54 protein-coding genes and 3 pseudogenes (1 of these 57 cut by a window edge) are annotated in these 55,228 nt (G+C 63.2%); 24 read left to right on the forward strand and 33 right to left on the reverse strand.

Annotation, left to right across the window (positions count from 1 at the left end):
* From FFS60_RS01650 to FFS60_RS01660, 3 genes and pseudogenes are all read left to right on the forward strand, one after another.
* Positions 1-402, forward strand: a pseudogene (locus FFS60_RS01650) (hypothetical protein); the annotation flags it as partial.
* A gap of 155 nt (positions 403-557) precedes the next feature.
* Positions 558-743 (forward strand): epoxide hydrolase N-terminal domain-containing protein, encoded by a 186-nt coding sequence (locus FFS60_RS01655; protein WP_137820930.1) that lies wholly within the window; start codon positions 558-560, stop codon positions 741-743.
* Positions 744-911: 168 nt separating this feature from the next.
* On the forward strand, positions 912-1,202 hold the full coding sequence (locus tag FFS60_RS01660) for a hypothetical protein (protein ID WP_137820931.1): 291 nt from the start codon (positions 912-914) through the stop codon (positions 1,200-1,202).
* A 474-nt stretch (positions 1,203-1,676) separates the two neighbouring features.
* Here the strand turns inward: FFS60_RS01660 and FFS60_RS01665 are convergent, their stop codons facing one another.
* From FFS60_RS01665 to FFS60_RS01685, 5 genes are all read right to left on the reverse strand, one after another.
* Entirely contained in the window at positions 1,677-2,135 is a 459-nt protein-coding gene (locus FFS60_RS01665; protein ID WP_137820932.1) for a MarR family winged helix-turn-helix transcriptional regulator, read from the reverse strand.
* A 171-nt stretch (positions 2,136-2,306) separates the two neighbouring features.
* Positions 2,307-2,759 carry an Ohr family peroxiredoxin gene (locus FFS60_RS01670; RefSeq protein WP_137820933.1) on the reverse strand — a complete coding sequence of 151 codons (453 nt, stop codon included), beginning with the start codon at positions 2,757-2,759 and terminating at the stop codon, positions 2,307-2,309.
* A gap of 78 nt (positions 2,760-2,837) precedes the next feature.
* Positions 2,838-3,290: an Ohr family peroxiredoxin gene (locus tag FFS60_RS01675; RefSeq protein WP_137820934.1), complete on the reverse strand. Its 453-nt coding sequence runs from the start codon at positions 3,288-3,290 to the stop codon at positions 2,838-2,840.
* A 1,476-nt stretch (positions 3,291-4,766) separates the two neighbouring features.
* Entirely contained in the window at positions 4,767-5,321 is a 555-nt protein-coding gene (locus FFS60_RS01680) for a J domain-containing protein (protein WP_137820935.1), read from the reverse strand.
* 83 nt (positions 5,322-5,404) lie between these two features.
* A complete protein-coding gene (locus FFS60_RS01685; protein ID WP_218570586.1) occupies positions 5,405-5,845 on the reverse strand; it encodes a hypothetical protein in 441 nt (146 codons plus the stop codon).
* Positions 5,846-6,287: 442 nt separating this feature from the next.
* On the opposite strand from FFS60_RS01685, the gene FFS60_RS28950 reads away from it, so the two are divergent.
* Positions 6,288-6,587 carry a hypothetical protein gene (locus tag FFS60_RS28950; RefSeq protein ID WP_256658021.1) on the forward strand — a complete coding sequence of 100 codons (300 nt, stop codon included), beginning with the start codon at positions 6,288-6,290 and terminating at the stop codon, positions 6,585-6,587.
* A gap of 290 nt (positions 6,588-6,877) precedes the next feature.
* On the opposite strand, the pseudogene FFS60_RS29335 reads toward FFS60_RS28950, so the two are convergent.
* Positions 6,878-7,360: pseudogene (locus tag FFS60_RS29335) on the reverse strand (DUF2303 family protein); the annotation flags it as partial.
* Between the two features lie 275 nt (positions 7,361-7,635).
* Between FFS60_RS29335 and FFS60_RS01695 the strand changes: the two are divergent.
* Positions 7,636-8,739: a hypothetical protein gene (locus FFS60_RS01695; RefSeq protein ID WP_137820937.1), complete on the forward strand. Its 1,104-nt coding sequence runs from the start codon at positions 7,636-7,638 to the stop codon at positions 8,737-8,739.
* A 156-nt stretch (positions 8,740-8,895) separates the two neighbouring features.
* Positions 8,896-9,243: an HNH endonuclease gene (locus FFS60_RS01700; protein ID WP_137820938.1), complete on the forward strand. Its 348-nt coding sequence runs from the start codon at positions 8,896-8,898 to the stop codon at positions 9,241-9,243.
* A gap of 263 nt (positions 9,244-9,506) precedes the next feature.
* Here the strand turns inward: FFS60_RS01700 and FFS60_RS01705 are convergent, their stop codons facing one another.
* From FFS60_RS01705 to FFS60_RS01755, 11 genes and pseudogenes are all read right to left on the reverse strand, one after another.
* Positions 9,507-10,106 carry a hypothetical protein gene (locus FFS60_RS01705; RefSeq protein WP_137820939.1) on the reverse strand — a complete coding sequence of 200 codons (600 nt, stop codon included), beginning with the start codon at positions 10,104-10,106 and terminating at the stop codon, positions 9,507-9,509.
* Positions 10,037-10,660, reverse strand: coding sequence for a hypothetical protein (locus FFS60_RS01710; protein WP_137820940.1), 624 nt, complete (start codon positions 10,658-10,660; stop codon positions 10,037-10,039). Before FFS60_RS01710 ends, FFS60_RS01705 begins: the two co-directional genes overlap by 70 nt.
* 2 nt (positions 10,661-10,662) lie before the next feature.
* Positions 10,663-12,189, reverse strand: a complete 1,527-nt coding sequence (locus tag FFS60_RS01715) for a DUF3631 domain-containing protein (RefSeq protein WP_137820941.1) — start codon at positions 12,187-12,189, stop codon at positions 10,663-10,665.
* The gene (locus tag FFS60_RS01720) at positions 12,186-13,061 is read right to left on the reverse strand and encodes a toprim domain-containing protein (protein ID WP_137820942.1); all 876 of its coding nucleotides are present in this window, start codon (positions 13,059-13,061) and stop codon (positions 12,186-12,188) included. Before FFS60_RS01720 ends, FFS60_RS01715 begins: the two co-directional genes overlap by 4 nt.
* On the reverse strand, positions 13,054-13,338 hold the full coding sequence (locus FFS60_RS01725; protein ID WP_137820943.1) for a hypothetical protein: 285 nt from the start codon (positions 13,336-13,338) through the stop codon (positions 13,054-13,056). The genes FFS60_RS01720 and FFS60_RS01725 overlap by 8 nt, the downstream gene beginning before the upstream one ends.
* Before the next feature lie 6 nt (positions 13,339-13,344).
* Positions 13,345-13,638: a helix-turn-helix domain-containing protein gene (locus FFS60_RS01730; RefSeq protein WP_137820944.1), complete on the reverse strand. Its 294-nt coding sequence runs from the start codon at positions 13,636-13,638 to the stop codon at positions 13,345-13,347.
* Positions 13,639-13,845 (reverse strand): AlpA family phage regulatory protein, encoded by a 207-nt coding sequence (locus FFS60_RS01735; RefSeq protein ID WP_137820945.1) that lies wholly within the window; start codon positions 13,843-13,845, stop codon positions 13,639-13,641.
* Between the two features lie 929 nt (positions 13,846-14,774).
* Positions 14,775-15,971: pseudogene (locus tag FFS60_RS01740) on the reverse strand (tyrosine-type recombinase/integrase); the annotation flags it as partial.
* Positions 15,972-16,168: 197 nt separating this feature from the next.
* Positions 16,169-16,696 carry an inorganic diphosphatase gene (gene ppa, locus FFS60_RS01745; RefSeq protein WP_137820946.1) on the reverse strand — a complete coding sequence of 176 codons (528 nt, stop codon included), beginning with the start codon at positions 16,694-16,696 and terminating at the stop codon, positions 16,169-16,171.
* Between the two features lie 78 nt (positions 16,697-16,774).
* A complete protein-coding gene (locus FFS60_RS01750) occupies positions 16,775-17,593 on the reverse strand; it encodes a zinc-dependent peptidase (RefSeq protein ID WP_137820947.1) in 819 nt (272 codons plus the stop codon).
* 10 nt (positions 17,594-17,603) lie between these two features.
* A complete protein-coding gene (locus tag FFS60_RS01755; protein ID WP_137820948.1) occupies positions 17,604-18,263 on the reverse strand; it encodes a DedA family protein in 660 nt (219 codons plus the stop codon).
* Positions 18,264-18,414: 151 nt separating this feature from the next.
* Between FFS60_RS01755 and FFS60_RS01760 the strand changes: the two genes are divergently transcribed.
* The gene (locus FFS60_RS01760; protein ID WP_137820949.1) at positions 18,415-20,001 is read left to right on the forward strand and encodes a protein kinase; all 1,587 of its coding nucleotides are present in this window, start codon (positions 18,415-18,417) and stop codon (positions 19,999-20,001) included.
* A 41-nt stretch (positions 20,002-20,042) separates the two neighbouring features.
* Here the strand turns inward: FFS60_RS01760 and FFS60_RS01765 are convergent, their stop codons facing one another.
* The 4 genes from FFS60_RS01765 to eat form a co-directional block, all read right to left on the reverse strand.
* Positions 20,043-20,501 (reverse strand): N-acetyltransferase, encoded by a 459-nt coding sequence (locus tag FFS60_RS01765; RefSeq protein ID WP_137820950.1) that lies wholly within the window; start codon positions 20,499-20,501, stop codon positions 20,043-20,045.
* 147 nt (positions 20,502-20,648) lie between these two features.
* Positions 20,649-21,482, reverse strand: coding sequence for an ethanolamine ammonia-lyase subunit EutC (gene eutC, locus FFS60_RS01770; RefSeq protein ID WP_137820951.1), 834 nt, complete (start codon positions 21,480-21,482; stop codon positions 20,649-20,651).
* 16 nt (positions 21,483-21,498) lie between these two features.
* Complete coding sequence (locus tag FFS60_RS01775; RefSeq protein ID WP_137820952.1) at positions 21,499-22,893, reverse strand: ethanolamine ammonia-lyase subunit EutB; 1,395 nt, start codon at positions 22,891-22,893, stop codon at positions 21,499-21,501.
* Between the two features lie 132 nt (positions 22,894-23,025).
* A complete protein-coding gene (eat, locus tag FFS60_RS01780; RefSeq protein WP_137820953.1) occupies positions 23,026-24,393 on the reverse strand; it encodes an ethanolamine permease in 1,368 nt (455 codons plus the stop codon).
* Positions 24,394-24,678: 285 nt separating this feature from the next.
* Between eat and FFS60_RS01785 the strand changes: the two genes are divergently transcribed.
* Positions 24,679-25,731, forward strand: a complete 1,053-nt coding sequence (locus tag FFS60_RS01785; protein WP_137820954.1) for an AraC family transcriptional regulator — start codon at positions 24,679-24,681, stop codon at positions 25,729-25,731.
* 143 nt (positions 25,732-25,874) lie between these two features.
* Here the strand turns inward: FFS60_RS01785 and FFS60_RS01790 are convergent, their stop codons facing one another.
* The gene (locus FFS60_RS01790; RefSeq protein WP_137820955.1) at positions 25,875-27,395 is read right to left on the reverse strand and encodes an aldehyde dehydrogenase family protein; all 1,521 of its coding nucleotides are present in this window, start codon (positions 27,393-27,395) and stop codon (positions 25,875-25,877) included.
* Positions 27,396-27,712: 317 nt separating this feature from the next.
* Here FFS60_RS01790 and FFS60_RS01795 point away from each other — a divergent pair, with 317 nt between their 5' ends.
* Positions 27,713-29,614 (forward strand): sigma-54-dependent Fis family transcriptional regulator, encoded by a 1,902-nt coding sequence (locus FFS60_RS01795; protein ID WP_137820956.1) that lies wholly within the window; start codon positions 27,713-27,715, stop codon positions 29,612-29,614.
* 238 nt (positions 29,615-29,852) lie between these two features.
* On the opposite strand, the gene phnX is transcribed toward FFS60_RS01795, so the two are convergent.
* The 3 genes from phnX to FFS60_RS01810 all read right to left on the reverse strand — a co-directional run bounded on the left by phnX (position 29,853) and on the right by FFS60_RS01810 (position 33,504).
* Complete coding sequence (phnX, locus tag FFS60_RS01800) at positions 29,853-30,680, reverse strand: phosphonoacetaldehyde hydrolase (RefSeq protein WP_137820957.1); 828 nt, start codon at positions 30,678-30,680, stop codon at positions 29,853-29,855.
* A 39-nt stretch (positions 30,681-30,719) separates the two neighbouring features.
* Positions 30,720-32,048 (reverse strand): MFS transporter, encoded by a 1,329-nt coding sequence (locus tag FFS60_RS01805; RefSeq protein ID WP_137820958.1) that lies wholly within the window; start codon positions 32,046-32,048, stop codon positions 30,720-30,722.
* A gap of 286 nt (positions 32,049-32,334) precedes the next feature.
* Positions 32,335-33,504, reverse strand: coding sequence for a 2-aminoethylphosphonate--pyruvate transaminase (locus FFS60_RS01810; protein WP_137820959.1), 1,170 nt, complete (start codon positions 33,502-33,504; stop codon positions 32,335-32,337).
* 129 nt (positions 33,505-33,633) lie between these two features.
* On the opposite strand from FFS60_RS01810, the gene FFS60_RS01815 reads away from it, so the two are divergent.
* The 12 genes from FFS60_RS01815 to FFS60_RS01870 all read left to right on the forward strand — a co-directional run bounded on the left by FFS60_RS01815 (position 33,634) and on the right by FFS60_RS01870 (position 45,724).
* Positions 33,634-34,500 carry a LysR substrate-binding domain-containing protein gene (locus FFS60_RS01815; protein ID WP_137820960.1) on the forward strand — a complete coding sequence of 289 codons (867 nt, stop codon included), beginning with the start codon at positions 33,634-33,636 and terminating at the stop codon, positions 34,498-34,500.
* A gap of 362 nt (positions 34,501-34,862) precedes the next feature.
* Positions 34,863-35,582, forward strand: a complete 720-nt coding sequence (locus FFS60_RS01820; RefSeq protein WP_137820961.1) for an autoinducer binding domain-containing protein — start codon at positions 34,863-34,865, stop codon at positions 35,580-35,582.
* 113 nt (positions 35,583-35,695) lie between these two features.
* A complete protein-coding gene (locus FFS60_RS01825; protein WP_137820962.1) occupies positions 35,696-36,247 on the forward strand; it encodes an acyl-homoserine-lactone synthase in 552 nt (183 codons plus the stop codon).
* 26 nt (positions 36,248-36,273) lie between these two features.
* Complete coding sequence (locus FFS60_RS01830) at positions 36,274-36,867, forward strand: NAD(P)H-dependent oxidoreductase (RefSeq protein WP_137820963.1); 594 nt, start codon at positions 36,274-36,276, stop codon at positions 36,865-36,867.
* A 20-nt stretch (positions 36,868-36,887) separates the two neighbouring features.
* Positions 36,888-37,400 carry a DUF2867 domain-containing protein gene (locus tag FFS60_RS01835; RefSeq protein ID WP_256658030.1) on the forward strand — a complete coding sequence of 171 codons (513 nt, stop codon included), beginning with the start codon at positions 36,888-36,890 and terminating at the stop codon, positions 37,398-37,400.
* A gap of 128 nt (positions 37,401-37,528) precedes the next feature.
* Positions 37,529-39,769, forward strand: coding sequence for an RND family transporter (locus FFS60_RS01840; RefSeq protein WP_137820965.1), 2,241 nt, complete (start codon positions 37,529-37,531; stop codon positions 39,767-39,769).
* On the forward strand, positions 39,762-40,556 hold the full coding sequence (locus FFS60_RS01845; protein WP_137820966.1) for an outer membrane lipoprotein-sorting protein: 795 nt from the start codon (positions 39,762-39,764) through the stop codon (positions 40,554-40,556). The genes FFS60_RS01840 and FFS60_RS01845 overlap by 8 nt, the downstream gene beginning before the upstream one ends.
* Positions 40,556-41,779 (forward strand): hypothetical protein, encoded by a 1,224-nt coding sequence (locus FFS60_RS01850; protein ID WP_137820967.1) that lies wholly within the window; start codon positions 40,556-40,558, stop codon positions 41,777-41,779. The genes FFS60_RS01845 and FFS60_RS01850 overlap by 1 nt, the downstream gene beginning before the upstream one ends.
* A 28-nt stretch (positions 41,780-41,807) precedes the next feature.
* A complete protein-coding gene (locus tag FFS60_RS01855; protein ID WP_137820968.1) occupies positions 41,808-43,061 on the forward strand; it encodes an AfsA-related hotdog domain-containing protein in 1,254 nt (417 codons plus the stop codon).
* Positions 43,058-44,203 (forward strand): NADH:flavin oxidoreductase, encoded by a 1,146-nt coding sequence (locus FFS60_RS01860; protein WP_137820969.1) that lies wholly within the window; start codon positions 43,058-43,060, stop codon positions 44,201-44,203. Before FFS60_RS01855 ends, FFS60_RS01860 begins: the two co-directional genes overlap by 4 nt.
* Positions 44,204-44,217: 14 nt before the next feature.
* Positions 44,218-44,991, forward strand: a complete 774-nt coding sequence (locus FFS60_RS01865; protein ID WP_137820970.1) for an SDR family NAD(P)-dependent oxidoreductase — start codon at positions 44,218-44,220, stop codon at positions 44,989-44,991.
* Position 44,992: 1 nt separating this feature from the next.
* Positions 44,993-45,724 (forward strand): SDR family NAD(P)-dependent oxidoreductase, encoded by a 732-nt coding sequence (locus FFS60_RS01870; protein WP_137820971.1) that lies wholly within the window; start codon positions 44,993-44,995, stop codon positions 45,722-45,724.
* Between the two features lie 70 nt (positions 45,725-45,794).
* On the opposite strand, the gene FFS60_RS01875 is transcribed toward FFS60_RS01870, so the two are convergent.
* From FFS60_RS01875 to FFS60_RS01885, 3 genes are all read right to left on the reverse strand, one after another.
* Positions 45,795-46,517 carry a GntR family transcriptional regulator gene (locus FFS60_RS01875; protein WP_137820972.1) on the reverse strand — a complete coding sequence of 241 codons (723 nt, stop codon included), beginning with the start codon at positions 46,515-46,517 and terminating at the stop codon, positions 45,795-45,797.
* 56 nt (positions 46,518-46,573) lie between these two features.
* Positions 46,574-47,269 carry a FadR/GntR family transcriptional regulator gene (locus FFS60_RS01880; protein WP_016490713.1) on the reverse strand — a complete coding sequence of 232 codons (696 nt, stop codon included), beginning with the start codon at positions 47,267-47,269 and terminating at the stop codon, positions 46,574-46,576.
* A gap of 64 nt (positions 47,270-47,333) precedes the next feature.
* Positions 47,334-48,689, reverse strand: coding sequence for a C4-dicarboxylate transporter DctA (locus tag FFS60_RS01885; RefSeq protein ID WP_256658023.1), 1,356 nt, complete (start codon positions 48,687-48,689; stop codon positions 47,334-47,336).
* A gap of 281 nt (positions 48,690-48,970) precedes the next feature.
* Here FFS60_RS01885 and mpl point away from each other — a divergent pair, with 281 nt between their 5' ends.
* Genes mpl through FFS60_RS01900 form a run of 3 tightly spaced genes read left to right on the forward strand, consistent with a single transcriptional unit; the run spans position 48,971 to position 51,246 of the window.
* Entirely contained in the window at positions 48,971-50,323 is a 1,353-nt protein-coding gene (gene mpl, locus FFS60_RS01890; protein WP_028631386.1) for a UDP-N-acetylmuramate:L-alanyl-gamma-D-glutamyl-meso-diaminopimelate ligase, read from the forward strand.
* A 10-nt stretch (positions 50,324-50,333) separates the two neighbouring features.
* Positions 50,334-50,963 carry a flavin prenyltransferase UbiX gene (ubiX, locus tag FFS60_RS01895; protein WP_028631387.1) on the forward strand — a complete coding sequence of 210 codons (630 nt, stop codon included), beginning with the start codon at positions 50,334-50,336 and terminating at the stop codon, positions 50,961-50,963.
* Complete coding sequence (locus tag FFS60_RS01900) at positions 50,956-51,246, forward strand: YceK/YidQ family lipoprotein (RefSeq protein ID WP_028631388.1); 291 nt, start codon at positions 50,956-50,958, stop codon at positions 51,244-51,246. The genes ubiX and FFS60_RS01900 overlap by 8 nt, the downstream gene beginning before the upstream one ends.
* A gap of 129 nt (positions 51,247-51,375) precedes the next feature.
* Here FFS60_RS01900 and FFS60_RS01905 read toward each other — a convergent pair whose 3' ends face one another.
* The 5 genes from FFS60_RS01905 to FFS60_RS01925 all read right to left on the reverse strand — a co-directional run.
* On the reverse strand, positions 51,376-51,843 hold the full coding sequence (locus FFS60_RS01905; RefSeq protein WP_137820974.1) for a YbaK/EbsC family protein: 468 nt from the start codon (positions 51,841-51,843) through the stop codon (positions 51,376-51,378).
* Between the two features lie 73 nt (positions 51,844-51,916).
* Positions 51,917-52,783, reverse strand: a complete 867-nt coding sequence (locus tag FFS60_RS01910; protein WP_137820975.1) for an MBL fold metallo-hydrolase — start codon at positions 52,781-52,783, stop codon at positions 51,917-51,919.
* A 59-nt stretch (positions 52,784-52,842) separates the two neighbouring features.
* The gene (locus FFS60_RS01915) at positions 52,843-53,454 is read right to left on the reverse strand and encodes a class I SAM-dependent methyltransferase (protein ID WP_137820976.1); all 612 of its coding nucleotides are present in this window, start codon (positions 53,452-53,454) and stop codon (positions 52,843-52,845) included.
* An 87-nt stretch (positions 53,455-53,541) separates the two neighbouring features.
* On the reverse strand, positions 53,542-54,183 hold the full coding sequence (locus FFS60_RS01920; RefSeq protein WP_137820977.1) for an oxidoreductase: 642 nt from the start codon (positions 54,181-54,183) through the stop codon (positions 53,542-53,544).
* 28 nt (positions 54,184-54,211) lie between these two features.
* Positions 54,212-55,228: the 3' portion of a C13 family peptidase gene (locus FFS60_RS01925; RefSeq protein WP_137820978.1), read on the reverse strand. Its footprint extends 711 nt past the window's final position; only the last 1,017 of its 1,728 coding nucleotides appear in the window; its start codon lies off the right edge, out of view; it ends in the stop codon at positions 54,212-54,214.

Below are 55,228 nucleotides of genomic sequence, written 5' to 3' on the forward strand. Positions count from 1 at the left end.
CGGATGGCCGTGGAATCGGTGTCCGGATGCTCGTGGAATGAGTGTCCGGATCAGCGTGGAATCACTGTCCGGATGTGCGTGGAATGGGTGTCCGAGTCAGCGTGGAGTCCGCAGCTCGACAACATCACGCTGTTTTGGCTCACCAACACGGCCATCTCCGCAGCGCGCCTGTACTGGGAAAACAAGACGCCTTACTTCAGCGTCAAGGGCGTGACGATTCCGGTGGCGGTCAGTGCGTTCCCCGATGAGCTGTACCAGGCTCCTAAGAGCTGGTCCGAGAAGGCTTATCCCAAGCTGGTCCACTACAACACGCTGCCCAAGGGGGGGCATTTTGCGGCATGGGAGCAACCCGAGATCTTCTCTGAAGAGGTGCGCGCGGGCTTCAGGTCACTGCGCACATAACAAGCTCAAGGAGGCTCCATGGACGAAGGATGGTCTGTGGAGCTTCTAAAGCGCTTTGACAAATGGCAAAGCGCGGGCGTCAGGCCGCCGGCGCAAGTGGTTGCCTGTTACCCATGTAGTTGCTTTTGCGACCACTATGAGACGAGAAAGACAAGATGAAACCATTCCGAGTCGATGTGCCCGACGCAGTACTCAACGATCAGCACACGCGTCTCAAGCTCACGCGCTGGGTCGAAGACTTCGCCAACGAAGGCTGGCAGTATGGTACCCCGGCGCCCGAAGACTACGACGCCGACGAAGCGCCGATGGCCGCACGCCTGCAGAACTTCTTCGCCACCTAAACGGCCTATTTGGCGCTGCAATGCACCAAACCACAAACAATCGCGGCAGCGCTCAACGATTCGCCAGTGGGATTGGCGTCGTGGATAGTCGAAAAGCAACGCAGCTGGAGCGATTGTCACGGAGACGTCGAAACACGCTTCAGCAAGGACGATCTTCTGACCACCATCATGATCTACTGGGTTACGCAGAGCCACGGCACGTCGGCGCGTTACTACTACGAGTACGAGGCAGCACACTATCCCTGGACACCAGTGCACGATCGCATACCCGTGATCGAGGCCCCAGTCGGGATTTCGGTGCTGCTGGAGGAAATATGCAGCTCCCCGCGCCGCTGGGCTCAGCGCTACTACAACCTCATGCAGAAGCAGCATCACGCTAGCGGCGGACACTTCCCGGCTTGGGAAGAACCGCAGGCCATCAACACGGACATCCGCGATTTCTTCCGCTCGCTGAATTGACCCCAACCGTTATGCTCTCTTCCGCTGAGTGGCGGGTCTTGGCTCGGGGGCCAGTCCACGGGGCTCGCAGAGACAAAAAGCCCTGTCGTTCGCGCGTCGCGATTAGCCCCTTTGCATCAGATGGTAGGCCTGAAATATGGTCAATACGCTGACTTTCTAGCTTCTGCTCCTAGGTTGAAGCATCCACGGCTGCTTGTCGCCGACACCCCAGCAATGCAGCCATTGGTTTCCGTATCCCGCCGCCGTATCTATCACTGCCTTCGACACTTCGACCCAATATCATTTTTCGGTTTCGCGCGAGTGAGCCGGAAGGGCACCAACTTTTTTAATGGAGTCCGCCAATTTCTGCCGATCCCCACTGTGCCAGCTCCGGGACGACTTCTGCCGGTCACGATCGGCGGAGAACCACCAAAAGCAGCCTGTGCAGTAAGCCTCGTAAACCTGGGTCAACTCACCATTTTTGCTCGATACTGCCTACTCCCGATCTTTCGTCGAACGGATGAGATTGCCCCGTAACTTCACAATTGCCTTTTGCATTTGCACGAAGTCCTCGGGATCGAGACCAGTTTGTGGGAAGCCATCTTCCGAGAGGCCTTCACGCAGTTTCCGCCCCTCTTTTGTGAGACTGATCCGCACCTGGCGTTCGTCTTCCGGGTTGCGCTGGCGCAGCAAATAACCCATCGCTTCCAACTTTTTCAGGATCGGTGTGAGGGTGTTGGATTCGAGGAACAGCTTTTCGCCGAGGCTGCCAACGGTCTGGTTATCTTCCTCCCACAGTGCAACGAGGGTGATGTATTGCGTATAGGTCAGGCCGAGCCGCTCGAGCATCGGCTTGTAGGCCTTGCCAAAGGCCAGGTTAGAGGAATAGACCGCAAAACAAAGGAAGTCGGAAAGCTTCAGATCGAGGGCGGCTGTCTTTTTAGTGGATTTCATGAGCACTCTCTGTGGCCAAAGACGGGTGGCTTGCATACTTGAACTGTACATCGCATGCGATGGTATCGAAAGTGCTGACTCTTTGGCAGTCGTTGCCTGAACGCATCAGATCTGTAGAGGTCGACTACCGGCTCATCAGGGATGACCCTAACGAGCCGGTAGTGCACTGCGTCAAGCGGTGAGGACGTTGATGGCAACGTCAATGTTGCCGCGTGTGGCTTTGGAGTACGGACAGATCGCGTCAGCGTTGTGTGCCAGTTCGGTCGCCACTTCGTGGGACAGGCCCGGCACGCTTAGGGTCAGTCGGGCCTGGAGGAAGTAGGCCGCACCGGTCTGGCCCAGGTCCACTTCGATGTCGACGGCCGTATTGGTCGGCAGCGTCACCTTCATCTGTTGGGCGGCCAGACCCACCGCTGCAATGTAGCAGGCCGACCACGCCCCGGCGAACAGTTGCTCGGCTTTCGGGTGTGGCTGGACGGCGGTGAATACGTGTGCCGGTGTGGTGCTGCCGGGCGACGACAGCTCGATGTCGAGGTTGCCGTTATGGCCGTGTGACGTATTACCGGCGCTGTTACGGGTGGTGTGGGTTTTGCCACTGGCCAGTACTTTTTCGATTTTGCTCATGATGATCTCCTTAGGTTCGCAGGTATTGCGACTTGCATGCGACTATATCGCGCGCGATGTACTTGAGGTGTCTAAACATCAATCCGTAATTACGTTCAGGGCAACATCGATATTGCCGCGTGTGGCTTTGGAGTACGGGCAGATGTAATCGGCGATGTGCGCCAGTTCGGTCGCGACATCGTGTGCCAGCCCCGGCACGCGGAGGGTCAGCCGGGCCTGAAGGAAGTAGGCGGAACCAGTCTGGCCCAGGTCTACTTCGATGTCGACGGCCAGATCAGCCGGCAACACGATGTTGCGTTCCTGGGCGACGAGCCCGACTGCGGCGGTGTAGCAGGCCGACCACGCCCCGGCAAACAGTTGCTCGGCTTTTGGGTGCGGTTGGGTGGCAGCGAACAAGTGCGCCGGTTGTGCGGAGCCGGGCGACGACAGCTCGATGTCGAGGTTGCCGTCATGGCCGCGCAAGGAATTGCTTGCGCCGCTGTGGGTGGTGCGAGTTTTGCCAGTCGCCAGTACTTTTTCGATCTTGCTCATGGAAGCTTCCTCGGGTTAATAATTGCGTGCTAGTAAATCGTATGCGATATTTATGGTGTTAAAAGATGCCGCTTTTCAATCGCCTGGTGCAGTGATCCAGTTGTTGCGGTTGTGGCCATGGGAAGCGCGATCGGGAGACAGACGCATCTTTTGGCTGCTTCCGTTGTTCATGGTTGAATCTCCAAGCGACAAGGTTACGTTGTTGATCGCTAACGATAAAATCGCATGCGATTAGCTAATGCTCAGCCAAAGACCCAATGATGTCAAATATTATTTTACGGTTCGATGACGAGCGGTAGGCGCGAAGCCGACCCTGCTCCAGCTCAATAATCAGAAGTAGGTGCATGGGCTACTCGAATGCATGAGCCCCCCCCACCTGGCGAAATGGTGGTCTGCTTCTTATTTTCTGGGCCGAGCGGGGCTGTCCTGAGGAGACTCCGAACATCCCCTAGCCGATCTACTGAAGTCGCGCCTTCGATGAGTCCGAGCCCTGCCGCATGACCCAGATGACTTTTTCTGATGCCGAGGACGCCGGCAACGTGTCCGAAACCGCCTTCACAGAGGTTCGAATGCTCGGCATTCGGTCATCCAGGTGATCGCCTAAGCGTTCGTCGCCCTAAATGATCATCACCCTTGAATTCGGTTTTGCGTTACTAGAATATCTACAAAATCTCATGCGATATGGTCGCATGCTGAGGTTGTCTCGGTTACCAATACTGATACCCGGATTACCGGCCGAATATCACTAGGAAATAACCATGACCCACTTGACCCAAGACGTTCGCCCCTTCGAAGACGCAAGCGTGAAGCGCCTTACCATCCTCGGCGTCGTTTTTTCTGTATTGGCGCTTAGCGTCTTGTCCACGACCGCTGCTCAACCGTTTGTCGCCGAGGGCGGCTCGGATCCCTGTCAGTCGTCGCCGGCGGCTATGGGGTGACTGCAATCGGTCGTTACTACGGTGTGACTGGTTAATCCGCATGCAAGCGACTGGTCGACACGAATGCCAGTGCTTGCTCAGGAGGGGGGCAATCGGGTGGTCAAGTCAGTGCAATTATGCAGCGGGTGAACTCGTTGCCCTGGGAATCTTGCATGCCTTAGGCTGAAAGCCGCGTGGAATCTAGGCTTTGCGGAAAGCACCGAAAAACGGCGGACAATAAAAAAGCCGGCTTGTGGCCTGCCTCGTTTTTGATGCAGGCCGCGCAGAATGCGGCTATGACTCGCACGGCGTGCTTTGTTCCCCCATTTGTTCCCCCATTTTTTCTCCGCGTGATGCGCTTGCGGAATTGCGCTGCGTGGGAGGCCGCCCGATGAACGAAAGAAACGAGGACAACAAGACCCCGGTCATGCGCCTTGGATTGGCCAAAGACCCGGTGAGGTAGAGGATGACCTTGGCGTCCGGGTGCATCATGACGGGGCTCCACTATGAAAACGGGAGCCCGGCATCTGCGAGCTGGTAGCTCAGATGAAGGTGGTGTTTATGGAACGCTTACGAGCAGCAGGGCGACAGCGAGTACTGCAAACCCGACGGCCACGAGATTGGAGATCATGTCGGTAATCGACTTGTCTCTGGGGACTGGGGCACTTGGGCTTTTTGGCTGCTGCTGTCGCGCTTCTGACTGAGACTGCGGAGGGGTGCCTGTCCTGTGGCCTTCCAGCCAAGCCTCGGCATACACGCCTTTGTACGGGCAGCTGTCGGTGCCGAACCCTTTCTCGCGGGAATATTTGCCGCTCTCCCACGCTTCGGCCATCAGGTCCTGATGACTCTTCGGCGGAGGAGTGTGCTTCCCTTGCTTTCTGCCGCTGCCGACATCGCGTTGCTGATGCAGCGATGCATCGTAGCGGCATCGTGACGCTTCATCGGACAGGACTTCGAACGCCTGAGAGATGATCTTGAAATAGTGCTCAGCCTTCGCGCGATCGGTTGGGTGCTTGTCGGGGTGCCACTTCTGCGCCAGGGTTTTGTAGGCCGCGCGGATGACCTCAGGGCTCGCTTTCTCACTGATGTGGAGATTGTCGTAGTGGGTTCGCATGCTGGCTCCTTCCGCGCACGCCTACTGGTCAAGTCGGAGGCAAGCGGTGGACCAGCGATAGGCTACAGCCAGCCTGCCGGCGTTTACTCATCATCGCCGACGATCCTCAGCCCGTTTCCATAGGGATTGTTCGGGCTGTCCGCACGGTACGGGCTGCCGGCCCCATAGGGGTTATTGATGCTGTCGGGCGAGTACTGGCTGCCATAGCGCCCGTGGGGATTGGACACTGAATCGGGGTCGTAGCGATTGCCGCTCAGCTTGCCGCGGTAGTTGCCCTGGCTGTCGTAGAGCTTGGGCGCGCTGGTCGTGTAGGGGTTAGTAGCGCTGGTGCTGGAGTAGGGACTGCCATACTGGCCGGCCGGGTTGTTGATGCTGTTCGGCGCGTAGCGGCTGCCGGCTCCGTAGGGGTTGGCGGTGGAGTTCGGCGCATAGGGATTGGCACTGAGGTTGCCAAGGTACTCGTCTGCTACGGCGGTGCTGCAAACCACGGCCAGGGCAAGCGCCATGATGGGTCGAAGGTTCATAGTTGGTGTTCCCTTCGGTCGTTGTTTGTCTCGGTTGATGGTAGCAACAGGCCCCGGACTTGCCAGGGAATAGCTACTCCACCGTCCGCCGCGAAGGCCGAGCCCCTGCGCTCTGCTGGGGAAGCCCTGGGCAGTGCGGCGAAGCACGCCGGCAACGCCTTGGGCGCTGCGATCAACGGTCTTGGCGCCCGGCTTGGCGGCGAATGCTGGCGGAGTTCCGAGCTAACCTTCGATGAGCAAATCTACGCCAAGGCCAAGTCGCTGCTTCTCTCGGCCGTGGCGAACTTGAAGGCCGCCAGCCAAGACCTGCGTGAAGCGATGGGCGTCGTGGTCAGCATGGCGGGGGAACGGGTCGATGCCGACGCGGCGCAGAACATGAAGTCTTACGTGGTGCGCTTTATCGCGGACGTGCGCGACGGCAAGGTCACTCTGGAGAGCAAAGATGAGCGCGGAACGGTACGCGGCGATGTGCCGCAAGCATTGGTCGAAGTGGCTGCCGAAGAAAACGGCGGAACTGAAAGCGGACGGGGATTGGGAGTCGACCCTACGGGTACGCGGAAAGTGGGCGGCCGAAAGGGTGCTGGAACTGATGCAGCAGGGGTTCCGCCAGCACGAGGCGGAAGAGGTGGCGCTGCACGAGCTGATTCTGCTGAAACCGGAGCCGCAGGCGAATCTGGAGCCGTGGGAGCGGGAGGAACTGGCGAAGCTGGAAGCCGAGTACCGCAAGACGCACCGCGAGTAACCGCCATCGAGGGCGCGCCGGTCGGTGCGCCCAACATCCCCGCCGCCAACTTCCAGATCACCGAGGCTACCCGCCTCGGCCAGGGCGGCGAGGTGCAGAAGTTCAACGACAACCTCGCCGCCATCCGTACCCTCAAGCAGCTCGAAGCCGAGCAGCGCCGCGCCAGCCCGGACGAGCAGGCCGTGCTGGCCCGCTACGTCGGCTGGGGCGGACTGGCCAACGCCTTCCCCGAGCGCATGCCGCACCTGGGCGCCGGCAGCCAGCACTTGGGCAACTTCGGCAAGGTGGTGGTGCGTGGCCTGACCGGCACCCTGGCGTTCAACCCGATCCCGCAAGCTCGGGGTGCTGCCGCTGGTGAGGATGTTCAGGCGGACCATGAACTGGCGCGCCGGCAGGCCCTCATAGGGCACGCAGGTGAAGACGAAGCCGTGCGGGATGGGGTGCTCGCTCTTGGCCTCCAGTTGCTCGAAGGCGCTGTGCGACTCGCGGGTTTCGCTGATGACGGTCTGGCGCTTCTTGAACTCTTCGATGCTCATGCTGCGCACGGACTGGACCGCCTGCAGGATGTGCATGGCCTCGCCGGCGGCGTTGTACACCACTAGGTTGTGGCGCCAGTCCTTGAGCCAGTCGCTCATATTGCGCTGGCTGAGTACGCTCCCGAGGATGCCGCGCAGGGTGGCATAGACGCCGGTCTGGCGCAGGTTGAGGCGGGCCTGGTGGCGGCAGTGGCCGGACGCTTCGGTGGTGCTCAGGTACGGCCAGCAGTTCGTCACGCTGCTGGGCGCTCTTGCGGCTTTTTGGATGGCCGATTGGCGATTTCGAGGGGGAATAAAGAGACAATTCAACGCCTGTTTCTGCGCCCGAAAACGATGGGGCTGTTCGCCCTCGAGAAGGGCGGCGAGATATTCCTCTGCAGAGCGTTCGTTCCGCTCCCATGCGCACAACGATCAATCATGAGTAATTCAACGCCCTGAAAGTTGATACTCTGCCCAGCACCACGAATCTCCCGGACCAATCACGTCATACCGTCTCGCGCATGGAGTGCTCGATGCCTATTTCCGCTTCTGACCTGGCCAAACACTACTGGGTTGACGACGTGCCCGGTGCAACCACTGCCGGTAGCCGGCTGAACAACCTGCTTACATCGCTTGGCAAGGGACAGCCAATGACGGCGACAAGCAGAAGTTTCCTCGCGTCCCGAGGACTGAACACCTTGGTGTGCTTCCTTGCTGGCGAGCTTTCCCAAGAGCAGTTCAACCAACTCGCGCAGGTCGAGCGAGACGTGCGCATTGCATTGGCGCAACAACAGCAGTTGGAAATGGAGGCGCAGAAGATGGCCGAGCAGAGCGCGGCTGATGCTCGGGAAGCAGCAATGTGGGCTCGTCTTGAGGCGGAGCGCATCCAGCGCGAAAGCGATCCTCGGTTCATCGCCAAGAAGAAGAACCAGGAGCTACGCCGGAAGTATGGGTTGGAAGTGTTCGTTGAAGAGCATCACTTCACGCGACTGATGAGCATCTTGCGCAAGCTTGACTCGAAATCACGGCTGTCGGAGATAGACGCCTTATGGCTGAGGAGCGAGGGACGTGACTATGAAACCGAAGAGATTCTGCACGCTCACCACCGACTCGAAGCGGACTTCTGCATCGCCGAGTACAAGCGCACCAACGACCCGTGGCAGGCGGTGAATGCCAGCGCGCACCTTCGCAAATGCGCGGCGCCCGAGCAGGCGATCGAACTCCTGTCAGCCATTTCGGTAGGGCGCCAGGATCAGGCGAAACTCAAGTCAGCGATTCGAACGACGCACGGCGGAGCCCTGCGCGACCTGGGCCACTTCACCGAGGCCCTCAAGATGGGGGAAGAAGCCCACGCACTGCTGCCGAACAACTTCAGACCCTGCACGCTTCTGGGCGCTCTCAATATTGAGCTGGGAAACTTCGATGTCGGGCATGAGTGGTATCGCATGGCGGAGGCGCTTGGCGCGAAGCCAGACAGCATCGAACACGAGGTGCGTTCCCTTCTGGCGCGCATGCCAGGAGAAAAACGTGATGAGGCTATACGCGAGTTGCTCCGGATCGACCCGGTGCAGTATCGCTGGCTACGAAAGGGACAACCCAGTGCCAAAGTGGATCGAATCGAGCGGGCCAGGCATTAAGGGGGCTCTAGGCTCGCAGGCACTCAGTCGGCGGCAGGCAGAGGCTATTTCAGAGTGGGGGTAGTAGGTTAGCTTCGCTCACTTGGGACGGGCTAAAGCCCGCCCCTTAACCTAAACGTTCGGCGCCTCGTAACAGATGCCGCAAGGAGGCTCACTGTGAACAGATGGAACATCCCTGACTGGCTCGAACAAGAGGTGTTGGCGCGAGATACAGCCTGTGTTTACTGCGGCGTAGATTTTTTGCTGCCAGCACAAACTCGTGGCACCAAGCCCTCTTGGGAACACATCATCAACGACGCCAGAATCGTTACCCGCGAAAACATCGCCAGGTGCTGCATGTCCTGCAATGCGAGCAAAGGAGCCAAGGAGCTAAAGGTGTGGCTTCAGTCGAAGTACTGCTTGCGTAAAGGCATACACGAAAAATCTGTTTCTCAGCTTGTGCGAAATGCACTATCAAGTCCCCAAACCGATGCGGGCAGCTTGACGCTGAGAGTGCCGACGTAGGTGGTGCCGGCCAGGCCGCGATCGCTGCCGGCGTCGGCTATTGCGCAGACCTTGGCGTAGGTTCCGCTCTTGCTGGGAGTGCAGCGAGAAGCGGCAATGCTTCCAAGTGGGTATCTGGGCGACACTGGCAGCGGGTCAGCTCCGGGGCGGCGGGCGTCTAGTTACGGAACGTGAGCGGTGCGTGACCAGTCGTGACGCCTTCCCCGTTGAATTGACGGGACAGGTGCCGACCACCAGGGCGAACCCCAGCAGGCGGCAGCGGGTCAGACGATGCGCAGCTCGGGCGGCAGCCGTGGGCCGAACGGTGCGCCAGGGGCGAACGGATCGGGTAGCAGCTCGGGCGGGCATTCGAGGATGAAATCCATCCGCGCCAGTTGGCACGCCTGATAGAGCGGGCTTCCGTCGCCCCAGCGGTCGCCCCGGCGCTCGGCGCTGTTCTCCAGGTCGTGAATGGCCACCAGCTCGGACAGGGTGCGCCATCCCTCCCGGCGTGCCCGCTCCCGGTCTATGCGGTTGATGTTCAGCAGGTCGGCCAGTTGATCGACGCCCAGCGCTTTGGCTATGCCGTCACGGTCGCGGATGATTGTCTGCCCATAGGCCACCAGTACACGGCGCAGGGCGGCTAACTCTTCGGCGCGGTGGTCGCGGGCTTGCTGCTCCAGGTCGGCAACGGCTATTGCGGTGAACGGCAGAAATTGGCGCAGCTTGCCGGCCTGTCGGTTCAAGGCGCGGCTCTCGGCGTGAATGGCGTCCTTGGCCTGGCAGATATTGCGTAGGACGCGGCGGGTGATGGTCAGGCAGTCGCGCTTGGTGGTGCCCGGCTTCGAGGCGATAGCGGCCAGGGTCTTTTGGCTTTGCAGCATGGGGTTGGCTCCAGCGGGGTGCGGTCATAGGTGGCGCGCAGCTCTGCCCCGATTACACAATAACGGCCTGTGGGGGCGTGGCAGCGGCGGCACGGCATTAGATGGTTGAGGTATTGGTCACGCGCCTGCCGCCATTCAGGCGAGGCAGTGGCGGCGCTGTGGTGGACGGGCTGTGGCTGCCTGGCGTCCTGTTGCTCGTTGGTTGGGTGATCCGTTGACGTCGATGGCGACCCTGCCGGGTGACTACGAATCAGGCGAGCGGCAAAGCGCGGGCGCGTGCAGTACTGCTCGGCCAGGTCGTGCCGGTCGATGAAACCGCGCTCCAGCAGATACGCAGGCTCACAGCTCAGCAGCAACGCGACACGGGCAAGCCAGGCGAGCGCCTCTGCCGGGGGATCGTTCGTAGCGCTCAGCTCGGCCAGCAGCTCGGCGCGGTGGTCGCGCACGAACTGGCGCACGGTATCGGTGATGCAATCAGCGGGGCGCAGGCGCAGGCGGTCGCCGTTGGCTTCAGCAGCCAGGCCAGCCCGGCGCAGGTAGTCCAGGGCGGCCACGGTCAAATGTCCTCCCCGTCGTCTTTCCCGGCCTGTACCCTCTTTTGATGCGTAACACCGTTACAAGCCACGTCACTGCTGGCTTTCAGCCCGTTTTGATCCGTTACAGCCTGCTTGCTTGTTACGCCTTTAAAATCGCTGGAGGCCGCGTGGTTACTGGGCTGTAACGGTGTTACGGATGTTTTGGGGGTGCCGGCAGACAGATACCGCCTGAATGCTTCCTCGAACTGTTCCCGCTTGTACCCCTTGGCGGCCTTCTTGTAGCCGATGCGCTGGGTTGTCGGTTTGATGCCGAACTCGGAAAGACGCTTGGCGAGCTGGTGCGGGGTCATGGGCTTGCCACGGTTCCAGGCCGCCCACGGCGCTTCTTCGTCTTCGGCCAGCGCCTCCAACAGATCGGCGGTTGATAGGCGTTCAGCGCGGCGGTTGTCGAAGGCGTCACGGATCGAAGCCAGTAGCTCGGCGCCGATGCTCGGGGCTTCTTCCTCCAGGCCGTGCAAGGTGACAGCTGCCTGGCGGGCCAGACGCGGCCACTCGCCGCCCGCAACGCTGGCAATCGCCAGCAGTGGTTCCCAGGCGTCGTTGGCGCGGTCGTTCAAGCCTTCGATCTCGGCGGGCCGGGCCTGGCGCACGGCGTCGCGGTTGTCGATAGCGAAGCGCGCGAGCTTGCCCACCAGGGCGGCGAAGTGTTCGGCGTCGGCGTGGCGCATCTTGACCGTGCGTTCACCCGGCAGCTTGCGGCGCAGGCGTAGGGGGATGCTGCGATCCGCCAGGGTGTCGGCAATCTTGCCGATGCCACACAGCGCCTTGGCGCCCCACACGTTGAAGCGGGTCGGCATGTGATCGTCGCCCACACAGCGAATCACAAACGCGCTGTCGCGGGTGAACCCCGCATTCAGGATGCCGCGCGCTTCTTCGTGCTCGGACAGGAAGGCGTCCACTTCGTCGATTAGCAGGGTCGGCGTCCACAGCTCCAGGGCGCGGAACAGTGCCGCCGGGGCGATGTTGGACACGGCCAGCGGGCGACAGACCAGCCGCGCCAGCGCTCCCAGCATCACGGTTTTCCCGCAACGCTTTTCTGGGGCGGTGATGTTGGCAATCGGCGCCACGTCCACCACGTCGATAAACCAGGTGAACGCCGCCCACAGCGACGCGGCATGGATGGTCGGCGCGTCGGCGATGACGTGGCGTTGAAGGGTCGCGGCGACTTCGCCCAGCAGGTTGGCGCCGTCCACCGGGTCGGGGTGGATCGTCACGGGCGCGAACAGTTCATCACTGTCCACGGCATCGGCAGTGCTGGTGCTGGTCAGTCGCTCCAGGTCGGCCATGCTCACAACGCCAGCCGCCTTGATGCCTTGCCGGTAACGTGCCCAGCGGGCCGGGTTGGTATCGCGCACCTCGCGCAGCAGCGCCAGCACGTCAGGCTCGAACACGGCGCCGGCATCTTCCTTGAGTCTGGCGATGGCCTCGGCCACCGGGTCGTGCGGCATGACGGGAGCGGGGATCAACTGGAGCTCGGCAGCGGTCATTGGCGGGCCTCCATCCATTGGCGCAGATCGTTGAAATCGGACACGCTCAGCGGGGCGTCATCGGGCCATTGCGGCAGTACCAGGCCACAGCCCAGCGTGGCGGCGGCCTTGATGGCGGCGGTCTTGCCGGGGTTGCCTTCAGTCTGGCGGTCGTCATCTCCGGCGACGATCAACACGGCATCGGGATAGCGGCGGCGCAGCTCCAGGCCGACCGGCAGCAGGTTGCCGGCATTCATCGCGCAGGCGACCGGGTGGCCGGTGTCCTCGTGGATAGTGGCGCCGGTTGCCCAGCCTTCGCAGAGGCACAGCGGTTGGCTGGCAGCGATGATGCCGAGCGGCGAAAAGCAGCCCTTCACCCGGCCGGCAGACAGGAACCGCTTGGAGCCGTCCGGGCCGATGCGCTGGAGGTTCACCAGTTGGCCGTTCAGTGTCAGAGGAACCAGCAGCACGTCACCCAACTGGCGCAGGCCATGCGAGCGGCAGCCCTTGGCGGCAAGGTACGGGTGCGTCGGATCGGCGCGGCGGGCATCACGCCACAGCTGAGTGGCACGCTCGGCGGCATCCTGCTGGCGCCGGTGCTGCTCGGCCCCGCGCTGGCGCCGGGCCTGCTCAATGCGCTGGCGCACCTGCTCGGCTTCCAGCGCGCTGGCTGGCTCCCTGCTGCTCCATGTGTGCGAACTACCTGTCTTCCAGCTGCCGAAGCAGCCCGAAACGATGCCATCGGCGAACAGCACATACCAGCCGTTGCGCGAGCCGGCCTTGTCGCCCGGCACATGGAAGCGATGGATTTGACTATCAGAAACTGGCATCCAATCAATCCAACCTATCAATGCGATCATCGCGCTTCGGAAAGCGATCACAGGGTCAGTCATTTGGCACCTCGCGGGCAGCTCCGGCGAACAGGCGGACCACGGCGCCGCTGCTCTGCCCGTGCCAGTGGGTGAAGTCGCCCAGACAATCGATCAGGGCGGAGATGACGACTGCCCCAGGGCTAAGCACAGCCACAATCCCCAGTTCAGCATCGGCCAACGTCAGGAATGGCCCCAGCAGGACACGCCCGACCTTCGGATGGGGGACATAGAACAACTCGAAGGGTTTCTCCGGCCAAGCCGATCCCCTCAGCGCAGTGGCGCCGTTCTTCTTGGTCATGGGTGGTTACTCCTGGCTGAGCTGCTGGACGGTGCCCAGGTAGTACTGAGCGACGCGGCGATGAGGGCGGCCCTGATCGTCATTCAGGCGGATCAAGTGCGTATGGATGGGGTAGCCGGCTTCGCGCAGTTCCTTCACCCGCGGGGCCGGCGCCATGATGTTCAGCTCCCGGCGGGCGGTGATGGTGTCCACCGGGCCAAGGCGCAAACGCTCCAGCAGGCGGACGCGTTGAGCTGCTGCGCTGGTATCATGGCCGTGCGACGGGCTGCGTTCTTCTTCGGGAGACGTGGTCTTTTTCATTCAGGCGGCCCCGTCCAGCTGCTCGGCAATCCATACCTCGATCTCCTGGCTGTCCCAGCCGACGATATGCGCGCCAGCGATGCGGCGGGCCTTCGGGAAGCGCCCCTCTTTCATCAGGTCATAAATCACGGTGCGGCCCAAGCCGGTTGCTTCCTTCACTGCCGGCAGGCGCATGATGCGGCGGGGTTGTTGAGTCTTTGCGGTCATCGTCGCTACCTCTAGGTAAGCCCCGGTGCGGGGTGGACGACCGCATGAAAACAAGCACTCTTGGGTAAGACCGAGGCACCCAACCCACTACCCACTTACCCAGGCAAGACTTTCCGGATGGTTTCGACTGAATCGGACAGATCGAGCCGCTGTTGTACCAGTTCGGCAAGCTTCCGCTTTGAGGCTTTGCGGGCTCTGCCGGCCTGTATTTCCTCGGCGGTATCGATCCAGCGCTGATGCTTGTCAGCTGTGGCAAGCTTTCGCTCACCTCCAAGCGCGGCAAACTCACTGCGCTGCTGGCGAACTTCAGCCCCGAGAGCCGCGTCTGAGGCGTTTGGGATGTTGATCGCGGGGTTGGCGCTCAGATAGCGCTCATACTCGACCTGGCTTACCAGTAGATCAGACGCCTGGATGCGGATGCCGTCTTCCGCCGTGCCGGTGCCAGGCGTGCACACCGTCTGGCGGTCGTCCGCGTATTGCTCCAGGCTGGCAGGCTCCAGGTTGAGCGAGTAGACCGTGATCCACTCAGAGGTCAGGCATTCGATAGCCTCTCGCGTCGAGAGGCGAGCGTAGCGGCCTGGGAATTGCCTTGCGTGCCTGGGAACTTCATCCCATAGCCCGCTCACGCGCCACACCCCAAGCTGCGGCGGCGCGATCACGCATACGCTCAGCCGACTCTCCGCAACCAACTGGCCCATTTCGCCCGGCTCGACCCCAAGCATGCAGGCCACGTCGGCCAACGGCAGCGCCTTGGCCGGTGATCCCCAAGTCTGTGCTGTTTTGCTTTTCCTCTCGCCCTCCCAGGCGCCCCGCTTCTGGAATAGTTCGGCCAACTGGGCGGGTGGTAACTCCGCAGTTCGTCCCGTCGGGCTAGGCTGGCCGGTGCTCGGTTCGGCGCGCTTGAAGTCGCCTTGAATCACGTTTGCCGCTGGCGGCGTGGTTGCATACTGCGCCCAGTCAGCCATTAGGGCGCGGCGCTTCTCGAAGAAGTCGGATCGGGAATAGGCGCCCTCGGTCTGGTCGCGCTCGTCATGGGCCAGCGCCAGCTCGCAGACTTCGCGCGGGTGGTCGGTGCAATCGTTTGCCCAGTCGCGGAAGCTCGACCGGAACCCATGGCGGGTGATGTCGTCATGCCCCAAACCGTGCAGCAGGTTGCGGACAGCATTGGCGTGCATGACGCCGGTCTTGCCCTGGCCGGGGAACAGGTAGGGGCTGCCCTCGATGCGTGGCATGGCCTTCAGCAGCTCGACCACCTGCGCGGGCAAGGGAATATCGAAGGCTTGGCCCATCTTCATCCGGTCAGCAGGCAGCGACCAGACACCGGCCGCCAGGTCCAACTCCGACCAAGCAGCAAAGCGCACCATGTGCGAGCGGGCGCCAGTCAGGATCAGCAAGCGGGCGGCCAGGGCGTCCCGGCTTTCGCTCTGCGCCAGTCGCACCATAAGCCCCGGCACATCGCGCCAGCTCATCGCGGGGAAGTGCTGGCGCTTGCGGGCCTTCTTCTTCTCGGCCCGCCCCAGCAGGTTCTCCAGGTTCCCCCGCCAGAGCGCAGGGTTATCGCCGTCGCGCAGCTTGCGGGTCTTGGCGGCGCCCAGGACGGCTTCAAGTTGGCCGCGTACTTCATCAGCCGTGCGGGTCTTGGTCGCCCAGATCGGTTTCAGCACCTGCAAGATGTGCTCGGTGTTGATGGCGCTGGCGGGGAGCTTGCCGATAACGGGAAAGGCGTACAGCTCCAGCTTGCGCATCCAACCCTTGCGCCATTTGTCCGACCAGCTCGCCCCGTGGGCGTCCATGTACTCGGTCGCCAGAGATTTGAAGTCGCGGCCCTTGGCTTCCTGCTGGCGCTGCACCTCGCGCTGCCGCTCGCGTTCGGCGTCGCGGGCTGCCATGGGGTCGGCACCAGCGGCCAGCAGCTTGCGCTGATCGGCTGCGGCCAGGCGGGCTGCCTTCAAACTCACCCCGGGAAAGCTGCCTAGCCCCATCTCCCGGCGCTTGCCGTTGAGCTGAAAGCGCAGCACCCATGACTTGCGCCCGGTGGCCTTCACCGCAAGGCGCAAACCGTCGCCGTCTTCGTAGGTGCCAGGCTCGGCCAGATTCTCGACCTGTTTGGGGTTCAGCTTGCCCATGCTCTGCTCCGACCCGCTGTTTCTGTTCCCCCACTTGTTCCCCCACTTTTTCGCGGCAAGGGGCAAGTTGGGGCGAACACCTGCGGACAATTATTAGGCTGAAAGCCGCGTGGAATCTAGGCTTTGCGGAAAGTTGCGAAAAACGGCGGACAATAAAAAAGCCGGCTTGTGGCCGGCTTTTCATGAGTGGTCAGGGCTTACTTTTGGTAGGCCGCAACCGCTTTAGTGATTTCAGCGCGGGCAGCGTCAGCATTGCCCCAGCCTTCTACTTTCACCCACTTGCCTTTTTCGAGGTCCTTGTAGTTCTCGAAGAAGTGCTTGATCTGCTCCAGCAGCAGGGCCGGCAGGTCGGTGTATTCCTTCACGTCCTTGTAGAGGACGCTCAGTTTGTCGTGGGGAACGGCGATCAGTTTGGCGTCGCCACCGGCTTCGTCGGTCATGTGCAGGACGCCGACCGGACGGGCGCGGATCACGGCGCCCGGAGCAACCGGGTAGGGGGTGACGACCAGCACGTCCAGGGGATCGCCGTCGTCAGCCAGGGTGTTCGGGATGTAGCCGTAGTTGGCCGGATAGAACATCGGGGTGGCCATGAAACGGTCGACGAACAGGCAGTCGCTGTCTTTGTCGATTTCGTATTTGATCGGCGCGTGGTTGGCCGGAATCTCGATCGCGACGTAGATGTCGTTCGGCAGGTCTTTACCGGCCGGGATCTTGCTGTAGCTCATGGTCAACTCCCTGGGGGTGGGCCAAAAAAGTGGGCGCGATTATAGGCATATTCCCAGGCCGATGCCACGCCGTTCTGCTTATCCATTGGTCGCGTCGCGATAGTCCGGATGGCCGTCTTGCAACCGTTTCAAGCGGCTCAGCGGGTCCTGGCGGTAGAAGGCCTGGAGCTGGCGGTAGACGGCCGGGAAGGCCTGGTCGAGGAGGTCTGGGGCGGTGAAGAAGTACTCGCTGGCGACGGCGAAGAATTCTGCCGGGTCTTCGGCTGCATAGGGGTCGATCGGCGTTTCGGCGTCGGGGTCGCGGTCGAGTTGGGCGTTCAGTGCGTCGTAGGCGGTCTGCATGGCCAGGGACCAGTCGGATTGACGCATGTCGCGGTGCAGTGGCGGCAGGCCGTTGGGGCTGCCATTGAGCATGTCGAGCTTGTGCGCCAGTTCGTGGATCACCAGGTTGTAGCCATCCCAGCCGCCGCTGGCCTGTACGCCGGGCCAGGCGAGGATGACCGGGCCGAACTGCCAGGATTCGCCGCTGCGTTCGTCCTCGTATTCGTGCTCAACACCAGCTGCGTCGCGGTGGCGCTGGGGACTGACGAAGTCGTCGGGGTAGAGCACCAGTTCGTGGAAGCCCTGGTACCAGTCGAGGTCCGGCAGGTGCAGCAGGGGCAGTTGGGCCAGGGCGGCGAGGGTCAGGCGGTCTTCGTGGGAGAGTTGCACGCCGGGCAGGGTGCTGATGTGTTTCTCGTGCAGGAAGAGCACGCTGCGTTCGCGCAGGCGCTGGTCTTCGGCATCGCCCAGGCCGTCGAGGATCGGCAGGCGCTGGCGCACGGTTGTCCACTGCTGCGGGGCGACCGGGTTACGGCTCAGGATGCGCCGACGGCGCCAGCTGCGATAGGACCACATGGTGCGGAGGTCAGCTCGATTGCCTGGCGCTCTTGCCGGCGGGGCGAAAGTGGCCCCGGGCGAAGCCGATCAGCATCGGCAGCAGGGACAGGCCGATGATGAAGACGATCATCAGCGACAGGTTCTGTTTGATGAAGGGCACGTTGCCGAAGAAGAAGCCGAGGGTCACCAGGCCGCCCACCCAGAGGAGGGTGCCCAGTACGCTGAAGGCGAGGAAGCGCGGATAGGGCATGCGGCCCACGCCGGCGACGAAGGGCGCGAAGGTCCGCACGATGGGCAGGAAGCGCGCCAGGGTCACGGTCTTGCCGCCATGGCGATCATAGAAATCATGGGTGCGCTGCAGGTAGTCGCGGCGGAAGATCTTCGAGTTCGGGTTGCTGAACAGCCGCTCTCCCGCGGTGCGCCCGATCAGGTAGTTGGTGCTGTCGCCGCTGATCGCCGCGATCATCAGCAAGCCGCCGAGCAGCCAGGGGTCCATGCCGCCGGTGGCGCACACGGCGCCTGCGATGAAGAGCAGGGAGTCGCCGGGCAGGAAGGGCATTACCACCAGGCCCGTCTCACAGAAGATGACCAGGAACAGGATGGCGTAGATCCAGGTTCCGTAGTTGGTGACCAGCAGGTTGAGGTATTGGTCCAGGTGGAGAATGAGGTCGATCGGGTTGAAATCCATGAGACGCCTTGTGAAGGACTGCGGCGGGTTGGGGCAGTGATTGACGCATTATAGGGGGAAGTCCCTTGGCCACGATGAGCTGATAGCCGAATGGTGAACGGCATAAAGGCTGCAACTGTTTCGATTGTTTTCCCGGATCAGGATGCTGCCGATGCCATTGCAGTTATTGGAACACCCCGCCGTGAGTCTGGCCCAGGGGCACGGTCTGGACCTGCCCAACCAGGCGGCCCGCGCCCGTGCGACCTGGGTGGCTGGGCGCCAGGGGCGTCCGCCGCTGTTGCTGGTGGCCCTGCTCTGGGGACGTTCGTGCACCAGTGTGGTGCAGTTGCTCGGCCAATACCTCGACGCTTTGTTCGCCGACTATGCGTGCACCCCCGAGGGGTGGAGCGAGACGCAGGCGGCACGGCAGGTGCTGGCGGCGCTCAACCTCCAGCTGTTTCGTCGGCGCCAGGCCGGTGAGCGTGTCCCGGAATTGAGTGCCGGCCTGCTGCTGGTGCAGGACGGCGAGGCGCACTTTCTGCAGGCAGGGGCGGTCGGCCTGGTGCACTTTCGGGGCGATCTGACTCAGGGCCTGGTTGGGCGGGATAACCCCTTGGGGGATCAGGCGGAGCTGGCGGTGATTCAACACAGTCTGCCGCTGACGCCGAATCAGCCCCTGCTGCTGGCTCCCCAGCCGCTGTTGGACGTTGCCGATCTGCGCGCCTTGAGGGAAGCCTGCAACAGCTTGCAACCCGGCCATCTGGGTGACCTCCTGGAGCCCCTTCTCAGTGCCCCCGGTGCTGCGGCCCTGGTCCTGCCGGGTGAGCCGCACAGCCTGCCGCCCGTGGCGTCGAGCACGCAGTGGCCGCGATTGGAAACTGCCGCGCCCGGGATGGAGGTGGATGGCTGGACTTTGCTCGCACACTGCGACTATGGCCCGCCAGGACGTCTGTTTCGCGCAGAAGAGGAAGGTCGAGAGGCGTTGCTCTGGTTGGCCGACGAAGATGCCGACGAAGCCTTCTGGCAGCGCGAGTGGGTGCTGCGTCGCAGCCCGGTGGCGACCTTGCCTCAGGTGCTGTCACCGCGTCAGGGGCGCCAGCATGCCTTCCTGCTGTTCGCCCTGCCGCCGGCTGGCGCGCAGAGTCTGGCGCGCAGGCGAGAGGGCCGCACGCCCCTGGATGCGAAATCCACCCTGGCCATTGTGGTGCAACTGATCGAGGCGGTTCGCTCGCTACAGCGCCGCGGCATGTTGGGGCTCTGGCTGAATCCCCGGCAAATACTGCTGGATGAACATGGCCGGTTGCTGTTGTTGCCGGAGTTCGCCGCCATCCTCCCTGGCGTCACCCGGCAGCCCGTACCGCCGCAAGCCGTGCCTCTGGCACCGGAGCTGCGCCATGGTCGCGCCCTGGACGGTAGCGCAGACCAGTTCGCCCTGGCGGCGCTGGTCTATTGGTTGCTCAGTGGACAATGGCCCGAGGCGACACGGCCTGAAGGGGGACAGGCCAGCCGCTATGTGCCCCTGGTGGGCCGCGTGCGAGGGGTTCCCGCCGGTTGGGATGGTGTGCTGGCCAAGGCTCTGGCGCCGCAGCCAAGGGCACGCTTCGAGGCGCTGTCGGAGTTCCAGTTGGCCCTGGAACGTCTGCTGGATCAGTCGCTCAGGCACAAACCGGTGCCCCGGTTCAACCGAACGCGACGCGTGGCGCTGGCGGTGCTGGTCGGGCTCCCGGTATTGCTGGGGCTCTGGATGGGGCTGGGCTAGGGGGGAAGAGCCCGCCTCGTTGGCCGGGCTCGTACAGCAGTTCAGTCGCTGTTGATTGGCAGGATGTAGCTCTTGAACTCGGTGTCTTCGTGAAAACCGATGGACTCGTACACCTTGTGCGCCACCTCGTTGCTCACGCTGGTGGACACGCGCATGCGCACGGCGTTGGTTTCCCGCGCCATCTTCTTCGCGGTCTGCAGCAGGCGGTCGGCCACCAGTTGGCGGCGGGCGTCTTCGGCGACGTAGATGTCGTTGAGGATCCAAACACGCTTCAGGGACAGCGAAGAGAAGCTCGGGTAGAGCTGGCAGAAGCCCAGCAGGCGAGTGTCGTCGTCATCCGGAAAGGCCAGATAGATCACCGATTCCTTGCGGCTCAGGCGTTTCTCCAGGAACTTTCTCGAGGACTCCGGGAACGGCAGTTCACCATAGAACTCACGGTACTTCACGAACAGCGGAGTAAGCAGGTCCAGGTGCTCCAGGGTGGCTTGGACGATGCGCATGATGGGCCTCGGTATCTGTGGATGGACGTGATTGGCGATGCAGATGCTGTGCCAGCCAAGGATGTCGATGCTGCACCAGAATTTGTGGAAAGCGCAATCCAAGCAAGCGTTTGACTGGTAGATCCGCGCCCCCGGGGAAGCGCGGGCTCAGTGGTGGTCGGTGGCCAGCAGGAAGTTGCCGGCCAGGGTGCGGTCCGGCTCGCCGGAAAGGCTGGGTACTTCGGCCTCGTCCTTCAGGTTCACCCCGGACAACTGGCGGCGACAGGCCTCGCGCATCAGGTAGAGCAGGCGGTGGGCGGCCATGCCGTAGCTGAGGCCCTCCAGGCGCACGTTGGAGATGCAGTTGCGGTAGGCATCGGTCAGGCCGACCCGTGGTGCCCAGGTGAAGTACAGGCCGAGGCTGTCCGGTGAGCTGAGACCGGGGCGCTCGCCGATGAGGATCACCACCATCTTCGCCCCCAGCAGTTCGCCCACTTCATCGGCCACTGCCACGCGGCCCTGCTGCACGAGGACGACGGGCGAGAGCGACCAGCCTTCGGCCGAGGTCTGTTCCTCCATGCGCTCCAGGAAGGGCAGGCTGTGGCGTTGTACGGCCAGGGCGGAGAGGCCGTCCGCCACCACCACGGCCAGGTCGTAGCCTCCGGGATTGGCCTGGGCGTGCTGCAGCAATGTTTCCCGCGAGGTGGCATCCAGGCGCCGGCCAAGGTCCGGGCGTTGCAGGTAGGTGTCGCGGTCCGCCGCGGCGCTGTGCAGCAGGAGCGTTTCGCGGCCGCGTTCGGCCAGTGAACCGGCAAGTCCTGCATGGTCGAACGGCAGGTGCACGGCGTCCCGCGCCTGGGCGTGGGCGTACTGGAAGTTCAGCTGGGCGTTGGTGGGCAGGCTGATACCGGCGCGTCCCAGGGCGATGCGCGCCGGGGTCAGGCGGCGCAGTTCTTCCCAGGGGTTGGTGGTGTGTCCGGAGGTGGGGCGTGGCGTCTTCATCCGTCTCTCCTCGGGTTCAGGCCAGTCGTGCGATGGCCTGGCGGAAGGCCGGCGGAAGTTGGTCGCCGAGCACGACCCGGCCGTCGTTCTGCACCAGGATACCCATGCGCTCCAGCCAGAGCTCGAACTCGGGCGCTGGCTTCAGGCCCAGGCTCTGGCGGGCGTAAAGCGCGTCATGGAAGGAGGTGGTCTGATAGTTGAGCATCACGTCGTCTGAGCCGGGGATGCCCATGATGAAGTTGATGCCGGCCACGCCCAGCAGGGTCAGCAGGGTATCCATGTCGTCCTGGTCGGCTTCGGCATGGTTGGTGTAGCAGATGTCGCAGCCCATGGGCACGCCGAGCAGCTTGGCGCAGAAGTGGTCTTCCAGGCCGGCGCGGATGATCTGCTTGCCGTTGTAGAGGTACTCCGGGCCGATGAAGCCGACGACCGTATTCACCAGGAAGGGATTGAAGTGCCGGGCCACGGCGTAGGCGCGGGTTTCGCAGGTCTGCTGGTCGACACCGTGGTGGGCGTTGGCCGAGAGCGCGCTGCCCTGGCCGGTCTCGAAATACATCAGGTTGTTGCCCAGGGTACCGCGCTTCTGCGACAGGCCGGCTTCGTAACCTTCCTGAAGGATTGCCAGGCTGATGCCGAAACTGGCGTTGGCCGCTTCAGTGCCGGCAATGGACTGGAACACCAGGTCCAGCGGCACGCCGCGCTCGATGGCGGCGATGGAGGTGGTGACGTGGGTCAGCACGCAGGCCTGGGTGGGAATCTCGTAGCGCTGGATGATGGCGTCGAGCATTTCCAGCATGGCGCAGATCGAAGAAATGCTGTCGGTGGCCGGGTTGATGCCGAGCATGGCATCCCCGTTACCGTAGAGCAGGCCATCGAGGATGCTCGCGGCGATGCCGGCGGGCTCGTCCGTGGGATGGTTGGGCTGCAGGCGGGTGGAGAGCCGGCCGCGCAGGCCCATGGTGTTGCGGAAGCGGGTGATGACGCGGATTTTCTGCGCCACCAGCACCAGGTCCTGCACGCGCATGATCTTCGATACGGCAGCGGCCATTTCCGGCGTCAGGCCCTTGGCCAGGGCGCGCAGGCTGGCTTCGTCGGCGTGTTCGCTGAGCAGCCAGTCACGGAAGCCGCCCACGGTCAGGTGGCTGACCGGGTCGAAGGCTGCACGGTCGTGACTGTCGATGATCAGGCGGGTGACTTCATCTTCCTCGTAAGGAATCAGCGCCTCGTCGAGGAAGTGCTTGAGGGGGATATCCGCCAGGGCCATCTGCGCGGCGACACGTTCGCCATCGCTGGTGGCGGCGACACCGGCCAGGTAGTCGCCGGAGCGCGCCGGGCTGGCCTTGGCCATCACCTCCTTTAGGCTGTCGAAACGCCAGGTCTCGCCGCCGACGCTGTGGGAAAAACTGGCCATCTGTGCCTCCGTCCTTCTGGTGAACGTGGATCGGCGATCAGGTTAGCCCGGATGCAGTCCGGGGAATTCAACGCTCCCGGATTTCATCCGGGCTACGAACACCCCACCGCCTGGCGGTGGGGTGGGAAGGCCTCAGGCACCGTTCAGCAGGGCATCGGCCGGTGCGCTGGCGCGATGATGCGCGGTGAGCTGGAAGTAGATGTACCCGACAATCATGAAGGCAAGAAAGATGCCGCCGATCAGCGTATTGAACCAGGCCATCGCCAACAGGCAAACCACCGCCAGTACCAGGGCAATGGCGGGCACCACCGGGTAGCCCGGGGCGCGGAAGGTGCGCTCCAGGTGCGGCTCGGTTTTGCGCAGTTTGAACAGGCTGAGCATGCTGATGATGTACATGACGATGGCGCCGAACACGCTCATGGTGATCATCGCTGCGGTCAGGGTCATGCCCTGCAGGTTTACCAGGCCGTCGCTGTAGATAGCGGCGATGCCGATCACGCCGCCAGCGAGGATGGCGCGATGAGGCGTCTGGAAGCGCGACAGCTTGGCCAGGCCACGCGGCAGGTAGCCGGCGCGGGCCAGCGCGAAGAACTGCCGCGAGTAGCCGAGGATGATGCCGTGGAAGCTGGCCACCAGGCCGAACAGGCCGATCCACACCAGCATGTGCATCCAGGTGGAGTCATTGCCTACCACCGCCTTCATGGCCTGCGGCAGCGGATCGTTGATGTTCGACAGCTCGCGCCAGTCGCCCACGCCGCCGGCCATGATCATCACGCCGATGGCGAGGAACACCAGGGTCAGGATGCCGGCGATGTAGGCGCGCGGGATGGTGCGTTTCGGGTCCTTGGCTTCCTCCGCCGCCATGGCCGCGCCCTCGATGGCGAGGAAGAACCAGATGGCGAAGGGAATGGCCGCGAAGATGCCCGAGATGGCGTGGCTGCCGAACTCATTGGTGCCCGCCCAGCCATTGACCACGAAGTTGCTGAAGCTGAAGCCCGGTGCGACGACGCCCATGAACACCAGCAGCTCGGCTACCGCCAGTACGGTGACCACCAGTTCGAAGGTGGCGGCAATGCTGACGCCGAGGATGTTCAGGGTCATGAAGATGAGGTACGCCCCAACGGCTGCGTGCTTCGGGTCGAGCTCGGGGTACTGCACGTTGAGGTAGGCGCCGATGGCCATGGCAATGGCCGGTGGGGCGAAGACGAACTCGATCAGTGTGGCGATGCCGGCGATCAATCCCCCCTTCTCACCGAACGCGCGGCGGCTGTAGGCGAAGGGACCGCCCGCGTGGGGAATGGCGGTGGTCAGCTCGGTGAAGCTGAAGATGAAGCAGGTGTACATGGTGGCTACCATCAGCGCGGTGATCAGGAACCCGAGGGTGCCCGCCGCGCCCCAGCCATAGCTCCAGCCGAAGTATTCACCGGAGATCACCAGGCCGACGGCGATGCCCCAGAGGTGCAAGGTGCCGAGCGTTGGTTTTAGTTGTGTTGTGCTCATTGGGACTCCTCGCCCCAGGGGGCGGTGTTGGTGGATGACCTGACGCGATCTTATCCAGCGACCCTGCCCAGGACTTGACCGTGGAAGGCCGTGTGCCACCTGTGCGGTCAAGTCGTGCAGCACTGTTACCCATCGCCCCAGAAACCGTGCCCCGACACGGGGCGATCAGGTGCCAGATGCCCGGAAATGGCTCGCGAAGGCCGCCTGGGAGGGCTTGCATTGGGGTAATGGCAAGGGCATGGGTTTTGCTTGTTTGTCCGTTCAAAAAAGAATCGGTGGACCGTGATGAATCCATCCCTGTTTTCCAGTGCCAGCCTGCAGGCACCCGCCGCGAGCAACGTCGGCGTGCTTTCGGCTGCCGCCAGTGGTCTCGACCGCTTCATCACCGGGCAGGGCGGTGATCTGGACCGTATCTTCGGCCGTGCCGGCATCGACCCCGAGCAACTGTTGCACCCGACCCTCAGCCTGGCGCTGACCAATTACTGCCAGGTGCTGGAAGTGGCTGCGCGACAGTCCGGCTGCGACAACTTCGGGCTGCGTTATGGCCAGCAGTTCCAGCCCCGCGACCTGGGGCTGCTGGGCTATGTCGGGCTGTTTTCGAACACCCTGGAAGAGGCGCTGAAGAACTTCGCCGCCGCCTTCCCCTATCACCAGCACAGCACCCTGATCCGCCTGGTGGATTGTGGCGAGTGTTATCGCTTCGATTACCAGGTGCGCCACGGCGCGATTCTCGATCGCCGCCAGGATGCCGAGCTGACCATGGGCATGGCGCTCAACCTGGTCCGCCATGCACTGGGCCGCGACTGGGCGCCGCGCGCCGTGGCCTTCGAGCATGCCCGGCCGGAGGGCTGGCAGGAACACAGCCAGGCATTCGGTGCGCCGGTGCAGTTCGGCCGGCCCTGTAACTTCCTGCTGGTGCCCAAGGGTGATGTGCAGGGCAAGCTCATGCCCGAGCGCGATCCCAACCTGCTGTTCCTGTTCCAGGATGTGATCCGCAGGCTGGGTGAGCAGGGCGTGGGGCCGAACTTGCTGGAGGAGGCAGGTACCCAGATTCGACTGGCGCTGGCGCTGGGAGAGCCCAGCCTGGAGCAGATTGCCGAGCGCCTCGAGCTGACCCCGGCGGGCTTGCAGCGGCGCCTGCGCGAAGAGGGGCTGAGCTTCAGCCAACTGGTGGAACAGACCCGCCGCGAGCTGGCGCTGCATTACCTGCGTCAACGCCAGCGGCCGATCTCCGAGCTGGCGCCTTTGCTCGGTTATTCCGAAACGAGCGCCTTCTCCCGCGCCTTCCGACGCTGGTTCGGTGTGAGCCCAAGGCAGTGGCGGGGGGATGAGCGCTGAGGGTTGGGGAAACGCACAATGTGTAGGGTGGGCTTCAGCCCACGCTGATTTCCGATGGTGGGCTGAAGCCCACCCTACGCGAACTACGGGGATGGGAAAGAAAAAACGCGGCAAGGCCGCGTTTTTTCATGGGGTGCCGGGGATCAGAAGAAGCCCAGCGGGTTGATGTCGTAGCTCACCAGCAGGTTCTTGGTCTGCTGGTAGTGGTCGAGCATCATCTTGTGGGTTTCACGGCCGACGCCGGACTTCTTGTAGCCACCGAACGCGGCGTGGGCCGGGTACAGGTGGTAGCAGTTGGTCCATACACGGCCGGCCTTGATGCCGCGACCCATGCGGTAGGCGCGGTTGATGTCGCGGGTCCAGAGACCGGCGCCCAGGCCGAACTCGGTGTCGTTGGCAATCGCCAGGGCTTCGGCTTCGTCCTTGAAGGTGGTGACACCCACCACCGGGCCGAAGATTTCTTCCTGGAACACACGCATCTTGTTGTTGCCTTTCAGCAGCGTCGGCTGGATGTAGTAGCCGGTGGACAGGTTGCCTTCCAGCTTCTCCACGGAGCCGCCGGTGAGTATTTCCGCGCCCTCCTGCTGGGCGATGTCGAGGTAGGAGAGGATCTTCTCGAACTGTTGCTGGGACGCTTGGGCGCCGACCATGGTGTCGGTGTCCAGCGGGTCGCCGCGCTTGATGGCGTTGACCTTCTTCATCACCTCGGCCATGAACGCCGGGTAGATGGATTCCTGCACCAGTGCGCGGGATGGGCAGGTGCAGACTTCGCCCTGGTTGAAGAAGGCCAGCACCAGGCCTTCGGCCGCCTTCTCGATGAAGGCCGGTTCGGCCTGCATGATGTCTTCGAAGTAGATGTTCGGGCTCTTGCCGCCCAGCTCCACGGTGGACGGAATGATGTTCTCCGCCGCGCATTTGAGGATGTGCGAGCCCACCGGGGTGGAGCCGGTGAAGGCGATCTTGGCGATGCGCTTGCTGGTGGCCAGGGCTTCGCCCGCTTCCTTGCCGAAGCCTTGCACCACGTTGAGCACGCCGGCTGGCAGCAGGTCGCCGATGAGCTCCATCAGCACGGAAATGCCCAGCGGCGTCTGCTCGGCGGGCTTGAGCACCACGCAGTTGCCGGCGGCCAGCGCCGGGGCCAGCTTCCAGGCGGCCATCAGCAGCGGGAAGTTCCACGGGATGATCTGCCCGACCACGCCCAGCGGCTCGTGGATGTGATAGGCAACGGTGTTTTCGTTGATCTCGGCGGCGCCGCCTTCCTGGGCGCGGATGCAGCCCGCGAAGTAGCGGAAGTGGTCGACGGCGAGCGGGATGTCGGCGTTCAGGGTTTCACGGACCGGCTTGCCATTGTCCCAGGTCTCGGTCACGGCCAGGACTTCCAGGTTCTGCTCGATGCGGTCGGCGATCTTCAACAGGACGTTCGAGCGGTCCTGCACTGACGTGCGACCCCAGGCATCGGCGGCAGCGTGGGCGGCGTCCAGGGCTTTTTCGATGTCTTCGGCAGTGGAGCGAGGGAATTCGGCGATCGGCTGGCCATTCACAGGCGAGGTATTGGTGAAGTACTGGCCTTTGACCGGGGCGACGAACTCGCCACCGATGAAGTTGCCGTAGCGGGACTTGAAGGAAACGACAGCGCCGGGGGTACCGGGTTGGGCGTAACGCATGGTGTTTCTCCTGTCTCTTGTTGTAGTGGCTAAGACGCGGTTGGCGTTTGTCTCTACTGGAGCAAGGGCTGGGCCAGAGTGCTGGAAATGCCGTTACAGAGCGGTTCGTGTGTGGGTCTGTACAGGCGCAAGGGGGCGGATGTGGCAGGCCCGGTACAACTGAGAGTGACACTTTGTCACGCATCTGGCACAGCAGGTGACCAGCGGGTCAGGGGGCCATTGCAATGGCTTCTACGCTGGAGGATGCTGCGTCGACGCGGGTGCCGTTACACGGCCAGGGCTGCCTCCCGGGAAGCCCGCACTGGAGAAGAACAACAATGCAGAATCCTCTCAGTCGTCACGCCCAACAGGTGATGACCCTGGCACAGGGGAAGGCGCAGGCCAGCGGGCCGGCCGCCGACCCCTCGATCGCTCGTTCCTGGCTGCGTTGCCTGGAGGACTACCACCTCGACCCGGCGCAGCCGGTCGCGCCCACGGTGCTTGAGCACGGGCGCATGCTGGAGTGCCGCGAGCGCATGCAGCAGGTGCTGGAGGTGGCCAATGGTGAGATGAACAACCTCTACCGGCAGCTCTCCGGTGCCGGCCATGCGGTGCTGCTCACCGATGCCCGCGGGGTGATCCTCAACTGCGTCACCGCCCATGCCGAACGGCCCAGCTTCGAGCGCGCCGGACTCTGGCTCGGCGCCGACTGGAGTGAAGCCAGCGAAGGCACCAACGGCATCGGCACCTGCGTAGTGGAACGCCAGGCGCTGACCATCCACCAGGACGAGCATTTCCGCAGCCGCCATACCGGCCTTACCTGTTCCGCCAGCCCGGTGTTCGACCCCCAGGGCGACCTGATGGCGGTGCTCGATGTGTCATCCGCGCGACACGATGTCTCGCGGCAGAGCCAGTTCCACACCATGGCGCTGGTCAACCTCTCGGCGAAGATGATCGAGAGTTGCTACTTCCTGCGCCGTTTCGAAGGCGAATGGTTGCTGCGCTTCCATTTGCAGGCCGAGTACATCGGCCTGTTCAGCGAAGGCCTGCTGGCCTTCGACGGGGAAGGGCGCATCAGCGCGGTGAACCAGAGCGCGATCAACCTGCTGGGCTCCCCGCGCGAGCGCCTGATCGGCCAACCGGTGGAAGCCTTCTTCGATTGCCGTCTCGACGACCTGCTCGGCCGCGCCACACCGCAGCCGGCCACCAGTTGGCCGCTGCGTACACGCAATGGCCGTGCCCTGTTTGCCGCCTTGCGCGGCCAGCCGCGCAGCGTTCCGCAACCCGTTCCGCTGGAGCTGCCGAAGCCGGCGCGGCCGGGCATCTGCCTGGGCGACGCGGCGCTGCAGAACGACTTCCGCCGTGCATTGCGTGTGTACGAGCGCGATGTGCCGCTGCTGATCAATGGCGAAACCGGCTCCGGCAAGGAGGCCTTCGCCCGTGCCTTGCACCAGGCCAGCTCCCGTGCCGAGCGACCCTTCGTCGCGCTGAATTGCGCGGCCATCCCGGAAACCCTGATCGAGAGCGAACTGTTCGGCTATCGCGGCGGCAGCTTCACCGGCGCGCGCAAGGAAGGCATGCGCGGCAAGCTGCAGCAGGCCGATGGCGGCACCCTGTTCCTCGACGAGATCGGCGACATGCCGCTGGCCCTGCAGACCCGTCTGCTGCGGGTGTTGGAAGAGCGCCTGGTGGTGCCCATCGGCGGCGAGCCCCAGGCCGTGGACGTGCGCATCATCAGCGCCACCCACCGCGAGCTGGAGGCACGGGTGCAGAGTGGTGGTTTCCGCGAGGACCTGTTCTATCGCCTCAACGGCCTGGTTCTCGACCTGCCGCCCCTGCGTGAACGCAGCGACAAGCCGGAACTGCTGCATTACCTGCTGGCGGAAGAGGCGCGCGGCACGCGCGTCGCGCTCACTGAGGACGCACGTCAGACCTTGCTCGACTACCACTGGCCGGGCAACGTGCGGCAGATGCGCAACGTCCTGCGCACCCTGGCTGCGCTGTGCGAGGACGGCATCATTCGCCAGGGCGACCTGCCCCGAGACGTGCTGCGCGGAGTGCCCGCCTCCCCATCGCCCGAACCCCTCGCCAGCCCTCTGGACGACGCGGAACGCACGGCGCTGCTCAGCGCGCTGGACAGCCAGCGCTGGCACATGACCCGCACCGCCGAGCTGCTGGGCATCAGCCGCAATACCCTGTATCGCAAGCTGCGCAACCACGCCATCGCAACGCGGGGGTAGCGGGATGGGGGTTGTTCCATTGTGGGGGGTGATTTCAATCGCCAACCGGACCGTAGGGGCGGCCTTCGGACTTGCAGGGGATGCTGCGCATCCCTTGGCGAATGAATTCACCCCTACAGCCCAGTCGCCACCCGATGATTGAAAAGCCCGGCCCTCTTGCGAGGACCGGGCTTTTTCACAAGAGGTGCAGGCATCCTTGCCCGCCGGGGGAGGGGCCGACGGCTGACCCCGCTTCCACTCAGTTGGCCTGGGGCATCTCGCCGCGGGCCAGGCGTTTGTTGATGTCGTCGATCACGGCCGGCAGGTCGGCGATGGTGTCGATCAGGTAGTGCGGACGGGAGCCTTCGAACATCTGGCCGATGCGGGCGCGTTCCTGGTCCAGCTTGTCCGCTGGCAGGGCCTTGAACTGTTCGTAGGTCAGGCCGAGGGCGTTGCCCGAGCAGGTCAGGGCCACGGTCCACATGCCGGCGCTGCGGCCTTCGAGGATACCCGGCCAGGTGTCGTCCACCTTCACGCAGGCGGCGACGTCGTCGATGCCCAGGGCAATCACGTTGGCCAGGGCCTGGGCCGGGTGCGGGCGGCCGTTGGGCACTTCGTCGGTGGCGACCACATGGTCGGCGACGTAGCCGTTCTGGCGCGCCAGCTCCACCACCTTGCTCATGACCACGGCCGGGTAGCCGGAGCAGGAGCCGATCTTCAGGCCCTTCTCACGCAGGGTGGCGATGGCATCGAGGGCACCGGGGATCAGTGCCGAGTGCAGGGCGATCTTCTCGATCTGTAGCGGCATGAAGCGTTCGTAGATGGCGGTGACGTCGTCGTCCGTGGGCAGGCGGCCGAAGGCGGCGCGGTAGCGTTCGCCGATGGCCGGAATGTCGCACAGGGTGCGGATGTGGTCCCACTTGCCCATGCCCATCGGGCCGCGGGCTTCTTCCAGGGAGACGGCGACGCCGAACTCGGCGAAGGCCTCGACGAAGATCTGGGTCGGCGCGAAGGAGCCGAAGTCGACGACGGTACCGGCCCAGTCGAGGATCGCGGCTTTGAGTTGGGTGGGTTGCTTGTAATGCATGGTGATGACTCCAGCGGATTGCAGGTTGGCTAAGGGAATTCAGGTCTTGGCCCCGGCCAGGGCCGGTTGACCGGTGGCCGGGAAGCTTTCCGGCGCTTTCAGGGTTTGCGGGCGGCTGTTCCAGAAGGGCACCAGCATCAGGCTGGCCAGCAGTGCCGCAGCGGTGAACACGACGAACACGGTGGTGGTGTCGAAGTAGCCCGGCAGCAGGCCGCCGAGAATCGCGCCGATCGAACCGCAGCCGTTGACGAAGCCCGCCGCAGTGCCGGCGGCTTCCTGGGTGCCGAAGTCGATGGCGGCGGAGCTGCTGATCATTGAGTCCGGTCCGTAGAGGGTCATGCCCATCATGAACAGCAGGCCCACCACCAGGTACAGGCTGCCGCTCTGCATGGCCGGGACGAAGAGCGCCAGGCAGACGGTGAGGGCGATCAGGCTGAACACGCAGGCTGGCATGCGGCGGGCGCCGAAGAGTTTGTCCGAGGCGATGCCGATCAGGATCGGGCCCACCAGGCCGGCCAGTTCGAAGGCGGTAGGGACGATCGCCGAGGCCACCTTGCCAATCGACGGCATGCGTTCGTAGACGATCACCGGGCCCCACAGGAGGATGGCGTAGCGCGCGGGCTTGAGCAGGAAGTAAGCCAGGCCCAGGACCAGCACGGTGCGGTTCTTCATCACCTTGCGCAGGGCATTCCAGTGGCTTTCGCGAGGGCTGCTGCTGGTGGGTTCCACTTCAACCGGGGCGTGACCGACGTCTTCCGGCCGGTTGCGCTGCAGGAGGAAGAACAGCACGGCGACAACGCCGACCACCAGCGCACTGGAGAGGAATGCCATGCGCCAGTCGTGGAACACGTCGTAGGCCCACCAACCGGCGAAGGGCGTGGCCACCAGGCCGCCGAAGGCGTAGCAGGTGCTCCAGTAACCCAGCACGCGACCCCGCTCCTGGGTGGCGTAGAAACTGCCGATGTTCTTGCACAGCCCCGACCAGCCGGTGGATTGGGCCAGGCCCTGGACCAGCATGCAGGTGGCGAAGATCGGCAGGGTCGCGAAGGTGCCCATCACTACAGCGGCCAGGGCCGAGACGACCAGACCGCCGAGTACCACCACGCGGGGGCCGAAGCGGTCGGCGAAGATGCCCCAGGTGAATTGGCCCACGGCGTAGGCGGCCAGGTAGAGGGCGTCGAGGTTGGCCATCGCGGCCTTGTCGAGTTCGAAGCTTGGGTCTTCGCCAATGCCGAGCTTGGCGACGGAGAAGGCTTTGCGGGTGAAGTAGAAGGCGGCGTAAGCCAGCCAGGTGATGAGGAAGATCTGGACACGCCAGCGCTGGAGGGACTTCCAGCCGCTTTCGAAGGCACCTGCGTTGTTGTTCATGGTTCTGACCCCGTGTGGGTATGCCGGACAGTGCAAATAGGGAGGTTGTTGTTGTTTTCAGTACTGCTGGGCTGTCTTAACGCACGGCCTTGGTCAGATGGCAGCGGTCGTGGCGTCAGGCGGGTTGATGAAATTCGGCGCTAACTTTGGCTCCTGCCCGGCGCTGCCGAGCGGCTGGTTTACTACAGCGATGTTTCAGAAAAAGGTCACCGCACCACAGCCCCGCTACCCGCAGCGGGAACCGTCTCAGGACGATGGGTGACCTTGAATGGGTCTACCTGTCGACTCAGGCGACCGTTTGCTTCATGTCCACGCCCATGGCCTCAAGGGAGTCGGCGATAGCGCGCAGCAGCTGGCGCACGATGTGTTCGTCGATTTGCCCGATGCAGCCAATGCGGAAGCTCTCGGCCACGGTCAGCTTGCCCGGGTAGATGACGAAGCTGCGGGCCTTCAGTTCTTCGTAGAAGCGCTTGAACTCGAAGTTCGGGTGCTCCGGGCTGAAGAAGGTGGTGATGATCGGCGACAGCCACTGGTCTTCCAGTAGCGTCTTGAAGCCGATTTCACGCATGCCGGCTACCAGTACGTCGCGGTTGCGGCTGTAGCGCGCCAGGCGCCCTGGCACGCCACCTTCCGCGGCGTGCTGTTCCAGTGCGGCGCGGAAGGCCACCACGCTGTGGGTCGGCGGGGTGAAGCGCCACTGGCCGGTGCGCTCCATGTAGAGCCACTGCTCGTAGATATCCAGGGCCAGGGAGTGGGCGCGGCCCTTGGCGGCTTCCAGCACCGAGCGACGGATGATCACGAAGCCGAAGCCGGGGATGCCCTCGATGCATTTGTTGGCGGAAGACACCAGCACGTCGAAGGCGACTTCATTCACGGTCAACGGCACCGCACCGAAGGAGCTCATGGCGTCGACGATCAGGCTCTTGCCGTGGGCCTTCACCACATCGGCGACCGCACGCAGCGGGTTGAGGATGCCGGAGCTGGTTTCACAGTGGACCAAGAAGACGTTGGTGACGTCCGGGTTGGCCTTCAGCAGGGCGTCCACTTCATCCGGTTGCGGTGGCAGGTAGTCACCCTTGTCCAGGGTGATGTAGGCGCGGCCCAGATAGTCCAGGGTCTTGGCAGCGCGCTGGCCGTAGGCGCCGTTCATCAGGATCAGGCACTTGCCATCGCGGGGGATGGCGGTGGCCAGGGCGGCTTCCACCGAGAAACTGCCGCTGCCTTGCAGGGGGACGCAGGCGAAACTGTCGTCCTGCACGCCGGCCATGGAGAGCAGTTCCTGGCGCACTTCGGCGGTCACCAGGTTGAAGGCGCCATCCCACGAGCCCCAGTCGCGCAGCATGGCTTCCTTGGTGGCTTTGGACGTGGTGAGCGGGCCGGGAGTCAGCAGGTAGGGCTCGCCGAGGGCGGGGGATGCCAGCGGTTGGGCGTTGGTGGGGAATTCGGCTTTGGTCATGGTCGTCTCCAGCGTTGTTCTGGTGAGGGCGCGTTGCGATGGAGAGATAAAACCAATTCCTCAAAAATAAATAAAATCGATTTATAGTATTTCAAATATAAGTTGAGCTTATTTATTGAGGGCAAGCAGATGGCGGTTTCCCAGGCACAGCTCAAGGCCTTCCATGCTGTGGCCGTACACGGCAACTTCACCCGCGCGGCCGAGGCGCTCTTCCTGAGCCAGCCAGCGGTTTCCGACCAGGTGCGCAAATTGGAGGAGCGTTTCGGCATCCTGCTGTTCCACCGCAACAAGCGTTCCGTGCAGCTGACCGACCTGGGCGAGCGCCTGCTGGCGATCACCCAGCGCCTGTTCACCGCAGAGGCGGAGGTGCAGGAGCTGCTCTCCAGCGAGCGGGCGCTGGAAACCGGCAGCCTGACCCTGGCGGTGGATTCGCCGGTGCACCTGCTGGGCCATATCGCGCGCTTCTGCGAGCGCTATCCGGGCATCACTGTGCGGCTGGTCACCGGCAACAGCGACGAGTGCCTGCGCCGGTTGCGGGAATACAAGGCGGACTTTGCCCTGCTGGGGCGGGCGGTGGAGGATGAGGGGCTGATCACCCAGGTGCTCAGCAGTTCCCCGCTGGTGGCCTTCGTCGCCCATTCCCACCCCTGGGCCGCGCGCGATTCGATCGTCCTCGCCGACCTGGAGGATATGCCGATGGTGCTGCGTGAGCGTGGCTCGATGACCCGGCAGATTCTTGAAGAAGAGATGGCCCGCGCCGGCATCGCCATCCGCCCGGCCATCGAGGTGGAAGGCCGCGAGGCGACCTTCGAGATGGTCGCCGCGGGCCTCGGCGTCGGCCTGGTGTCGGCGGCGGAAGTCGGCGCCAGCGCCAACGTCCATGTGCTGCCGATCCGCGACTGCCAGCAACACATGACCGAGACCCTGGTGTGCCTGCGCGAGCAGGGTTCGCGGCGGATCATCGAGACCTTCTTCGAGATCGTGCGCGGCAGTTAATCAGAGCCCCAGGTCGTGCTCAGCTGTCCCTTCAATCGCGTACAGCAGTCAGTTGGTGTTGGGCGTGAGTTGACGCGCGTTTTGGGGGGAAAGCGTACTGCGCTCTCGCCAAGTGACAAATTCAGAGCAGTCTTATTGCGTCCCGGCTGGGTCATGGTTACATCATTTCCTCGGGCACAAGTCGACTGTATCTCAGCTATTGGTGGATCGTTCGCGCTAGTCCCCGGCTGGGTTGACCCTGTAGTGTCACCGCCCTGAATCCAGTGGGCATCTCCGCAAAGGATGGCCGAAACCCAGTAACGGGTGGTGCGTCATAATGCTTTCACCGGACAGAGTCGTTTCAACGAGAGAAGGGATTCTCCATGCATCACTGGCAATCCGATTTATTGCAAACTGCCATGTTTGCCTCAGACGTCAATGTGTTCTTAGATCAGGTGATTCGAGTTGCTCATGGTTTGGGGTTTGCCTATGTAGCTTATGGTTCGCGGCAGTTGTTTCCCTTGAGCCGAGAACGGCCTTTTGTCATAAATAATTATCCATTATCTTGGCAAGCAGCCTATGTAGCCAACGGCTATCTAAATATCGACCCCTATGTGAAAAAAGCGCTTTCAAGCGCCTTTCCGGTGATTTGGGACGCAGAACTCAAGGCGAGAGTTCCGTCGTTCTGGGAAGATGCCGGTGCTCATGGGCTGGTGGAGGGATGGGGGCAATCAATCTTGTCGCGTGGCCAACAGAGTCTTGTCACCTTCGCCCGCCCTAGCGAACCCATAACCATTGTGGAATTGCGGAGCAAGCAGGCGAAACTTTCGTGGCTGGGCAATATTACTCATCTGGGCATGGAGCGAGTCCGAGAGTTAGGCCAGGACACCGGAGCTGAGTGTTTCGTTCATCTTTCCCAGCGAGAGAAGGAAGTCCTGAAGTGGACAGCAGATGGGAAGACTGCTGCCGATGTATCAATCATCCTGAATATTAGCGAGCGCACAGTTAACTTCCATATTCAGTCCTGTCTTCAGAAACTGGATTGCCAGAGCAAGATATCTGCGGCAGTAAAGGCCTCCCTGATGGGCTTGCTCTGGGGGTGAGGGCGCAATAGATACTCTCTGCTGGTGTCGTTGTCACCTGTCAAGGTTCGCAGTAGCGCGTTGTTTGGCACATCCACTCTAATTTCGTGACCATAAAGTCAGGGAGTTGGGCGATGGAATATGTGGCAGGACGATTGAGGGAGCTTCCCGCGTCTTACCAGCGACGGATGGGGAAATATCGCTATGACGTGTTTGTCCGGCAGCTGGGCTGGAAGCTGCAGGCCCCTCCGGAGTTCGAATGTGACCAGTTCGATCACGATGATACCCACTATGTGTTGGCTGAATGCGAGGACGGCACCATCGTAGGCTGCGCACGCCTGCTGCCGACCACTCAGCCGTATTTGCTGAGCGAGGTCTTCCCGGAGCTGCTCGATGGTCAGAGTGCACCCTGTCGCAACGATATCTGGGAGCTTTCCCGCTTCGCTGCCATCGACATCCGCGTGCCCGGGAACAAAGGACGGCAGCTTCGCGATGACTTTGCCGTCGACCTGCTCAAGGGAGTTATGGATTACGCCAGGTCGTTCGGTGTGAGCCAGCTCGTTTCGGTTTCCCCCGTCTCAGTCGGCCGTCTGCTGAAGCGTGGCGGCATTCGCTTCGAGCTGATCGCCCCGCCAAAGGTCAGAGACAGCGGTGCCCTGGCTGCCTGTTGCATGACGTTGCAATAACCTCCGATACACACGAAAGGTAGAACATGAAAACTTTGGTGATCGTCGCGCATCCTGACCTCGCCCGCTCTCGGGTCAACGCCTGTTGGAAACAAGCCCTATCCCGACAGTCCGGTTTCAAGGTGAAGGATCTGAGTGAACTTTATCCGGACTATGCATTCGATATCGTCCGGGAACAGGCGGACCTTGTGGAGGCGGACCGCATCATTCTGCAGTTCCCGCTGTTCTGGTACTCCTGTCCGGCGATCTTGAAGAAGTGGATCGACGACGTCTTCACTCCCGGATTCGCCTATGCGCGGGGCGGTGACAAGCTCAAGGGCAAGGAGCTGATGCTGTGCATTTCCGTCGGGGCTCCCGAGGACGGGTACCGGGCAACCGGATTCAACAACTTCACCCTGGACGAACTCCTGCGGCCGTTCCAGCAGACCGCTTGTTACGTCCAGGCTCGGTTGGTGACGCCCTTTGTCTTCTACCAGTCGGTCTTTGCGACGGGCGAGCAACTGGAGCAGTCGGTAAAGGACATGCTGGCCCACGTCACCAATGTGTGTGAGCCCCCGAGCGTCGTTTACGAGAAGCTGCTGCTCGACGCCGAGGCAATGAACATTGCGCTGATCTCATGACCATCGAGCCCTGTACTTCCATGGTTCGTGACCGGCCGAAGCGTTGCCGACCGCTTGTGGGGAGCTCCCTTGAAGCGCTTTGCCGGACGGCCTATTACGCGGATTGCTACGCCTTGCTGGTTCCGGCGATGCGATACACCGATGCCCTGCAGGCCTACCAGGAAATGCGCAGTCGTATGCCGGGCTGGATCAACCGGCTGATGGTGGTACGGGATTTCCTCTGCCGTGCGTTCGGCATGACCCCAACCAAGGGCTTCGCCATCGACTCGGAATGTCTTGCTGGGCTCGAGGCGGGTAGTCAGCTCGACTTCTTCCGGGTGGTCTCGGTGAGGGCCGAAGAGTTGGTGCTTCGTCTGGAGGACCGGCACTTCGTTGTCTCGGTGGCGGTGTGCCTGGGGGGTGGGCCGGCGGGGCAGTTGATCCAGGTTGCGACTGCTGTCGTTCCCAGGACCCGTCTGGGCAAGGGGTACGTGCGTTTGATCGAGCCTTTTCACCGCCAGGTCGTTCGGTCGATGCTCGGCAGACTCGCCTGAATCGGACGGAATGGCTCCGTAACTACCAGGGAAACCTCATAAAAACTGTGACACGGGCTGATCGATGGATCGCGGCCTGGGCAGATGTCGTCCAGAAAAAGCCACTACTTGCTCTGCTGGCATGCCTGATGTTGACGTTGGCGGTTGCCGCCGGTGCGGCCAGGATCAGTGTGGCGACCAACTACAAGATCTATTTCTCCAAACACAACCCGGAGGTACTGGGCTTCGAGAAGTTTCAGGCCACCTACACCAAGGCTGACAACTTCTTCTTCGTACTCATCCCGCGGGATGGGAACGTCTTTGCGCCTCGTTCCCTGGAACTGGTTCGGGAGCTTACGGCGCAAGCCTGGAAACTTCCCTATGCGACTCGCGTTGATTCGCTGACCAATTTCCAGCACAGCGTTGCCGTGGACGACGACCTTAAGGTCGCGGACCTGGTTGGCGATCCGGCGAAACTCGCGAAGTACGATCTTGAGCGGCTGCGGGATATCGCCATGCACGAGCCCCTCCTGCGGGGGCTTCTGCTCAGCGAAAACGCCGACGCCACTGCGGTCAATGTCTCGCTCAAGTATCCAGAGGCTTCGTTGCAGGAGGTACCCCGCGCCGCCGAGGCCGCCAGGCAGTTGGTGGCGGATCTCAACGAGCGTTACCCCGATGTGGAGATACTTCTGTCGGGTACATCGATGCTTAACAATGCATTCGCCGAGGCAGGGATGCATGACCTGCTCTACCTGACCCCTGCCATGTACCTTGTGCTGTTTCTCGCCATGTGGGCAATGAACCGCTCGGTGATGCAGGCCTGCATGATCATGGTCATGGTCCTGTGCTCGTCGGCCATGGCCATGGGCTACGCGGGATACGCGGGTATCGAGATGTCGCCCATTTCCTTCTCCGCCCCGGTCATCGTCGCCACCATCGCGGTGGCGAATGCCAACCACCTCCTGCTGGCGGCCAAGATGAACCTCTCCCAGGGCCTGGCCCTCGAAGAGGCGATTCGCAAGGCGCTGGTGGAGAACTTCCTGGCCATCAGCCTTACCGCTGCCTCCACGCTGCTGGGGTTCCTCGCGGTGAACTCGTCGGAGTCTCCACCGCTGCAGCACCTGGGTAGTATTACCGCGGTCGGCATCGCGGCCGCATGGGGGCTATCCATGACGATGCTGCCGGCGATGATGCGTCTGCTAGGGTTGAACGCCAGCTCGGTCGGGGGGCGTTCGGTACGGCTGCTACAGGCTATGGCGGAACCGGTGGTGGAGCACCGCCGCAAGATCGGTGGCCTGGTGCTGGTCACCCTGCTTGTCCTCGCCAGTTGCGTATCGCTGTTGCGTCTGAGCGATGACTGGTTCAAGTACGTTAACGAGGGCAACACCTTCCGTCAGGAGTCCGACCGGATCATGCAGCGCTTCGGTCTTTCTCCTGTGGAGTTTTCCATCCCGGCGAACTCCACGGCAGGCATCAGCGATCCGGCTTACCTGGCCAACTTGCAGGAGTTCGTCGATTACCTCCGGCAGCAGCCGCATGTGCGGCACGTATTCGCCATCAGTGATGTGTTGAAGCGGCTGAACCGAAACATGAACGCCGATCGGCCCGAAGAGTACCGTCTGCCAACCGATGGAGCTGCCGCCGCTCAATACCTGTTGCTCTACGAGATGTCGCTGCCCTACGGCCTGGATCTGAACGATCGCATCAACATCGACAAGACCGCTTCCCGCGTGACAGTAATGCTTGGGGACGTGACCACCGAGCAGTCTCGCGCCTTCATCGAGCAGGCCGAGGCCTGGCTGCGGGCGAAAGGCGCCGGCATGGAGACTGAAGCCACCGGCGCCACTGTGATGGTGTCGATGATCGCCAAGCGCAACCTGGACAGCCTCGCGGAAAGCACCGTCCTGGCAGTTCTGGCCATTTCCGTGGTCTGTGCGCTGCTGCTCCGGAGTGTCCTGCTGGGCGTGGTCTGCCTGATAGCCACCACCTTGCCAATCCTTGCGGCCTTCGGCGTATGGGGGCTGGTAGAGGGCTCCGTAGGATTTTCCATTGCAGCGGTGGCGTCGATCTCCATCGGCATCATTGTTGACGACACGGTGCATTTCCTCAGCAAGTACACCCGAGCCAAGGCCGAGTACGGGTTCGACAATCCGGAGGCGGCGAAGTACGCCTTTGCCGGCGTTGCGCCGGCGGTCCTGGCCAACACCGCGATCCTGATGCTGGGCTTTTTCTCCCTGCTGTTCTCCACTTTCAAACTGAACGTCGACATGGGATTGCTGACCTTCCTGGCCATCGGCCTTTCGCTGGTATCCACCTTCTTCTTCGTCACCCCGCTGCTCAGCCTGCAGTGGCGGCAGTCCACCGTTAACGAGGTCATCGAGCATGCTTAAGCACTTCTTCTTCGGCACTCTGTCAGCTCTCTGCCTGAGCACAGCACCGCTGCTCCAGGCTGCCGACGCGGAGCAGGAGGGTCATGCCATCGCTAGGGCCTACGACATCAGCGATGCGGGCTTTCGTGATAGCCGAGTGAAAGTCCGCATGGTGCTGCGCAACGCCGTCGGCCAAGAGGTGTCCCGCGATCTTCTGCTTAGCACCTTGGAGAAGGACGGCACTGACACCGGCGACAAGACCCTGGTGGTGTTCCTGTCACCGGCCGACGTGCGCGATACGGCCCTGCTCAGCCACCCTCATGTCCAAGAGGCGGATGACCAGTGGCTCTACCTGCCGGCGATCAAACGGGTCAAACGGATCTCAACCAGCAACAAGTCTGGCCCCTTCGTGGGCTCGGAGTTCGCCTTCGAGGACTTCACCTCCCAAGAGTTGGAGAAGTACCGCTACGAATTTGTCCGTAGGGATAGCATCGGTGGTCGACCAGTGGACGTGGTAACGCGCTTTCCCCGTGATACCCATTCGGGCTACAGCCGCCAGGTCGCGTATTTCGATGTGGAGAACAAGCAACCCCTGCGCGTGGAGTTCTTCGACCGCAAGCAGGAGCTGCTCAAGACCCTGGACCTGTCTGACTACCGCAACCAGAACGGTATCTGGCGTCCCCATTTCCAGAAGATGGTCAACCATCAGACTGGCAAGTCGACGGATTTACAGATGTCGGGCTACGAGTTCGGCGTAGGCCTCAAAGCGTCGGATTTCGATAGCTCGGCGCTGAACAGGCTGAAGTGATGCCCTCCTTTCGATCGATGGGACAGGCAGGGTGCCTGACCCTCTCGCTGCTCGGAGGGACGACCCAGGCGAACTGGGACACCGAATTCCGCGGTGGGCTGGAGGCGCAGGTGCGCTTGTTCACGCGGGACGCACCTTCGCCACAGGACGCGAATGTTCACTCCAGCTATTCGCTTCAGCCCGAGCTCAAGGCCACCTCAACGTCGCAGGACAGTGTCTTCGCGTCCAAATTGTTCTACCGCAAAGACTTCATTGACAGCCGTCGTACTCACTGGGATGTGCGCGAATTCAAGCTGGAACGTCGATGGGAAGGGACGGCGGTGACGGTTGGCGTCGACAGTGTGTTCTGGGGAAAGACGGAGTCCCAGAACCTGGTGGACGTGGTGAACCAGCGCGACGGGGTTGAAGGAGTATTCACCGACGAGAAGCTTGGCCAACCCATGCTGCGCCTAAGACATGTCGCATCAGGCGGCGTGTTCGAGGGTTACTACCTGCCGTATTCGCGGAAGGCCACCTATGCCGGGCGCCATGGCCGGCTGCGGACGCAGCCAGGAATTGATGGCGAGCGCGCGCAGTACCGGACGGGCGCTGAGCAATGGTATCCGGGTATGGCGTTGCGCTGGGAGCCTTCGCTTGAGGACGTGGAGATGGGATTGAGCGCATTCCACGGATTGTCCAGGGACCCGTCGTTCACACCGATTCTCAAGGATGGCGAGCCCTGGTTCGCCCCGGTCTACGGTGCGGTCACCCAGCTGGGGGTCGATGCCCAGTACGTCACCGACGAGACCCTTTACAAGCTGGAGGGCATTTATCGCTGGAACCAGCTCGACCTCGTGCTGGATAAGCGCAATTACGCGGCGGTGACGGTGGGGATTGAGCACACCATCGGTGCTTTCCTGGAGGGCAGCGGCGACCTTGGGCTGATTCTCGAATACAACCGGGACGGCATTGGTAAGCGGTCGGTCAACGTGCTTGAAGACGATGTCGTGATTGGGCTCCGCTACACGCTTAACGATTTCGCCGACACCTATTTGCTAGCCACGGTCGCCGTGGATCGTATTTATGGCAGCAAGCTTTTCAAGGCCGAGCTGACCCGGAGACTCGGCGAGTCTTTACGGCTAAGGCTCGAGGCTTTCGCGCCATCTCTCAGGGATGACGAAGAGTTCATCTACGGCTATCGACGCGATGCGTCTATTAGCACTTCGCTGACTTATTACTGGTAGCTCGGATAACGAGGAAAGGGAAAATCTCATGATTGAAATGGAACGGAAGGTCGACAAAAACCTCGTACACAAGAGCCACGACGATGACGTCCTGATCTATGACGCACGGCATCTGCTACCGGCATGGTTGCCTCCCGGGTTGCTCGAACAGTCCACGCTGGACACTGCCAATCGGGACGATATTCAGCTCGCCTACCGTCTGGAGGGCGAGCGCTATGTCTTGCGTTCGTTGCCGGAGTCTATCGGGCTGGGCGAGTTGGAGTGCTGCGGGCTTGCTGGTTGTCTGGAGGAGCTGCGGGAGAACTTCACGCTGGAGGGCGACAGACTGCGTCTGACGGGTACGTGGGTTCTGGAGAGCACCGAAGAGAAACTGGCTCGTTTGCCAGGCGTCGGAGAGCCGCTGGGTATTCCCGAGCGGCGGCGCGTCCATGAAGCGCTGAAGCGGCTCGAGGGATGCCCGCAGCAGGGTATGCAGTACTTCACTTTCTTCAACGATCTGCAGAATTACTTCTTCTATCGCAAGCACCACGAGCACGTCCCCGGTCTGATGCTGATCGAGGTAGCGCGCCAGGCGATGTATGCCCAGTTCTACGAGCACAGTGGCTACGCCCGCGGGGAAGTGTCCATTTCCATCGTTGACCTGGTGTCGGGCTTTCCGCGCTATACCGAGTCGTCGTACCCGGTGAGCGTGCTGGTCTGCGACTACGATGAAAAGCCCCGGAGTCGTGAGCGCAAGGTCGACAAGCGCGCGCGCTTCTTCCAGGCCGGTGAACTGGTGGCCGACATCCGACTGCGCGGCGAGGTCATCCGCATGCCGGTGTTCAAGCGCATGCGCAACATCAGCATCGACCCCACCCACTGGTTCCGTGCACTGAAGGGGATTGGTCACGAAGCCCTTGTGCGCTTCGACTGCGGACGGCATCTGCGCGCCAATCTCGAACTGCTCTCGCTGGAGCAGATCGAGGTGCGCTGTGAAGGTGCCGACTCCCTCGGATTCATCTCGGAGTCCGCACCGGGCCAGTTGTACTTGCATCTCGAACAGTTCGGATTGATGGCCTTGCCAGTGGCGGCAATCCGGACCGTCGATGGGGAAGGCTGTGGGCTACTGCGCATTCGCTTGGCGGACCTGGATTTACGCACGCGATTCCAGTGGCGCGAAGTGCTCAAGCAGTTTGCCTATTTCTCCCACTTCGAAACACTGGTGGAGACGCCGTTTGGCTCCACGGCAGGACTCGCCGCTGTGGCTGCACAGCACGCCAGCGATACCAGGCCCGAAGTGTGAACTTGCGCTATCAGCATGTGCTCCAGCCACTGGAGCTTGCCGGGACTCTGCAGCTGCGCCACCGCATCTTCTTCGCCCCTATGGGCGTCGACCTTGCAGATCGTGGTGGCTGCTTCACGCCTGCGATGTTCGAGTTCTATAGGGGGATCATCGAGGGGGGCTGTGCCCTGGCGTTCCTCAGCAACGCTACGGTATCGCCCCATTCCCGCCTGCAAGAGGCGGGGCTAGGTTTGTTCGAGGCGCGGCAGGCGGAGGCTCTGAGGCCCTTCCTGGCGTGGGCCGAGGAAATGGGGACTCCCGTAGGGGTGCAGTTGCAGCACTACGGTGGACAAGGCACCACGTGCCTGACCGGTAGTCCGGTTCTGACGCCAAGCGGAGTTCCTTGCCCTCGGGTTTCTAGGCTGGATTCCGACTACCGCGTGCGGATCATGGACGAGAGCGATATTGCCGGGGTGATCGATGACTTCGCGAACTCTGCTTGTCTGGCCCGAGACAGCGGCTCCCGGCTGGTCCAGTTGCAGGCGTCCAACGGTTACCTGCTCGGCAGCTTCTTGTCGCCCCATACCAACCGTCGCACCGATAGTTACGGCGGCAGCGAGGCTAATCGTGCCCGTCTTCTGCTGGACGTAGTCGACGCCATTCGCCAGCGCACTGACGATCAACTGATCGTAACGGTCCGGCTGGGTATCGATGATTGCCTGGGGGACGAGGGGTTGCACTTCAGCCGATTGGGCGAAACGGTTCAGGCCTTGAACCAGGCGGGGGTAGCGGCGCTGGAGTGCTCCATGTGCGTGGGCGCTACGTTCGGGCGATTCCTTGGCTACTCGGAAGAAATGGACCGATACCTTCAGGAAGGTGTGCGTCACATCAAGTCGCAATCCAAGGTGCCCGTAGGTTATGCAGGCTTCATTGACGGTCTGGACAAGGCGGAGAGCTTGCTGGCACGTGGAATCTGCGACTGGGTCGGGATGTCGCGCGCATTGTTCGCCGACAACGATCTGATCCGAAAGGAACTGGCGGGGCGCTCCTCGGATGTCTTTCGCTGCCGCTGGGATGGCAAGTGCTTTGGTGACAAAAGCGACCCCCGCATGGACAGGGTTTACTGCTGCGTGAACCCGAAATACTTACGACCCCAGGTCTGAACAAGGAACGGAATATGTACGACTTCACAGGAAAAGTATGTCTGGTGACCGGCGGAACCAGCGGGATCGGCGCCCGCGTTAGCGAGCGTCTGGTCGAGTGCGGAGCGCAGCTGATTGTGCTGGGCCGCGATCCGGGCAAGGGATTCCTGCTTGCCGACCAATTGGGATCTGCCTGTCGCTTCATCGAGTGCGATGTGGCTGATGCAGGTCGGGTGGAAAGGGCGTTTGGGATTGTCCGGAAAGACTTTGGGCGACTGGACTGTGCCTTTAATAACGCCGGGGTCACTGCTCGCTACGGGGCTATCGCTGACTCCTGCCCTGATGATTGGGCCAGGGTAATCGGCATCAACCTCAACGGCACCTACCATAGCCTTCGTCAGGAGCTGAGGATGATGGCGGCTCAGGATGGCGTGGGCGCCATCGTCAATACCTCGTCCTGTGCGGGCGTGGTGCCCATTGGTGGACAGGTTGCCTACGTCGCCAGCAAGCACGCTATCAATGCCATGAGCCAGGTCGCCGCCCTGGAGTACGCGAGAACTGGAAGCGGTGGCAGCATCCGGGTGAACGCCATTGCCCCCGGACCGATTCTCGGCGGAATGAACAATGAGGAGCGACTGAAAGCTTCGCCCGAGAACACCCAGCGCAAGATCGATGTCACTGCCATGAAGCGTTTTGGCACTGCCGACGAAGTGGCCAATGCGGTGCTCTGGCTGCTCTCCGACCAGGCGAGCTATGTAACGGGCATGGTCATGCCCATCGACGGCGGCTACGGAAGTGGGAAGTTCTGATATGAAAACCGCTTTCGTTACTGGCGTCAGTCGGGGGTTCGGTAAGGCGATGGCCTCTCGGCTTCTGGCCGAGGGATTTCGGGTCTTCGGTTGTTCGCGCGGCCGCCCTGAACAGCTACTGCGGGAGAAACGCTTTCATTGGTGCCGAATCGACTTGAGCCGCATCGAGGACGTCGATTCCCTGCTGAACGAGTTCCTGCGTTCGCACAACTGCACCGGCTTCGACCTAGTCGTGCTCAATGCAGGACTCTTCGGGCCTTCGCCCCGGCCGGCGACTTCGATGCCGCTGAATGAACTCGAATACGTCCTTAACGTCAACCTGCTCGCCAACAAGGTCGTGCTGGATCGCCTGCTGACTTCGTACCAGGTAGACCAGTGCCTGGTCTCTGCTTCCATAGCAGGGGTCCGGCTGCGCGCAGGCACGCTCTGCTACGGTGTTTCCAAGGCTGCGCTCAACGCATTGTGTCAGATTTATGCGTTAGAGCATCCGGCGACCTTCTTCGCGGTACTGGGACTGTGCAACCTTGAAACCGGCTTGCTACGCGCCGCGCTGGGTGGTCCTCATGTAGACGGGTTTCCGGAGATAGCCGCTCTGCGTGACCGGGCGTCCTCGTCGGATTACGTCGTGCCGGTGGAGCGCCGTGTCGACCAGGTGTGGACCCTCTACAGTGACGGTTTTGCCGGTCGGCTGACATCAGGACAGTTTCAGGAAGTCCGCAGCCTCGTCGGGTAACGTCGTTCTAGCCCTGCGGGACGACACTGCGCGATAGCTTCTCCATAACCGGTTCCCTTGGAGGTCGGGCCTAGCGCAGCCGGCCCTGGAAGGCGGCCCGCAGGTCCTCGGTGGGCGGGGGCGTGAAGCGCAGCCTGGCGAACAGCCCGTGCAGGTGGCGGCTCAGCAGTTCGCCGGCCAGCTCCGGGTCGCGCGCTTCCAGGGCGTCCAGCAGCGCCTGGTGTTCATCGCAGGAGGCCTCGGTGTAGGCGCGGCCCCGGCTCAGGGCGATGTTCAGCGCGGCGCGCGGCAGCAGCTTGGCCAGGAAGCTCTGCAGCCAAGGGTTGCCGGCGTGTTCCGCGAGGCGCAGGTGGAAGCGGTTGGCCTGGCCGAGCAGGCCGGCGTGGTCGCCCACCGCCAGGCAGTGGCGTTGTCGCTCGACCATCGCTCGCAGCTCCGCCAGGTGCTGTGCATCCAGGCGGTCGCCGATCAGGCGGATCACCTGGGACTCGATCATCAGCCGCGCTTCCAGCAGTTCCCGGGCGTTGCGTTCGCAGGGGCGGGCGATGGCCGCGACCTGGTTCGGCGCCAGTTCCACCGCGCCCTCGTCCGCCAGCCGGGTGAGGGCCCGTTGCACGGTGCCGGTGCTGACGCGGAAGATGCGCCCGAGGGTTTCCTTGCTCAGCCGCGTGGCGGGCGCCAGGCGGCGTTCGAGGATCGCGCTGTAGAGCGCTTCGTAGACCAGGTGGCCGGCGGCGCGCGGCTGCCCTTGGGCTTCGCCGCTGGCCGGGTTGGGGGGGCTCCCGACTTGCATCGCGTGATGTCTCCAGGGGGGCGGTGCCCCCATGCAGTGGTCTCGTTGTCGCCCTTTCAGGCCTCGGGCAGGCGCAGGTCCAGGTTCAGCCGCACGCCTTCGTTGAGGATGTGCTGGCGCATGGCCCGGCTGGCCAGTTCGCTGTCGTGGCGGCGGATGGCGCGCAGGATGGTTTCGTGTTCTTCGAGGATCTGCTCGGCGTGTTCCGGGTCGCGCAGTGCCGGGCCTTCGCTTTGCTCCAGGGCGCCAGCGATCTGCTGGGAAACGCTGAGGAAGATCGGATTGGAGGTGATGGCCACCAGCTTGCGATGGAAGGCCGAATAGGCACTGGCCACCGCCGTGGGGTTGCGATCCTCCACCGCCTCGCGCATGTCCAGTACCAGCAGGCGCAGCTGGCTCAGGGCGTTGTCGTCCACCGTCTGCGCCACCAGGCCGACGATGAAGGGCTCCAGGGCGTAGCGCAGTTGCAGCACATCTTCGGCCGTGGCGCTGGCGGCGACGGGAATCCGCACCTCGTCCAGCGACTGGCCGCGGCGCTCCAGCACCATCACGCCCTTGCCGGGCAGGGAGCGGACCACGCCGAGGGTTTCCAGCACGGTGATGGCCTCGCGCAGGCTCGGCCGGCTGATTTCCAGCTGCTCGGCCAGTTCGCGTTGCCCCGGCAGCATCTGGCCGGCCGCCCACAAGCCCTGCTCGATGGGTTCGAGCAGCTTCTGCACGATGGAATTGACTCGCTTGGATGACGAGAACATTGAGCCTCCCTAGTGATTGAGGTCCTGTGACGGGTCGGCGCCCCGGACGGGGCACCGGCCGCCCTCAGGCATCCGTCTTGCCTGGCCGCGCCAGTTGCGTGCGCAGTTGCAGGGAGCCGTCCTGCTTGTCGTCGGCGTTGTCGCCCGCGAGTACCGCCTGGGCGCGCTGGATGTCGATGTCGCTCTCCCAGCGGGCGATGGTGACGGTGGCGACGCAGTTGCCGATGAGGTTGGTCAGGGCCCGGCCGATGCCCATGAACCAGTCGACCGAAAGTACCAGCACCAGGCCGGCGGCGGGAATGGCCGGCACCGCGGTGAGGGTCGCGGCGAGTATCACCAGGGCCGAGCCCGGGATGCCGTGGGCGCCCTTGGAGGTCACCAGGGACACCAGCAGGATGGTCAGCAGGTCGCCGGCCGACAGCGGCGTGCCGGTGGCGTGGGCGATGAACACCACGGCCAGGGTCAGGTAGATGGAGAAGCCATCGAGGTTGAAGGAATAGCCGGTGGGAATCACCAGGCCCACGGTGGAGCTGCGGATGCCCAGGCGCTCCAGCTTGCGCATCACTTGCGGCAGCACGGCGTCGGAGGAGGCGGTGCCGAGGACGATCAGCAGTTCTTCGCGGAAGTAGCGGATGAACGGGATCAGCGGCACACCGCACAGGCGCAGCACGCCGCCCAGCACCACCAGCACGAAGAGCGCGCAGGTCAGGTAGAAGACCGCCACCAGGGCGCCGAGGTGGCTCAGGGATTCGAGACCGTAGCGGCTGGTGGTGAAGGCCACCGCACCGAACACGCCGAGGGGCGCCAGGCGCACGATCATGCCCATGATGCGGAAGATCACGTGGCTGACTTCGCCGATCAGCCGGGACACGCCGCTGGCCTGCTCGCCCACCAGGTTCAGGGCGCTGCCGAAGAGCACCGCGAACAGCAGTACCTGGAGGATGTTGTTCTCGGCGAAGGCGCCGAACACCGAGGAGGGGATCAGGCCGAGGATGAAGTCCACCGGGCCGTGCAGTTGCTTGGTGGCCGAACCGTAGACCGCCGCGTCGGCGCCATGCAGGCTGGACAGGTCGATGTTGGCGCCGGCGCCCAGGCCCAGGCCGTAGGCGACCGCCAGGCCAAGGACCAGGGCGATGGTGGTCAGCACTTCGAAGTAGATCACCGATTTCAGGCCGATGCGCCCGACCTTCTTCAGGTCGCCGGCACCGGAAATGCCGTTGACCACCACGCAGAACACGATCAGCGCGATGAGCATCTTGATCAGCTTGATGAAGCCGTCGCCCAGGGGTTTGAGATGGACGGAGAATTCCGGTAGCGCGACGCCGCAGAGCACGCCGATTACCAGGCCAACCACGACTTGCAGGAATATCGAGCGGGAGCAGAGCTTGAGTAGCATTGCGGGGGTCTCCGTTCGGCGCATCCGCGGGGCCCGAAGAGGGAAGGGCGCGTGGGGCGAATGCAATATTTGTTGTTGTGGTATTACCGGTCAGACCAGTTCAGCCTATTGCCAATGTCGGGAGCTTGGCAAGCGCTGTTTGTCAGGCTGTCGCGCAGGGGCACGTCCGATGTGACGACTTCGATCTTTTTCCTTGGGCCGAGGTCCAACGGCGAGCCGTTGCGGCCGTGAGGTCCGCCAAGCCCCTGTGCTAACCTGCGACAAGTTTTTTTCGGGCTCCGCAAGCCCGTTTCCAGAGGTCATCCATGCATATCCACATCCTCGGCATCTGCGGCACCTTCATGGGTTCGCTGGCGGTGCTGGCCAAGGAACTTGGCCACCGTGTCACTGGCTCCGACGCCAACGTCTACCCGCCCATGAGCACCCAGTTGGAGGCCCAGGGGATCGAGCTGATGCAGGGGTACGAACCTGCGCATCTGGAACCGGCTCCGGACCTGGTGGTGGTCGGCAACGCGCTGTCCCGTGGCAACCCCGCCGTGGAGCACGTGCTGAACAAGGGGCTACCCTACGTTTCCGGCCCGCAGTGGCTGGCTGACCACGTGCTGCAAGGGCGCTGGGTACTGGCTGCGGCGGGCACCCATGGCAAGACCACCACCAGCAGCATGCTGGCCTGGGTGCTGGAGCATGCCGGTATGAGCCCGGGCTTCCTGATCGGTGGTGTGCCACAGAACTTCGGCATTTCCGCGCGCCTGGGCGGCACGCCGTTCTTCGTGGTCGAAGCTGACGAATACGACAGCGCCTTCTTCGACAAACGCTCCAAATTCGTCCATTACCGCCCACGTACCGCAATCCTGAACAATCTGGAGTTCGATCACGCGGACATCTTCCCCGACCTCGCTGCCATCGAGCGGCAGTTCCACCATCTGGTGCGGACCATTCCTGGCGAGGGCCTGATCATCCATCCCACTTCCGAAATCGCCCTCAAGCGCGTGCTGGACATGGGCTGCTGGACCCCGGTGCAAACCACCGGCGAAGGCGGCCAGTGGCAGGCCCGTCTGCTGGCCGAGGACGGCTCGCGCTTCGAGGTACTGTTCGAAGGCCAGGTGGCCGGCACCGTGGATTGGGAGCTGACCGGCCAGCACAACGTCGCCAATGCCCTGGCTACCCTGGCCGCTGCTCGTCATGTCGGCGTGGTTCCAGAACTGGGCGTGGCTGCGCTGAGTGCCTTCAAGAGCGTCAAGCGGCGCATGGAGAAGGTCGCCGAGGTGAAAGGCGTGACCCTTTATGACGACTTCGCGCACCACCCCACCGCCATCGCCACCACCCTCGATGGCCTGCGTAAGCGCGTCGGCGACGCTCCGGTGATTGCGGTGATCGAACCGCGTTCCAACTCCATGAAGCTCGGCGCGCACCGCGACGGCCTGCCGGAGTCGGTGAAGTTGGCTGACCAGGTGTTCTGGTACGCGCCGCCGAACCTCGGCTGGGACCTGGCGGCTACCGCCATGGCCTGCCCGGTGCCGGCGCAGGTCTGCACCTCGCTGGAGAGCATCATTGCCGAGATCAAGGTGCTGGCGCGCCCGGGCACCCAGGTGGTGATCATGAGCAACGGCGGTTTCGGCGGCCTGCATGGCAAGCTGGCCAAGGCCCTGGAAGATTAAGGAACTGGCGATGACCGGACCCTCCCGCATCACCCTGGCGATGACTGGCGCTTCCGGCGCCCAGTACGGCCTGCGCCTGCTGGACTGCCTGATCCAGGAAGACCGCGAGGTGCACTTCCTGATTTCCAAGGCGGCGCAGCTGGTGATGGCCACCGAGACTGACGTCACCCTGCCGGCCAAGCCCCAGGCCATGCAGGCCTTCCTCAGCGAATACACCGGCGCGGGGCCGGGGCAGATCCGTTGTTACGGCAAGGAAGACTGGATGTCCCCGGTGGCCTCCGGCTCCGGTGCGCCCGCCGCCATGGTGGTGGTGCCGTGCTCCACCGGTACGCTGTCGGCCATCGCCACCGGCGCCTGCAACAACCTGATCGAACGCGCGGCCGATGTGACCCTGAAGGAGCGTCGCCAGTTGATTCTGGTACCGCGCGAGGCGCCGTACTCCAGCATCCATCTGGAGAACATGCTCAAGCTGTCCAATCTCGGTGCGGTGATCGTGCCGGCCTCGCCGGGCTTCTATCACCAGCCGCAGACCATCGATGACCTGGTGGACTTCGTGGTGGCACGCATTCTCAATCTGCTGGATATCCCGCAGGACATGCTGCCGCGCTGGGGTGAGCACCATCAGGGCGTCGATGACTAGGCGCCTCGCTTCGACCTTGCTGGCATTGGCGCTGTTGCAGGGCTGTGCCAGCGTCGGCACCCTAAACGCGGCCAAACCGGGGGCGCCGATCATTTATTCGGGCACCCGCCTGGACTGGTATTCGCTCCATGGCGGTTGCTGCCCGATGGACCGCTTCGGCGCCTTGCCGCCGAAGTATCCCGCCCTCGACCTGCCCGCCAGCGCCTTGCTGGACACGCTGCTGCTGCCCTTCTCGGTGGCGGCGGAGCTGGGCGTGACGCTGGGCGTTACTGGTGGGTATTGAGCCGTAAACCTGTGGGGGCCAATTCATTCGCCAACCGGGCCGTAGGCTCGGCCCTTGGGTTTGCAGGGGGATGCTGCGCATCCCTTGGCGAATGAATTCGCCCCCACAAGAGCGGTTGCCGCTCGTGATTCAGCCCGGCTCCTGGCAGACATCCACCCATTGGGCTTCCACCAGTTCGGCCATGTACGCCGGGGCGATACGTACCGCGCTGTGCACCGCGCCAGCCGCCGGCACCACTTCATCGAAGGCCTGCAGGGAACGGTCGCAGTAGACCGGCAGCGGGGTGGCGAGGCCGAACGGGCAGACGCCGCCAACCGGGTGGCTGGTAAGCGCTTCTACCGTTTCAGCGTCGAGCATCTTGGCCTTGGCGCCGAAGGTTTCCTTGAACTTGCGGTTATCGATGCGCGCGTCGCCGCGGGCGACCACCAGCACGGCGTCTTCTCCGACTCGGAAAGCCAGGGTCTTGGCGATTCGGCCGGGCTCGACACCATGGGCTTCGGCCGCCAGGGCCACGGTGGCGGTGCTGGTCTGCAGTTCGATGATGTCGATTTCCGGCGCCTTTCCAGCGAAGAAGGCGCGGACCGATTCAAGACTCATGGGCGATCCCTCTGGCTAAAGGCCGAATCCTTGTCGACGGCTGGCCCGGCGTCAACCGCGCCTGCATGTCGCTTCATGCGGCCAGCCCGCGAACCTCGGCGAGGCTGTCGGCCAGGCTGTAGCGGCCCTTGGCATCACGCACCACGCGGCCCATGGCGATGGCTGGGTCGTGGGTGAAGACCAACCGGCCGTTGCGTGTGAGCAGGTCGGCCAGCAGGGCTTCCTTCTCTTCGATCAGACCTTCGGGGAAGCGGTCGTAGCCCATGGTGATGGGCAGGTGTACCCAGGGCGCGCCGGGAATCAGGTCGCCGCTGAACAGCACCGGGCCGTCGGGCATATCCACTTCCGGCAGAAGCTGACCGGGCGTGTGGCCGTCGCTCCAGTGGAAGCGCCAGCCGGAACCGAGGGTGTCGCTGCTGCCACCTTCCTCGATCAGCTCCAGGCGACCGCTGCTTTCCAGCAGCTCGAGCAATTCCGGAATGTAGGAGGCGCGGTCACGGGCGTGAGGCTTGCAGGCCCGATCCCACTGACGTCGGCCCGTAACGAAGCGCGCCTTGGGGAATAGCAGGCGCGCGGGCTGGCCGTCTTCCCAGGGGGCGAGCAGGCCGCCGGCGTGGTCGAAGTGCAGGTGGGTGAGCAGGACGACGTCGATGTCAGCGTCGGTGAGACCCACCTCGGCCAGGCTGTCGAGCAGCACATGGCGCGCTTCCTGGACGCCGAAGCGTTGCTTCAGTTCAGGGGAGAAGAAGGCGCCGATGCCGGTTTCGACCAGGATGTTGCGGCCGTTGTCCTGGACCAGCAGGGCGCGACAGCCGAGGTCGATGCGGTGCTCGGCGTCCGGGGTCATCCAGCGCTCCCAGAGCGCGCGAGGGGCATTGCCGAACATGGCGCCGCCGTCGAGTTTCTGGCTGTTGCCGAGCAGGGTGGTGAGGGTACGCATGGCTGGGGTTCGCATTCGCTAGCAAGGGGGCAAGGCTAACCTGAACGCTGGGGCAGTGGTCAATCCGCCCATCCGCGATGGACGAATGTCATGGGGCGCGGGCCCGGCAGGTAGCTGCTGTGCAGTTCGCCGATCTTGAAACCGCCGGCTTCGATCAGGCGCGGAATGTCGCGGTCGAGGTGACAGCCGCCAGCCAACGGCTTCCACAGCGGGGTGAGCCGGTGCTGCCAGCGAACCACGGAAAGATCCGGCGCCAGCCCGTGTTCGGCGAAGTGCAGGCGCCCGCCGGGTTTGAGCACGCGGCGCATTTCGCCCAGGGCGGCCAGGGCATCGGGAATCGTGCAGAGGGTGAAGGTGCAGACGATGCTGTCGAAGCTGGCGTCGGCGGCCTGGATCTCTCCGAGTTCCAGGGCGATGGTCTCCACCGGGATGGCAATGGCCTCTGCACGTCGACGTGCCAGGGCCTGCATCTGTGCGGCAGGGTCTACGCCGGTCACCCGGCTGACCCGGGTCGGGTCGTAGAAGGCGAGGTTCAGGCCGGTACCGATGCCGATCTCCAGTACGTGCCCTTCGGCACAAGGCACCACCAGGGAACGGGTCTTCATGACGTGCCCCATTCCGCAGGCGAAGTCGATCAGGCGTGGCAGGACGTAGCGATCATAGAGGCCCATGACGGTTCTCGACGGTGAGTGATCTCGCTCACCTTAGCAGCGGGCTTCATGCGGGGCGCGGGGATTTCGGCCAATCACAGGTCGTCGTCAACGACCGAGGCGGCGCAACTCATCCGACTCGATGATGCGTACGCCGTCTTCTTCTTCGAGCGCCAGACGCCAGAGCGCACGGGCCAGCGTGCAGACGCCGATGCCGCGGTATTTTCCCGGCAGCCATCGCATGAAGGCCGCGGCCAGGCGTTCGCCGAGGCGGAACTCGCTACGCGGCCCCAATAGCAGTGAGGGGCGGGCGATGGTCAGCTGCGGCCAGTCCATGGCTTTGAGGGCTTCTTCCATCTCGCCCTTGACCTTGTTGTAGAAGATCGAGGATGTGCGATTGGCGCCTACCGCGCTGATCACGATGAAGTGCCGTGCGCCCAGTTCACGGGCGCGCCGGGCGACGTCCAGGACCAGCTCCAGGTCCACCGCGCGAAAGGCTTCCTGGGAGCCGGCCTGGCGAATGGTACTGCCCAGGCAGCAGAAGGCGACGTCAACCCGGTCTTCCAGCTGCGGCAGCAGTTCGGCCAGCGGACCGACAGGGTTCTTCAGGTGCGGGTGCTCGGCCAGTGGGCGACGGGTCGGCGCCAGGACTCGGGCGACCGTGGGTTCGTTGAGTAGCCGGTCAAGCAGGTGCTCGCCGGTCAGACCAGTGGCGCCGGCGAGCAGTATGTGCTGGGGCGTCAAATGCATGCTGTTTCTCCGCTGATACACGCTGAGCTTAGTGGCTACGCACGGTTTTGTCGGGGTTCGCGGCGCTTTGGGCCGTCAGAGCCTGCTCCGCCTGATGCTCGCGTAGTGCGCGCCAGCGGGCAGTGACGGCCTTGGGAGCCCAGATCTGCGGTTCCGAGGCTTCGAAGTCGTCGGCCTTCTCGCGCTCGGCGACTTTCTCCTTGGCGATTCCGAATGCACGTTCCAGATCGTCCGTCTCGCTGAAGGCGTCGGCGAACAGGGCGCGCCCGAAGTAGGTGAAGTCGCTCTCCTCGGAGCAGCCAAAGGACACGCGGTCGGAGCGGGCCGCCGTCATGATCAGGGTCTTCTCGTCCTTCAACGGTGGAATGAAGCCGCCGGAGTAGCAGGCGGAGATCACCAGCACCTTGTACCTGTCCTTGAGGGGAGCAAGCAGGTCGGCAAGTTCCTGCGCCGGCAGGTGGCCGAGCTGGAGGCCGGGTTGCTCCAGGGCCAGTTCGTGGGTCGGTGAGCCGTGGCTGGTCAGGTAGATGAAGACGAGGTCTTCCGGGCCACTTCGCCTGGCGACGGCCTGGATCGAGCGGGACAGGCTTTCGCGGGTGGCCAGGGGGCGGTTGGCCATGTGTTCGCGGTGGTTGACCAGGTTGATCTGGCCGTGGGCGCCGAAGCGTTCGGCCAGGAGTTTGGAGACGTAGTCCACTTCACGCAGGAACACGCTCTGACGACCGTCGCCGGCGAGCATGATGGAATAGAGCTCCACCGCAGGCGTGGAGGCCGGCAGCGCGTCGATCGCCTGATCGAGCAAGCGGCCCTGGGCCAGCAGGCCGAGTTCCAGGGGATTAGGCAGGGCCTTGCCCTGTTCGTCGCGGATGCGAGTGCCGTCCTGCCAGATGCCGGTCTCAAGCTTGCCATCCGATTGAGTCAGGCTGCCGATGCCGCTGTAGAGCCCGTCGTTGAAATGGCCGTGGTAGCGGCTGCCGTCGGCCAGCGACAGCGTGCCCTCGCCCTGGTAGCGCCAGTGCCGGAAGTGACCCTGGTAATGGCTGCC

Source organism: Pseudomonas sp. D(2018) (assembly GCF_005502555.1).
Classification (GTDB): domain Bacteria; phylum Pseudomonadota; class Gammaproteobacteria; order Pseudomonadales; family Pseudomonadaceae; genus Metapseudomonas; species Metapseudomonas resinovorans.

Coding starts and splice junctions, on each gene's coding strand:
- FFS60_RS28950 (WP_256658021.1), top strand. CDS start 6,288: ATGAGCGCGGAACGGTACGCGGCGATGTGCCGCAAGCATTGGTCGAAG.
- FFS60_RS01760 (WP_137820949.1), top strand. CDS start 18,415: ATGCCATTGCAGTTATTGGAACACCCCGCCGTGAGTCTGGCCCAGGGG.
- FFS60_RS01685 (WP_218570586.1), bottom strand. CDS start 5,845: ATGAACCTTCGACCCATCATGGCGCTTGCCCTGGCCGTGGTTTGCAGC.
- FFS60_RS01815 (WP_137820960.1), top strand. CDS start 33,634: ATGGCGGTTTCCCAGGCACAGCTCAAGGCCTTCCATGCTGTGGCCGTA.
- FFS60_RS01805 (WP_137820958.1), bottom strand. CDS start 32,048: ATGAACAACAACGCAGGTGCCTTCGAAAGCGGCTGGAAGTCCCTCCAG.
- FFS60_RS01920 (WP_137820977.1), bottom strand. CDS start 54,183: ATGCATTTGACGCCCCAGCACATACTGCTCGCCGGCGCCACTGGTCTG.
- FFS60_RS01905 (WP_137820974.1), bottom strand. CDS start 51,843: ATGAGTCTTGAATCGGTCCGCGCCTTCTTCGCTGGAAAGGCGCCGGAA.
- FFS60_RS01855 (WP_137820968.1), top strand. CDS start 41,808: ATGATTGAAATGGAACGGAAGGTCGACAAAAACCTCGTACACAAGAGC.
- FFS60_RS01725 (WP_137820943.1), bottom strand. CDS start 13,338: ATGACCAAGAAGAACGGCGCCACTGCGCTGAGGGGATCGGCTTGGCCG.
- FFS60_RS01680 (WP_137820935.1), bottom strand. CDS start 5,321: ATGCGAACCCACTACGACAATCTCCACATCAGTGAGAAAGCGAGCCCT.
- FFS60_RS01705 (WP_137820939.1), bottom strand. CDS start 10,106: ATGCTGCAAAGCCAAAAGACCCTGGCCGCTATCGCCTCGAAGCCGGGC.
- eat (WP_137820953.1), bottom strand. CDS start 24,393: ATGAGCACAACACAACTAAAACCAACGCTCGGCACCTTGCACCTCTGG.
- FFS60_RS01665 (WP_137820932.1), bottom strand. CDS start 2,135: ATGAAATCCACTAAAAAGACAGCCGCCCTCGATCTGAAGCTTTCCGAC.
- FFS60_RS01870 (WP_137820971.1), top strand. CDS start 44,993: ATGAAAACCGCTTTCGTTACTGGCGTCAGTCGGGGGTTCGGTAAGGCG.
- FFS60_RS01885 (WP_256658023.1), bottom strand. CDS start 48,689: ATGCGCCGAACGGAGACCCCCGCAATGCTACTCAAGCTCTGCTCCCGC.
- FFS60_RS01850 (WP_137820967.1), top strand. CDS start 40,556: ATGCCCTCCTTTCGATCGATGGGACAGGCAGGGTGCCTGACCCTCTCG.
- FFS60_RS01730 (WP_137820944.1), bottom strand. CDS start 13,638: ATGAAAAAGACCACGTCTCCCGAAGAAGAACGCAGCCCGTCGCACGGC.
- FFS60_RS01820 (WP_137820961.1), top strand. CDS start 34,863: ATGCATCACTGGCAATCCGATTTATTGCAAACTGCCATGTTTGCCTCA.
- FFS60_RS01785 (WP_137820954.1), top strand. CDS start 24,679: ATGAATCCATCCCTGTTTTCCAGTGCCAGCCTGCAGGCACCCGCCGCG.
- FFS60_RS01825 (WP_137820962.1), top strand. CDS start 35,696: ATGGAATATGTGGCAGGACGATTGAGGGAGCTTCCCGCGTCTTACCAG.
- FFS60_RS01875 (WP_137820972.1), bottom strand. CDS start 46,517: ATGCAAGTCGGGAGCCCCCCCAACCCGGCCAGCGGCGAAGCCCAAGGG.
- FFS60_RS01720 (WP_137820942.1), bottom strand. CDS start 13,061: ATGACTGACCCTGTGATCGCTTTCCGAAGCGCGATGATCGCATTGATA.
- FFS60_RS01845 (WP_137820966.1), top strand. CDS start 39,762: ATGCTTAAGCACTTCTTCTTCGGCACTCTGTCAGCTCTCTGCCTGAGC.
- ppa (WP_137820946.1), bottom strand. CDS start 16,696: ATGAGCTACAGCAAGATCCCGGCCGGTAAAGACCTGCCGAACGACATC.
- FFS60_RS01900 (WP_028631388.1), top strand. CDS start 50,956: ATGACTAGGCGCCTCGCTTCGACCTTGCTGGCATTGGCGCTGTTGCAG.
- FFS60_RS01735 (WP_137820945.1), bottom strand. CDS start 13,845: ATGACCGCAAAGACTCAACAACCCCGCCGCATCATGCGCCTGCCGGCA.
- FFS60_RS01810 (WP_137820959.1), bottom strand. CDS start 33,504: ATGACCAAAGCCGAATTCCCCACCAACGCCCAACCGCTGGCATCCCCC.
- eutC (WP_137820951.1), bottom strand. CDS start 21,482: ATGAAGACGCCACGCCCCACCTCCGGACACACCACCAACCCCTGGGAA.
- ubiX (WP_028631387.1), top strand. CDS start 50,334: ATGACCGGACCCTCCCGCATCACCCTGGCGATGACTGGCGCTTCCGGC.
- FFS60_RS01775 (WP_137820952.1), bottom strand. CDS start 22,893: ATGGCCAGTTTTTCCCACAGCGTCGGCGGCGAGACCTGGCGTTTCGAC.
- FFS60_RS01910 (WP_137820975.1), bottom strand. CDS start 52,783: ATGCGTACCCTCACCACCCTGCTCGGCAACAGCCAGAAACTCGACGGC.
- FFS60_RS01695 (WP_137820937.1), top strand. CDS start 7,636: ATGCCTATTTCCGCTTCTGACCTGGCCAAACACTACTGGGTTGACGAC.
- FFS60_RS01880 (WP_016490713.1), bottom strand. CDS start 47,269: ATGTTCTCGTCATCCAAGCGAGTCAATTCCATCGTGCAGAAGCTGCTC.
- FFS60_RS01765 (WP_137820950.1), bottom strand. CDS start 20,501: ATGCGCATCGTCCAAGCCACCCTGGAGCACCTGGACCTGCTTACTCCG.
- FFS60_RS01915 (WP_137820976.1), bottom strand. CDS start 53,454: ATGGGCCTCTATGATCGCTACGTCCTGCCACGCCTGATCGACTTCGCC.
- FFS60_RS01670 (WP_137820933.1), bottom strand. CDS start 2,759: ATGAGCAAAATCGAAAAAGTACTGGCCAGTGGCAAAACCCACACCACC.
- FFS60_RS01755 (WP_137820948.1), bottom strand. CDS start 18,263: ATGGATTTCAACCCGATCGACCTCATTCTCCACCTGGACCAATACCTC.
- FFS60_RS01830 (WP_137820963.1), top strand. CDS start 36,274: ATGAAAACTTTGGTGATCGTCGCGCATCCTGACCTCGCCCGCTCTCGG.
- FFS60_RS01675 (WP_137820934.1), bottom strand. CDS start 3,290: ATGAGCAAGATCGAAAAAGTACTGGCGACTGGCAAAACTCGCACCACC.
- FFS60_RS01865 (WP_137820970.1), top strand. CDS start 44,218: ATGTACGACTTCACAGGAAAAGTATGTCTGGTGACCGGCGGAACCAGC.
- FFS60_RS01835 (WP_256658030.1), top strand. CDS start 36,888: ATGGTTCGTGACCGGCCGAAGCGTTGCCGACCGCTTGTGGGGAGCTCC.
- FFS60_RS01715 (WP_137820941.1), bottom strand. CDS start 12,189: ATGACCGCTGCCGAGCTCCAGTTGATCCCCGCTCCCGTCATGCCGCAC.
- mpl (WP_028631386.1), top strand. CDS start 48,971: ATGCATATCCACATCCTCGGCATCTGCGGCACCTTCATGGGTTCGCTG.
- FFS60_RS01840 (WP_137820965.1), top strand. CDS start 37,529: ATGTTGACGTTGGCGGTTGCCGCCGGTGCGGCCAGGATCAGTGTGGCG.
- FFS60_RS01750 (WP_137820947.1), bottom strand. CDS start 17,593: ATGTGGTCCTATCGCAGCTGGCGCCGTCGGCGCATCCTGAGCCGTAAC.
- FFS60_RS01795 (WP_137820956.1), top strand. CDS start 27,713: ATGCAGAATCCTCTCAGTCGTCACGCCCAACAGGTGATGACCCTGGCA.
- FFS60_RS01655 (WP_137820930.1), top strand. CDS start 558: ATGAAACCATTCCGAGTCGATGTGCCCGACGCAGTACTCAACGATCAG.
- FFS60_RS01660 (WP_137820931.1), top strand. CDS start 912: ATGATCTACTGGGTTACGCAGAGCCACGGCACGTCGGCGCGTTACTAC.
- FFS60_RS01790 (WP_137820955.1), bottom strand. CDS start 27,395: ATGCGTTACGCCCAACCCGGTACCCCCGGCGCTGTCGTTTCCTTCAAG.
- phnX (WP_137820957.1), bottom strand. CDS start 30,680: ATGCATTACAAGCAACCCACCCAACTCAAAGCCGCGATCCTCGACTGG.